The 44,643-nt window shown below is 38.0% G+C and carries 39 protein-coding genes, 1 other RNA gene and 1 other annotated feature; of the genes, 30 read left to right on the forward strand and 10 right to left on the reverse strand.

Annotation, left to right across the window (positions count from 1 at the left end; translation table 11 throughout):
• The first annotated feature begins 220 nt into the window (after positions 1-220).
• From CJ191_RS07035 to CJ191_RS07055, 5 genes are all read left to right on the forward strand, one after another.
• Positions 221-1,072: a prephenate dehydratase gene (locus tag CJ191_RS07035; protein ID WP_070467283.1), complete on the forward strand. Its 852-nt coding sequence runs from the start codon at positions 221-223 to the stop codon at positions 1,070-1,072.
• Positions 1,073-1,176: 104 nt separating this feature from the next.
• Positions 1,177-2,172, forward strand: coding sequence for a nucleoside hydrolase (locus CJ191_RS07040; RefSeq protein WP_070467285.1), 996 nt, complete (start codon positions 1,177-1,179; stop codon positions 2,170-2,172).
• A 51-nt stretch (positions 2,173-2,223) separates the two neighbouring features.
• Entirely contained in the window at positions 2,224-2,940 is a 717-nt protein-coding gene (gene treR / locus CJ191_RS07045) for a trehalose operon repressor (protein WP_070467313.1), read from the forward strand.
• A 158-nt stretch (positions 2,941-3,098) separates the two neighbouring features.
• Positions 3,099-3,701 carry a hypothetical protein gene (locus CJ191_RS07050; protein ID WP_070467286.1) on the forward strand — a complete coding sequence of 201 codons (603 nt, stop codon included), beginning with the start codon at positions 3,099-3,101 and terminating at the stop codon, positions 3,699-3,701.
• Positions 3,691-3,948 (forward strand): hypothetical protein, encoded by a 258-nt coding sequence (locus CJ191_RS07055; RefSeq protein ID WP_102199387.1) that lies wholly within the window; start codon positions 3,691-3,693, stop codon positions 3,946-3,948. Before CJ191_RS07050 ends, CJ191_RS07055 begins: the two co-directional genes overlap by 11 nt.
• Before the next feature lie 124 nt (positions 3,949-4,072).
• On the opposite strand, the gene treC is transcribed toward CJ191_RS07055, so the two are convergent.
• Positions 4,073-5,743: an alpha,alpha-phosphotrehalase gene (gene treC / locus CJ191_RS07060; protein ID WP_102199388.1), complete on the reverse strand. Its 1,671-nt coding sequence runs from the start codon at positions 5,741-5,743 to the stop codon at positions 4,073-4,075.
• 79 nt (positions 5,744-5,822) lie between these two features.
• Positions 5,823-7,325, reverse strand: a complete 1,503-nt coding sequence (gene treP / locus CJ191_RS07065) for a PTS system trehalose-specific EIIBC component (protein ID WP_070467292.1) — start codon at positions 7,323-7,325, stop codon at positions 5,823-5,825.
• Between the two features lie 262 nt (positions 7,326-7,587).
• Here treP and tadA point away from each other — a divergent pair, with 262 nt between their 5' ends.
• The 11 genes from tadA to ffs all read left to right on the forward strand — a co-directional run bounded on the left by tadA (position 7,588) and on the right by ffs (position 17,504).
• Positions 7,588-8,115: a tRNA adenosine(34) deaminase TadA gene (gene tadA / locus CJ191_RS07070; protein ID WP_070467295.1), complete on the forward strand. Its 528-nt coding sequence runs from the start codon at positions 7,588-7,590 to the stop codon at positions 8,113-8,115.
• A gap of 118 nt (positions 8,116-8,233) precedes the next feature.
• Positions 8,234-8,560 carry a hypothetical protein gene (locus CJ191_RS07075; protein ID WP_246819015.1) on the forward strand — a complete coding sequence of 109 codons (327 nt, stop codon included), beginning with the start codon at positions 8,234-8,236 and terminating at the stop codon, positions 8,558-8,560.
• Complete coding sequence (locus tag CJ191_RS07080; RefSeq protein ID WP_070467299.1) at positions 8,547-10,502, forward strand: V-type ATP synthase subunit I; 1,956 nt, start codon at positions 8,547-8,549, stop codon at positions 10,500-10,502. Before CJ191_RS07075 ends, CJ191_RS07080 begins: the two co-directional genes overlap by 14 nt.
• Before the next feature lie 32 nt (positions 10,503-10,534).
• A complete protein-coding gene (locus tag CJ191_RS07085; RefSeq protein ID WP_070467301.1) occupies positions 10,535-11,014 on the forward strand; it encodes a V-type ATP synthase subunit K in 480 nt (159 codons plus the stop codon).
• Between the two features lie 43 nt (positions 11,015-11,057).
• Positions 11,058-11,627, forward strand: a complete 570-nt coding sequence (locus CJ191_RS07090) for a V-type ATP synthase subunit E (protein WP_070467303.1) — start codon at positions 11,058-11,060, stop codon at positions 11,625-11,627.
• 18 nt (positions 11,628-11,645) lie between these two features.
• Positions 11,646-12,647 carry a V-type ATPase subunit gene (locus CJ191_RS07095; RefSeq protein ID WP_070467304.1) on the forward strand — a complete coding sequence of 334 codons (1,002 nt, stop codon included), beginning with the start codon at positions 11,646-11,648 and terminating at the stop codon, positions 12,645-12,647.
• Positions 12,637-12,948, forward strand: coding sequence for a V-type ATP synthase subunit F (locus CJ191_RS07100; RefSeq protein ID WP_070467306.1), 312 nt, complete (start codon positions 12,637-12,639; stop codon positions 12,946-12,948). The genes CJ191_RS07095 and CJ191_RS07100 overlap by 11 nt, the downstream gene beginning before the upstream one ends.
• 53 nt (positions 12,949-13,001) lie before the next feature.
• Positions 13,002-14,777: a V-type ATP synthase subunit A gene (locus CJ191_RS07105; protein ID WP_070467308.1), complete on the forward strand. Its 1,776-nt coding sequence runs from the start codon at positions 13,002-13,004 to the stop codon at positions 14,775-14,777.
• The gene (locus tag CJ191_RS07110) at positions 14,777-16,159 is read left to right on the forward strand and encodes a V-type ATP synthase subunit B (RefSeq protein WP_070467309.1); all 1,383 of its coding nucleotides are present in this window, start codon (positions 14,777-14,779) and stop codon (positions 16,157-16,159) included. The genes CJ191_RS07105 and CJ191_RS07110 overlap by 1 nt, the downstream gene beginning before the upstream one ends.
• 6 nt (positions 16,160-16,165) lie before the next feature.
• Entirely contained in the window at positions 16,166-16,801 is a 636-nt protein-coding gene (locus tag CJ191_RS07115) for a V-type ATP synthase subunit D (RefSeq protein ID WP_070467311.1), read from the forward strand.
• A gap of 603 nt (positions 16,802-17,404) precedes the next feature.
• Positions 17,405-17,504: signal recognition particle sRNA small type (gene ffs / locus CJ191_RS07120), an RNA gene on the forward strand.
• A gap of 63 nt (positions 17,505-17,567) precedes the next feature.
• Here the strand turns inward: ffs and CJ191_RS07125 are convergent.
• Entirely contained in the window at positions 17,568-18,269 is a 702-nt protein-coding gene (locus CJ191_RS07125; protein WP_102199389.1) for a GAP family protein, read from the reverse strand.
• A gap of 281 nt (positions 18,270-18,550) precedes the next feature.
• On the opposite strand from CJ191_RS07125, the gene CJ191_RS07130 reads away from it, so the two are divergent.
• The gene (locus CJ191_RS07130) at positions 18,551-19,768 is read left to right on the forward strand and encodes a DNA cytosine methyltransferase (RefSeq protein WP_102199390.1); all 1,218 of its coding nucleotides are present in this window, start codon (positions 18,551-18,553) and stop codon (positions 19,766-19,768) included.
• 68 nt (positions 19,769-19,836) lie between these two features.
• On the forward strand, positions 19,837-21,444 hold the full coding sequence (locus CJ191_RS07135) for a hypothetical protein (RefSeq protein WP_102199391.1): 1,608 nt from the start codon (positions 19,837-19,839) through the stop codon (positions 21,442-21,444).
• A gap of 183 nt (positions 21,445-21,627) precedes the next feature.
• Here the strand turns inward: CJ191_RS07135 and CJ191_RS07140 are convergent, their stop codons facing one another.
• From CJ191_RS07140 to CJ191_RS07150, 3 genes are read right to left on the reverse strand one after another with little or no spacing between them, the layout of a single operon-like run.
• Positions 21,628-22,932: a TRAP transporter large permease gene (locus CJ191_RS07140; RefSeq protein WP_102199392.1), complete on the reverse strand. Its 1,305-nt coding sequence runs from the start codon at positions 22,930-22,932 to the stop codon at positions 21,628-21,630.
• A 1-nt stretch (position 22,933) separates the two neighbouring features.
• On the reverse strand, positions 22,934-23,425 hold the full coding sequence (locus CJ191_RS07145; protein ID WP_102199393.1) for a TRAP transporter small permease: 492 nt from the start codon (positions 23,423-23,425) through the stop codon (positions 22,934-22,936).
• The gene (locus tag CJ191_RS07150; protein WP_102199394.1) at positions 23,422-24,498 is read right to left on the reverse strand and encodes a TRAP transporter substrate-binding protein; all 1,077 of its coding nucleotides are present in this window, start codon (positions 24,496-24,498) and stop codon (positions 23,422-23,424) included. The genes CJ191_RS07145 and CJ191_RS07150 overlap by 4 nt, the downstream gene beginning before the upstream one ends.
• A gap of 275 nt (positions 24,499-24,773) precedes the next feature.
• On the opposite strand from CJ191_RS07150, the gene CJ191_RS07155 reads away from it, so the two are divergent.
• Entirely contained in the window at positions 24,774-25,772 is a 999-nt protein-coding gene (locus CJ191_RS07155) for an NAD(P)H-quinone oxidoreductase (protein WP_102199395.1), read from the forward strand.
• Positions 25,773-25,940: 168 nt separating this feature from the next.
• Positions 25,941-26,729, forward strand: a complete 789-nt coding sequence (locus CJ191_RS07160; protein WP_102199396.1) for a 2-keto-4-pentenoate hydratase — start codon at positions 25,941-25,943, stop codon at positions 26,727-26,729.
• A gap of 171 nt (positions 26,730-26,900) precedes the next feature.
• Here CJ191_RS07160 and CJ191_RS07165 read toward each other — a convergent pair whose 3' ends face one another.
• Together CJ191_RS07165 and CJ191_RS07170 are read right to left on the reverse strand one after the other, a co-directional pair.
• Positions 26,901-27,818, reverse strand: a complete 918-nt coding sequence (locus tag CJ191_RS07165) for an MBL fold metallo-hydrolase (protein WP_102199397.1) — start codon at positions 27,816-27,818, stop codon at positions 26,901-26,903.
• Between the two features lie 55 nt (positions 27,819-27,873).
• Positions 27,874-29,061 (reverse strand): acetyl-CoA C-acetyltransferase, encoded by a 1,188-nt coding sequence (locus tag CJ191_RS07170; RefSeq protein ID WP_102199398.1) that lies wholly within the window; start codon positions 29,059-29,061, stop codon positions 27,874-27,876.
• A 778-nt stretch (positions 29,062-29,839) separates the two neighbouring features.
• Here CJ191_RS07170 and CJ191_RS07175 point away from each other — a divergent pair.
• Both CJ191_RS07175 and CJ191_RS07180 read left to right on the forward strand, forming a co-directional pair.
• Complete coding sequence (locus tag CJ191_RS07175; protein WP_070468153.1) at positions 29,840-30,250, forward strand: cupin domain-containing protein; 411 nt, start codon at positions 29,840-29,842, stop codon at positions 30,248-30,250.
• A 59-nt stretch (positions 30,251-30,309) separates the two neighbouring features.
• On the forward strand, positions 30,310-31,122 hold the full coding sequence (locus CJ191_RS07180; RefSeq protein WP_070468152.1) for an HpcH/HpaI aldolase family protein: 813 nt from the start codon (positions 30,310-30,312) through the stop codon (positions 31,120-31,122).
• Between the two features lie 71 nt (positions 31,123-31,193).
• Here CJ191_RS07180 and CJ191_RS07185 read toward each other — a convergent pair whose 3' ends face one another.
• Positions 31,194-33,152: an ABC-F family ATP-binding cassette domain-containing protein gene (locus CJ191_RS07185; protein WP_102199399.1), complete on the reverse strand. Its 1,959-nt coding sequence runs from the start codon at positions 33,150-33,152 to the stop codon at positions 31,194-31,196.
• A 195-nt stretch (positions 33,153-33,347) separates the two neighbouring features.
• On the opposite strand from CJ191_RS07185, the gene CJ191_RS07190 reads away from it, so the two are divergent.
• On the forward strand, positions 33,348-33,971 hold the full coding sequence (locus CJ191_RS07190; RefSeq protein ID WP_083272773.1) for a redox-sensing transcriptional repressor Rex: 624 nt from the start codon (positions 33,348-33,350) through the stop codon (positions 33,969-33,971).
• 165 nt (positions 33,972-34,136) lie between these two features.
• On the opposite strand, the gene CJ191_RS07195 is transcribed toward CJ191_RS07190, so the two are convergent.
• Complete coding sequence (locus CJ191_RS07195; RefSeq protein WP_070468149.1) at positions 34,137-34,334, reverse strand: hypothetical protein; 198 nt, start codon at positions 34,332-34,334, stop codon at positions 34,137-34,139.
• A gap of 295 nt (positions 34,335-34,629) precedes the next feature.
• On the opposite strand from CJ191_RS07195, the gene CJ191_RS07200 reads away from it, so the two are divergent.
• From CJ191_RS07200 to CJ191_RS07230, 7 genes are all read left to right on the forward strand, one after another.
• On the forward strand, positions 34,630-34,899 hold the full coding sequence (locus CJ191_RS07200; protein ID WP_070468148.1) for a co-chaperone GroES: 270 nt from the start codon (positions 34,630-34,632) through the stop codon (positions 34,897-34,899).
• Positions 34,900-34,959: 60 nt separating this feature from the next.
• The gene (groL, locus tag CJ191_RS07205; protein ID WP_070468147.1) at positions 34,960-36,582 is read left to right on the forward strand and encodes a chaperonin GroEL; all 1,623 of its coding nucleotides are present in this window, start codon (positions 34,960-34,962) and stop codon (positions 36,580-36,582) included.
• Between the two features lie 248 nt (positions 36,583-36,830).
• On the forward strand, positions 36,831-38,330 hold the full coding sequence (locus CJ191_RS07210) for an amidase (protein ID WP_102199400.1): 1,500 nt from the start codon (positions 36,831-36,833) through the stop codon (positions 38,328-38,330).
• Positions 38,331-38,531: 201 nt separating this feature from the next.
• The gene (gene argH, locus CJ191_RS07215; protein WP_070468145.1) at positions 38,532-39,908 is read left to right on the forward strand and encodes an argininosuccinate lyase; all 1,377 of its coding nucleotides are present in this window, start codon (positions 38,532-38,534) and stop codon (positions 39,906-39,908) included.
• A 132-nt stretch (positions 39,909-40,040) separates the two neighbouring features.
• Positions 40,041-40,251: a binding site (T-box leader), on the forward strand.
• A gap of 255 nt (positions 40,252-40,506) precedes the next feature.
• A complete protein-coding gene (locus CJ191_RS07220; RefSeq protein WP_257994151.1) occupies positions 40,507-42,060 on the forward strand; it encodes an ABC transporter substrate-binding protein/permease in 1,554 nt (517 codons plus the stop codon).
• 29 nt (positions 42,061-42,089) lie between these two features.
• Positions 42,090-43,379 carry an argininosuccinate synthase gene (locus CJ191_RS07225; protein WP_070468143.1) on the forward strand — a complete coding sequence of 430 codons (1,290 nt, stop codon included), beginning with the start codon at positions 42,090-42,092 and terminating at the stop codon, positions 43,377-43,379.
• Between the two features lie 573 nt (positions 43,380-43,952).
• Entirely contained in the window at positions 43,953-44,501 is a 549-nt protein-coding gene (locus tag CJ191_RS07230; RefSeq protein ID WP_102199402.1) for an NADPH-dependent FMN reductase, read from the forward strand.
• Positions 44,502-44,643: the final 142 nt, after the last annotated feature.

The following is a 44,643-nucleotide window of genomic DNA, read 5'->3' on the forward strand; positions in this document are numbered from 1 at the left end:
AGGTCATGAATTTTCCTTCTTTCAAGTATATTGTGGTGATTTACTTTATTTTAGGATTTCATGGCCTTTTTGTATACCCAAAAATAGTGCTGGCGGAAATTCCTAAGAATTTCCCACCAACACTATTTATCATAGAACCTTTTTATTTTCCCTGGAATGACATGAGTCGTTGAAACTGGTAAACTTATGAATATGAGATTTTAAAAAGAAGGGTGAAATAATGATGAGAATTGGTTATCAAGGCATACCGGGGGCTTATAGTGAGGCAGCAACAATTGCCTTTGTAAATGAACAATTGCATGTAGAAATTGATGATGAACGATTGGAAATTATTTCTTATGACGACTTCCAACCGATGGTAGATGACTTAGTGGCTGAAAGAGTAGACCGAATTGTCATGCCAATTGAGAATTCGACAACAGGGTTAATTGCTCGAACAATGGACATCATCCGTTACCAACCCGTTTTAGCAAAATATGAACATTACCAACCGGTCAACCATGTTCTATGGGGCTTGCCTGGTGCTGATATTCAAAAGGTTCAAAAGGTTTACTCTCATCCAGAAGCCCTGTCACAGTGTAAATTATTATTCGACCGCTATCCTAATATGGATCCTGTAGCTTACATTGATACCGCTGTTTCAGCGGAATATATTGTCCAGGAGAATGACGCCACTATCGCAGCAATTGCCAGTCCGCGAGCAGGCGAATTACACGGCTTGCAAGCTTTAGAACCAGCAGCGTATGATGAATCTGGTAATATGACCCGCTTTTTAGTATTTGAACGTTACGACCAAATTGATATGACCAATACCCATGATAAATTAATGTTATATATTGAAACACCGCACGAACCAGGTGCTTTAGCAAAATTACTTCAAGTGTTAGATGTTTACCGCATTAACTTGGAGGGGTTAAATGCCCGTCCAATTCCAATGAAACCCTTCCGTTATGGTTTCTTTATTGAAGCAGACCCAAGTAATATGATTGGTGACTTAGAAGCGTTAGAGAAGATCTTAAAAGCATTATCGACGCATATTCAAGTAGTAGCGCAATTTAAACAAAACCGTTAGCTCGATGAAGTTTTTCCCTTTTTCAAGGAGAAAATATTATATTTTAAACCGCTTACATGATACAATGCACTTGTATATAGCGTTCAGATATAGGGGGAATTTTCATGGACAAACGTAAGGTAATTATCGATACTGACCCAGGAATTGATGATGCAGCCGCTTTAATGACAGCTTTGTCAGATGATAGTTTGGAAATTTTAGGGTTTACGACGGTTGCTGGAAATAAAGGATTAGAGATGACAACCACGAATGCCGTTCGTGTATCTACTTATTTTGATGGTCGCGTGAAAGTTTATCCTGGTGCAGATAATGATTATACTTCTCTAAAAGAGGATAAACCACCAAGAGAGAATGCCACTGGAAATATTCATGGATCAAACGGAATGGGAGGCGTTGACTTTCCTTATGATGAAGCGCTGATTCAAGACCAACATGCTGTGGATTTCATTTTGGAACAAGTGAAGGCACATCCCGGTGAAATTGATTTAATCACATTAGGACCACTGACGAATATCGCTTTAGCAGTTGAAAAAGATTTGGAGACCATGAAACAAGTCCGTTCAATCATGACTATGGGTGGCGCTGCTTTTGATGGGAATACCAACCCAGTTGCAGAATTTAACTACTGGTTTGACCCCGTTTCAGTAGATATCGTCTTTGAGGCACTGGGTGAATGTGTGCCTATCACGATGGTTGGTTTAGATGTTACCAGACTATCCTTACTCGACATGAATGACTTAGAATTCATCCGTCAAGCTGGTGGAAAATTAGGGGGTATGATTCGTGAGATGTTCGATGATTATGTCCTCAATTCATTTGAAAATAAGGGGAAAATTGGCATCGTTATCCATGACCTCGTAGCAGTTGTTGGTTATCTACACCCAGAGATCCTAACTGAGGTTTACCATACCAATTTGGTTATTGAAACTAAAGGTGAATATACATATGGGCAAACGGTCATTGACTTTGATGAACGAACAGATAGGGCAAAGAATGTCTATATCGCAATGGATATTGATCTTGAAGCCTATAAAGGGCATATTATCACGACTTTATTTGGTGAAGATAAATACGATCAATACCTAGAGATGCTCAATTGATTACGAACAAAAAGGGCACACAAAATTAAGCTAGATAAGTAGGTGAGGGAAATATATAAGTTTGAATTTATTTCCGCTGATATTCAAGAAAAAATCCTACAAGGTTTTTACCCTGTAGGAAGATTACTGCCCAGTGAAAATGACTTGGCCAAGCATTACGGTGTATCACGCGAAACCATTCGTAAAGCGCAAAAAAGATTAGAGGATACGGGATTTATCCAAAAACAACAAGGGAAAGGGGCAATTGTGCTCGACTTCGCTCGATTTTCTTTTCCGATATCTGGTCTAACTTCATACAAGGAACTGCAAGAGTCAAAACAGTTTCAGACTGCTACTCGCGTGCTAATGAATAAACAGATTCCAGCACCTGATTTTCTTGTCGGTGAAGATGGGGTTGAGGCAGGTGAACCCTTTATCTATCTCATTCGTTCGCGTGAGATGGCGGGAGAAACCGTTATTATTGACCATGACTATCTTCGTGTATCTGTTATTCCAGACGGTGTACCGGATGCTATAGCGGAAGTATCTATTTACCAATACTTTGAACAAGAACTGAACTTGCAGATCTCCTTCGCCAATAAAGAAATTGTTGCTAAACTGGCGGATGATATTGATCAAAAAGAAATGAGCATTGGGCCAGATGAATATATTATTCAAGTGAATAGTCATGTTTACTTAGAAGATGCTACCTTCTTCCAATATACTTCTTCCCACCACCGTATTGATAAATTTAGATTTGAAGAATTTGCAAGACGAACTACGCATTAATCAATGCGATTGCATGTAAATCATTAAAAAGTGCCCTCAATTAATCGTACATGGTGAAGTTGAGGGCACTTTTTGTTTTATGATTAGCTATTGTTTTTTAACATATGACTAAGGAAATGATATTTTGATTGGTACAATAAAGATAAGGGAGTGATTTCATGTTGAAAAAATACGCAATGTTATTGATCGCTAGTATTTTAGTGTCGGGGTGTGCGAATACCAGTAATAATGAACAAGATACCAATACAACATCTACTGCCAATGACCGTTCAGAAATCTCCACTAGCGATAAGCAAGTAAGTAGTCAATCGTTTTCTACAAGTGATGAGGAAGGCAATGACACAGAAATTGAATTCATTACCATAAATGAGATTGAAGAAAAGATTGCAGCAGGAGATAGTTTCTTCGTCTTTGTACCCGGTGCTTCTGATGAAGAGAATAATCAAATTGAACGGACAATTTTAGAAACCTATGACATGATAGGGGACCAGCTTACTGACGTTTATCCTGAGGGTGAAGGTTATACTTACATCCTAAATCCGTCAGAAGATACAGATGCCTACAATAAATTGCTAACAGACTACCAGCTAGAAGATCAACCAGCACTTATATATATTGAAGGACAAGTCTATACCACTGTTATGAATGAAATGGATACTGATATGACTAAAGAAGATATTAGTCGCTTTATCGCTTTTCCTTATGATGAGGAAGATGTGACGACTGCACCAGATACTAAAATAGATGAGGATGAAAATTAAATTATCTAAGTCAAGTTGTGAGATTGCTGATACAATTGAACGAGTGGTATTACAAATCAATGAAATCATGTTTCAAGGGTTTACGTTTAAACTTATTATCGCTATGGCTTTTCCTGCTGGATATATCGGTCCAGTTAAATTTGACTATTTTCCGGTTTATTTCATTACATTAGTTGTCATTTACTATATTCTTGCACTGTTATTTTCAAAACCTAGAAATAGAAAAGATAAAGTTGATCATCATTAGATACTAAAGGGATATCCCTAGTAGAATTAAATATTACGTAAGTTATACAAATAACAGGTGAGTCGTAGATCCACTCACCTGTTATTTTTACGTTATATAATTTTTGCTTTTATTTATCCATACATTATTTTGATAAGAATGCGACTGTTTCATAAGGGCCTAGCTCGAATGAGGCAGTCATTTGTTCTATTTGTCCATTACCCAATAATTTCTCATAGTCACGAGTTAAATCAACACTTTCAGGTAGGTCAACTTGACTGGTACCTGGGTAGAAGTGTGAGAAGACATACAAGATTTGGTCACCATAAGTCCGGTAGTAAGCGAGTACTTCTGGGTGGTCGGGTAGTAATTCATGATAAGCACCGTCTTGGATGATAGGTAGTTTATGACGTAAGGCAATTAATTTTTGGTAGTAAGGGAATATTTTACCGTTCTCTAATTCCTTAGCAACATTGATGTCCTTATAATTGTCGGCAACTTTTAACCATGGTGTACCGGTAGTGAAACCAGCATTTTCTGAATCATCCCATTGCATTGGCGTACGACTAGTATCACGTGATTTGAACTTGATGATGTCCATGGCCTCTTCTTTAGATAGGCCTTTATCTAGTAAGATTTGGTAGTTATTGAAGGTTTCAATATCATTGTAGTCATTGATATCATCAAAATCAGGATTTGTCATACCAATTTCTTCCCCTTCAAAGATATACGGCGTCCCCCGCATCATATGAATGGTTTGGGCTAGCATGGTTGTCGTTTCGAAAGGATAATTTTCTGTATCACCAAAGCGAGAGTTGGCACGCGGTTGGTCATGATTATTCCAAAATAGTGCATTCCAACCATTACCATCTGACATCCCTTTTTGCCAATCATTTAAAATATCCTTTAATGATTGGAAATCAAAGGCTACTTTAGACCATTTCTCACCGTCTTTATAGTCAACTTTTAAATGATGGAAGGAGAAGATCATGGATAATTTTTCTTCCTCTGGATTAGTGTAGCGAACGCCGTCTTCAATTGTTGTAGAAGACATTTCACCTACTGTGACAAAGCCTTCAATATCATTAAAAGTAGATTGGGCCATTTCTTGAATCCAAGTATGCGAATTTTCAGTATCAGTATATAAACGTTTCTCTTGGGTAGAACCAGGACCACCAGTTGAGTCTTTGAGAACCTCACTTTTACCTATGACATTCATCACGTCAAAACGAATACCACGAACGCCTTTATCAATCCAAAAGCGGACGATATCGAATAAGGCTTCACGCACTTTCGGGTTATGCCAATTTAAATCGGCTTGCGTCACATCATATAGGTGCATGTAATATTGATTGGTATCACCAAAAGGCGCCCAAGCAGGTCCACCGAATTTAGATGCCCAATTAGTTGGCAATGACCCGTCTTCTTTAGCAGGACGAATATAGTAGAAATCTTGGTAATAGGGATCTCCGGCTAAGGCCTTTTGGAACCATTCATGTTCAGTAGAGGTGTGGTTTAAAGGCATATCCAACATCAAGTCGATACCCCGTTTTTTACCTTCACGAGCAAGCTCTTCAAAGTCAGCCATAGATCCAAATCGAGGGTCAATCGCCGTGTAATCTGAAATATCATAACCATTATCATTTTGTGGTGAGGGGTAGAATGGGTTCATCCAAATCATATCGATACCGAGTTTTTCTAGATAATCTAATTTTTCAATGATGCCTCTAAGATCACCCAAACCATCGCCATCTGTATCATTAAAAGATTTTGGATAAATTTGATAAATTACTTTTTTTCCTAAATCATTTGTCATCTTGTCTTCCTCCTTTTTTGAAAAAAGCTCGCCTAGGGTGTCCAAGACGAGCGTGAAACTTGAATCGATCTGGCTAATGCTAGAATTTGATATTCAAATCAATCTTATTGTTTGCTAAGAAACCAGTTTTCTTAAAGATAATCGTCAATGTAAATGGTACGACGATTGCGATTAACATCGCGATAATGAACCAAATCCAGTATGGGAATTGAATGGCTAAGATACCTGGTAGACCACCGACACCAATGGCATTTGCTGTTATACCAACTGTTGTAGATAGTAATCCCGCTAAACCTGAACCGATCATCGCTGCAACAAATGGATAGACATATTTAATCGTTACCCCAAACATTGCAGGTTCAGTTACACCTAAGTAAGCTGAAATGGCTGATGGCAGGGTGATTTGACTTTCTTTCTCATCGTGACGGGTTGTCCACCAAATAGCCATAACGGCAGAAGCTTGGGCAATGTTTGATAGGGCAATCATCGGCCATAACCCTGTTCCGCCAAAGTCAGCAACTAATTGTGTGTCGATGGCGTTGGTCATGTGGTGTAAACCTGTAATGACAAGTGGTGAGTATAGCGCACCAAAGATTAAACCAAACAACCAAGAAACTGGTCCAGTTAAACCTGCGTAGACGACGTTACCAATCCATGTACCAATTGTCCATCCGATTGGACCTAACACTGTGTGCGCCAAAATAATTGCAGGTACTAGTGATAGGAAAGGGACAAAAATCATAGAAATCACTTCTGGGATATATTTACGCCAGAATTTTTCAAGCCAAGCCAAGGATAAACCTGCGAACATGGCTGGTAATACTTGTGCTTGGTAACCAATCATATCTAATTGGAAGAAACCAAAGTCCCATTGTGGTACATCACCAGCTAAGATAGCATCTGGTGCAGCGTAAGCATTTAATAATTGTGGTGAAACTAGCGTAATCCCTAATACGATACCAAGAATTTGTGTAGTACCCATTTTACGGGTTACAGACCATGTAATGCCAACTGGTAAGAAGTGGAAAATCGCTTCACCTGGTAACCAGAGGAAACTATTAACGCCGGCCCAGAAAGGTGAAACGTCAACAATTGTATTATATTGTGGTGTACCATCACCCAGGGTTTGTGCAACCCCATCAACAATTTTTGGACCCAAGGCCTCCATAGGCACACCTTCAAGTACATTACGGAAACCTAAAATAAGCCCCCCAACGATAATCGCTGGAATAATCGGTGTGAATACTTCAGCTAAGAAAGTCATTGCTTTTTGTAGCCAATTTTGTTGCTGGTCGGCAGCCGCTGCTTTTACAGCCTCTTTTGACGTACCAGAAATACCTGAAATTTTTTCAAATGCATTGTAAAAATCGGCTACTTTATTTCCGATAATTACCTGAAATTGACCTGATTGTGTAAATGTTCCTTTAACAGAAGGGATATCTTCAATTGCATCGATATCTGCTTGTTTAGGGTCATTTAGTACAAAACGCATCCGTGTTGCACAATGGGTAACAGCGTTGATATTTTCCTTTCCGCCGATATCATTTAATAAAGATTTGGCATCTTGTGTGAAATCACTCATTGTTCTTCCTCCTCTAGTGTAAAAACTTATGGTGAAATAAAAGCAATAATAACAAACTTGTCTATACAAGTTTCTATATGAAGAATTATATAATGATAGCGATTTCAAATCAAGTTAAAACGCTCAAAATAAAATTTTTTTATACGCTATAGTTAATAGGAAGAAAGTTATCATGCATAGGGGTCTGAAGATGTTAGACATTGGTTGTAAGCCTTGGTAATGGTATAATTGTAAGGGATTTTAGAAGTGAAAGAGGTGTAGGATGTCAGATGAAATAGCGTCAGGAATTAATGAGTTTTCAAAGGAACAGTTCACTTTTATGCAGGCAGCAATTGCTGAGGCTAAGAAAGCGGCAGCTATTGGCGAAGTGCCTATAGGTGCTGTGGTCGTCTATCAGGGTGAAATTATAGGTCGTGGTCATAATCTACGGGAGACAAGCCAAGATGCTACAACGCACGCAGAAATGTTGGCCATTCAAGAAGCAAATAGGCACCTAGGCTCTTGGAGATTAGCTGATGCAGATTTGTATGTAACGTTAGAACCTTGTCCTATGTGCTCGGGAGCGATGATGCAAAGCCGTATCAAACATGTTTATTTTGGTGCTTATGATAACAAAGGTGGTACAGCAGGTACTTTAATGAACTTACTTGATGATTCAAGATTTAATCATCAAGTTGAAGTAACTGGCGGTATGTTGCTTGAGGAATGTAAAGCACTTTTACAGGAGTTTTTTATTGATTTACGCAAGAAACGCAAAAATGCAAGTCGCAAACCAAAACCCGAAAACTGATTTATATAGCAAAAATATGCATGCGGTTATTAGGCAATTTATTTAGCGTTTAGATTTTAAAAAAAGCGGTTTCTTTGTTATAATTAACTTGTTATAACACTTTTAGGGGGTGAATGTGGTGTCCAGCAAAACGTTAGCACAAATAGTCGATACAGAAAAAGCGACGCAAGCATTAAGTGATCAATATGCAAATAAGCGAGAAAGTTTATTAGAAGACAAAAATCGCAAATTAAATCAAATGGCGTCTGAAAAAGAAGCCATCTTGAAAGACTACAAAAATGCAAGGCGTGCCGAAAATGAAAAAGTTTTACAAGCTTACAGATCTGAAGAAAAAGCGAAGAATGATCAAGAGATTCAGGAAATTGAGCATCAATTTCAAAGCGCTTTGCCAACTTTAGTCTCACTTGTAATTGAGGAGGTGAAAAATAGCTATGGCAATCGCTAAGATGCAAAAAGTATCGATTGTAACGGCACCAAATAATAAAGAACAATTGTTATATACCTTACAAACGATGCAAAATATACAAGTTAGTGATCTTTCTTTAAAGGTAACCGGCCAAGACTTTACCTTCAATAATAACTACCAAAATGATCGAGATTACCAAGTCATTTATGAACGTGGACGAGAAGTACTAAATTATCTAAGTCAATACCAACAAAAGGTATCCTTAAAAGATAAAATCACCGCCAAACGACCACAAATGACTATGGATGAATTACATCGATCTGTAGATGAAGCAAAAGCTTTAGAATTGATTGAACAAGTCGAAGGCTTAAAACAAAAGCGTAACGACATACAGGACCAACGTCAACGTGTGGAAGATGAACAAACGACCATTGCCAAATGGCGGGCCTTAGATGTCGAACCTAAGACACTTAAAGAATTAAACTTATTCGATGTTCGTTTAGGGACAATTCCAAACGACGAAAATCGCTACCACTGGCAGCAGTTAAAAGCCTTGGAAAATGTAGCAGTTGAAGAAGTTTTTGCAAATGAAAATGAAATTGGTGTAGCAATTGTTGCTTTACCAGGGCATAACGATAACTTGCAAGCTAGTCTTCTAGAAAACTACTTTAGTGAAGTGGAATTTAATTACGAACAAACACCTGAAGAAACCTTCCAATCATTAGAAAAAGAGCGTAAGCAACTGATTAAAGATGAGGAAGCTGTTGTGAAAGACTTAAAAGACATGCAAGGATCAAAAGCGACTATCCAGCTGGCAGTTGAAGAATTTTTTAACCGCAGTCAACGTGCAAATGCAGCACAGCTTTCATATGATAACCAACAATTATCCTTATTTAGTGGCTGGGTTGAAGAATCGCAAGTTGAAAACTTGCAAGCAGTTCTAGAAGAAAACTTTGATGCAGACGCATTAGCGCTTATTTTAGAAGAAACTACTGAGCAAGAAGTGAAAGAAGACGAAGTACCAATTAAGCTGCATAACGCTTCTATAGTAGAACCATTTGAAATGATTACTGAAATGTATTCATTACCAAACTATAGAGAGAAGGATCCAACCAACTGGGTAGCCGGTTTCTACATGTTATTCTTCGCTATGATGATGGGGGACTTCGGTTATGGTTTATTACTTTGGATTGGTACACTATTTGCTTTAAAGGTAATGGACTTACGTAAAGGCACCAAACGATTTGTGAAATTTGGACACATCTTATCGTATCCAACAATGTTGATTGGTTTAGCTTATGGGTCTATATTTGGTGAATCTTTACCATTTAACCTGATCAATCCAACTGATGATGCCCTAGTTTTAATGGTGATTTCATTAGCTATTGGTTATATACATATTTTTGTCGGTTTGTGCTTAAATATCAGATTACAGCTTAGTCGAAAAGACTATGCAGCAGCCTATAATGATGGTGTTGGTTGGTTAGCATTACTCATTGCGCTGGCTATCGGTATTGCTGGTTTTGTTTTCAGTATAGGTAGTCTGATTACAGTCGCTAAATGGTTAGCTATCGTAGCAGCTGCAGGTATCATCTTGGTGCCTATGTTCACGAGTAATAATAAGGCAGTTGGTGGAGTCGTTGGTTTGTATAATTTATACGGTGTATCTTCATATGTTGGGGACTTCGTATCCTATACTCGTCTAATGGCCTTAGGTATCTCAGGGGGCGCTATCGCCATGTCCTTTAATATCTTGTTCACTATCTTGCCAGTACCGGTTCGTTTTACAGCGGGTATTTTAATGATTATTGCCTTACAATTATTTAACATGTTCTTATCATTACTATCTGCTTACGTGCATAGTATGCGTTTAGTATTCGTTGAGTTCTTTGGTAAGTTTTATGAAGGTGGCGGTCAGGCGTTTAAACCGATCCGTACACTACAGGAATTTGTTTCTCTTAAAGATGTAGAAGAAAATTAATTAGAAGACAAAAAAATGGAGGTTTTTAAATAATGAATACATGGATTGAATTTTTTGTGGAAAACGGCGGCCCAATTTTTGCTATGGCCGGAATCGCAGTAGCAGTTATATTCTCTGGTATGGGTTCTGCTCGTGGTGTTGGTGAAACCGGTGCGGCTGCAGCTGCCTTAGTTAAAGATCAACCAGAAAAATTTGCACAAACGTTAATCTTACAACTATTACCAGGTACACAAGGTTTATACGGTTTCGTTATTGGTATTATGATTTACTTACAATTAGGTGCAGGATTAGACTTAACTCAAGGATTCCAATACTTCGTAGCAGGTATTCCTATTGGTTTAGTAGGTTTAATTTCTGCACGTTGGCAAGGGCACACTGCAACAGCAGGTATTCAAATCTTAGCCAAACGTCCTGAAAACGTATCTAACGCGATCATCTACTCTATCATGGTTGAAACTTACGCAATCTTAGCATTCGTTATTTCTCTATTATTAGTACTTTCTGTTGGTTAATCACTAAGCAAGTAGAAAAACCAAAAGAAGGAGGAGTAGTCGAATGGCAGATATTGAAACTTTAGTAAATCAAGTGCTGGCGAATGCTGAAAATGAAGAAAAAGCTGCTCTAGCTGCTTTTGAAGCTGAAATGAATGAAGAAATCAACAAAGCTAAAGCACACAATGATGAACAAGTTGACGCTGAAAAGCAACTGATTGAAAATGATGAAGCAAGAAGATTGCAGACACAAAAACAAAGCTACTTAAATGCTTTACGTAATGATAAATTACAGGCTAAACAAGCTTTACTTGAAAAAGTATACACTCAAGCAATTGTTGAACTACAACAGTTGTCTAGTGAAGAATTTACTAGCTTTATTAAAGGTGCTTTAAACCAAGTAGCGGATACTAAAAATTTAACCTTAACAGTGGGTGAACTCAGTCAACATCAATTTGATGCGGATCAAGTGAACGCCTTAAATCAACCTATTAAGTTGGCTAAAACCTTTATTCCCAAACGTTCTGGTTTTGTTTTAAGTAATGAAGAAGTGGACTATAACTTTACTTTCGAGTCTATCATTGACCAAAAGAAAAAGACTTTAGCACCTAAATTAGTGAAACAAGCATTCTAAGAAAGGGGAGTAACAGCAATGCCAAATACTACATATGCACAACTGGATACAACCATTCGTGTAAAAGAAAGTAGTTTACTAGCAAAAGAAGACTATGACGCACTTTTACGTGCCAACTCCCTTGAAGAAGTATTTGCTGCCCTACGTAAAACGAACTATCATATCCCAGAAAACGTTGAGGAAACACACGATTTTGAAGGGTTCTTAACACGTGATTTACGTGAAATGTATGCTGGATTATATGAAGAAACACCTGTAGATGAAGTGATAGACGTATTCGCTTTGCGATACAGTTATCATAATTTGAAGGTATTATTTAAAGAGTGGCATACCGAACGTGACTTTTCACATATGTATATCAATATCGGTCGATTTTCTATTGAAGCTTTACGGACTTTAATGCAAACCGGTGAAGGCAACCAGTTCCCGGAAGTGATGAAAGCCGGTGTTCAGTACGCACGTGATTATTACGAAGAATACCATGACCTAGATGGCATATCGATTCTATTGGACCAATCATATTTAGGTCATTTAAGAGATATTGCAGATAATTCAGATAATCAAGACATGGCGAACACACTCTTGATGATGATTGATTTGGAAAATTTATCTATGGTTGTTCGTGGTATGAAGCAAGGTCGTTCTCGTGGGTTCTTAGAAGCAGTTTTATCTGATGATGGCACTTTTGAAGAAGTAGAATTAGTCAATCTAGCTACTAGTAAGGACTATAACCGTATCTTGGATAAATTTGCTAGCCTACCATTTGCAGGTAAACTAAATGACCGTATTAGTGCAAATGATCCAATTGATGTGGTGCAATTAGACAAAAGAATTAAAAAAATTGAAGCCGAAGAAATTCGTCAGGCAGCTTGGGTACCATTTGGACCAATGCCTGTATTGGCATATATTTATTTTAAAGAGAACGAAGTAGCGAATTTAAGATTAATTTTAAACGCGAAGAAATATGACCTAGATCAAAAAAATGTTGAAGAAAGGATGCGACCTATTTATGGCTTATAAAATCGGAGTAGTCGGTGAAAAAGACGTCGTTGTTCCTTTTCAACTTATTGGATTTGATGCTTATCCGGTTATTTCAGGCCAACAAGCTAGAGAGACTATCCGGAAGATGGCAGATGATCACTATGGCGTCATTTATATGACAGAAACAATCGCACAACAAATACCAGATACCATTGCCTTTTACGATACACAAGTTACCCCATCAATTATTTTGATTCCTTCTCATAAAGGTAGCTTAGGTATTGGAAAATCTCGTGTAAATGACAATGTTGAAAAAGCGGTTGGTCAAAATATTTTATAATCACTCAACATATTCATTTAAAAAATCATAGTAAAGAAGAGGGAGGAACAGTTTTGAAAGACGGAAAAATCATTGAAGTTTCCGGTCCACTAATTAAAGCAAGTGGTATGGAAGATGCAGCTGTTCGTGATATTTGTTTAGTAGGCGAACTACAATTAACAGGGGAAATCCTTGAAATGCACGGAGATGTGGCTTCTATTCAGGTATACGAGGAAACTTCTGGTCTTGAACCTGGACAAGTAGTAAAAACAACTGGTCAACCATTATCAGTTGAGCTTGGACCTGGTATGTTAACTAAAATGTTTGATGGTATTCAGCGTCCATTACAAGAATTTATTGATGAAACTGAATCAAATTACTTAGAACGTGGTGTTCAAATCGCAGCTTTAGATCGTTCAGCTGTTTGGCATTTTACCCCAACTGTTGAAGTAGGTACACAAGTAACTAGCGGTGACGTTGTGGGTACTGTTCAAGAAGGTCCAGTAATTGAACACCGCATCATGGTACCAGTCGGTGTATCAGGTACAGTCAAATCTATTCAAGAAGGTGACTACACATTAAATGATAATGTGTATGTTTTAGAAACTGAACAAGGTGAAAAATCATTTACAATGATGCAAAAATGGCCAGTTCGTCAAGGTCGTCCTTTTGCAGAAAAATACACACCAAATAAAATTATGACAACGGGTCAACGTGTTATCGATACCTTCTTCCCAATTTCTAAGGGTGGAGCGGCTGCAGTCCCAGGGCCATTCGGTGCAGGTAAGACAGTTGTACAACACCAAATTGCTAAATATGCAGATGTTGATATCGTAATTTATGTTGGTTGTGGTGAACGTGGTAATGAGATGACGGACGTAATTAATGAGTTCCCTGAACTTGTTGACCCTAAAACTGGTGAATCTATCATGGAACGTACGGTATTAATTGCAAACACGTCAAACATGCCTGTAGCGGCTCGTGAAGCATCTGTTTATACAGGTATCACAATTGCTGAATATTTCCGTGATATGGGTTATTCAGTAGCCATTATGGCCGATTCAACTTCTCGTTGGGCCGAGGCACTTCGTGAAATGTCTGGTCGTCTTGAAGAGATGCCTGGTGACGAAGGTTACCCAGCTTACTTAGGTTCTCGTATTGCTGAATACTATGAACGTGCAGGTATTGTCCGTACTTTAGGTAGTGAAGGACGCACTGGTTCAGTTACAGCGGTTGGTGCCGTTTCACCTCCAGGTGGGGATACATCAGAACCAGTAACACAAAATACATTACGTGTTGTAAAAGTATTCTGGTCGCTAGATGCAAATCTATCTCGCCAACGTCATTTCCCAGCCATTAACTGGCTAAACTCATACTCTTTATATGATTCAGAAATCTACAAGGGCGTAGCAGCAGAATTAGGCGTTGAATGGGGACAATGGGTTCAAAAAGCGATGAACATCCTAACTGAAGAAGAAAGTTTACAGGAAGTTGTCCAATTGGTTGGTGTAGATGCTTTATCTGAAAAAGATAAAATGACATTATTAATCGCAGCGATGATTCGTGAAGGTTACCTACAACAAAATGCCTTTGATGACGTTGACACCACAACATCAGCGAAGAAACAAGAGAAAATGTTAGCGAACATTTTAACCTTTGATAAAGAAGCACGACAAATCATGGAAAATGGTGCATACTATCAAGAAATTGCGGATAATACTATCGATTTACGCGAAAGTATCGTGCGTTCTAAATTTATCCCAGAAGATCAATTAGACCGTATTGATGCAATCAACGATGAAATTAAAGCAGCTATGAAAGAGATTTTGAAAGGAGGTAGCTACGCATAATGTTGAAAGAGTATAAATCTATCTCCGACGTTTATGGTCCCTTAATGATTGTAGATGATGTTGAGGGGATTAGTTTTGATGAATTAGTAGAAGTACAATTACAAACCGGTGAAAAACGTCTCGGACAAGTGTTACAAGTTGAAGAAAGTCGTGCAGTTGTACAAATCTATGGTGGTGGTTCGGGTATTAACCTACAAGACACTAAAGTCCGCTTCCAAGGACACCCATTAGAATTCGGTGTTTCTGAAGATATGATTGGGCGTGTGTTTGACGGATTAGGTAATATCAATGACGATGGGCCAGAAATTATTGCTGATGAAAGTCGCGATATCAACGGTCAAGCGATCAACCCTATGGCGCGTGACTATCCAGATGAATTTATTCAAACGGGTATTTCAACGATTGATCACCTAAACACATTAGTACGTGGTCAAAAACTACCTGTATTCTCAGGTTCAGGTTTACCACATAAAGAGCTTGCAGCGCAAATTGCCCGTCAAGCAACTGTTTTAGGGGATGACGACCAATTTGCTGTTGTCTTTGCAGCGATGGGTGTTACCTTTGAAGAAGCTGAATACTTCATGGAATCATTCCGTGAAACAGGTGCCATCGACCGTTCTGTATTGTTTATCAACTTAGCAGATGACCCTTCAATTGAGCGTTTAGCAACACCAAAAATTGCTTTGACAGCAGCAGAATACTTAGCATACGAAAAAGACATGCAAGTATTGGTCATTATGACAGATATGACCAACTACTGTGAAGCTTTACGTGAAGTATCCGCAGCTCGCCGTGAAGTGCCAGGACGTCGTGGTTATCCAGGTTACTTATATACAAACTTGTCTACACTATATGAACGTGCAGGTCGTATCAAAGGTTCTAAAGGTTCAGTAACCCAAATACCAATCTTGACAATGCCAGAAGATGACATTACGCATCCAATTCCTGACTTGACAGGTTATATTACGGAAGGTCAGATTATCCTAGATCGTGATCTTGATGCACGTGGTATTGAACCACCAATCAACGTATTGCCATCACTTTCTCGTCTAAAAGATAAAGGTACGGGTGAAGGTAAAACACGTAAAGACCATGCAGCGACAATGAACCAATTATTTGCCGCTTATGCAAAAGGTAAGCAAGCGAAAGAGCTTTCTCAAGTATTGGGTGAATCAGCTTTATCTGAAACAGACAAGAAATATGTAGCCTTTACTACAGCATTTGAAGAGAAATATGTTGACCAAGGATTCGAGTACAACCGTACAATTAAAGAAACCTTAGACCTAGCTTGGGAATTGCTTGCTATTTTACCTCGTACAGAATTAACGCGTATTAAAGATGATTTAATTGATACATACATGCCTTCAACTGAAGGAGAGTGATCTTAAATGGCAAATGCGCTAAATGTCAAACCGACAAGGATGGAACTGAGCACATTAAAAGCTCGTTTAAAGGTTGCCCAAAACGGTTACGACTTACTAAAAGATAAACAAGACGAACTCATGCGTCAATTTATTGAATTAATCAAAGAAAATAACAGTTTGCGTAATGAGGTTGAGGAAGAATTGTCTGGTGCATTAAGTAACTTCGTATTAGCATCATCATCCATGAATGATGCCTTTATGGAAGAGATTGTTGCCTTACCAACAAAACAAGTCAACTTAGAAATTGTCCGTAAAAATATCATGAGTGTTGACGTACCTAAAATGTCATTCTCATACGATGATGACAATGAAAATAATGACAACGAAGTCAAATATGGTTACTTAAATACGTCTAGTGAATTAGATGATGCCATTGAAGTCTTGAATGAGGTCATGCCTAAGCTATTAAAATTGAGTGAAATTGAAAAAACATGTCAATTAATGGCAACAGAAATTGAATCTACAAGACGTCGAGTAAATGCGTTAGAATACCGGATGATTCCAAATATTCAAGAAACCATCAAGTATATTCAAATGAAACTAGATGAAAACGAACGGGCATCCATTACGCGTATGATTAAAGTAAAAGACATGGGTTAATAATAGGATGTGAGAGTCGACGCTAAGAAAGGAAACGTTGGAAGATTAGCGGTGAAGATGACACAGTCATCTGCAAGCTAATCTGAAACGCAGTCCTTTCTGGAGACTCGAGCTCAACTTCACAGGATGTGAGAGTCGACGCTAAGAAAGGAAACGTTGGAAGATTAGCGGTGAAGATGACACAGTCATCTGCAAGCTAATCTAAAACGCAGTCCTCCCTGGAGGCTTGAACCCGACTAAGGGTGTGAGCGAACCCGACTAGGAGCTTGAGGTGCTATGTTTGCAACGTTAGCCAGTCTAATTGTAACCATACGCAGCTTTCGATTTGCACTTACTTATCATTCGCAATAATTTTCAAAGTGAGAGACCAAATCAATTAAAACAATTGGTTTGGTCTCTTTTCTATACAGCAAAAAAGCCGATGACCGTTCTACTAGTCATCAGCTTCCTATGTTGTAATGTCGATTTCATTAGTTCTTGTCCAAGGTACGGTTATGTTTGCTTGTCAAAGTATACCACATGTGATGGGTGGATGTTTGAGTTTAATATTAGGGAAGAAGTCCTTTACAAAGCTTCCTTAAAAATGGTATAATTAAATTTGCCGAAAGGCCTTGCGGCAAGGGTAGAGATGTGAACCGGGTCAGATGGGGAACCAAGCAGCTCTAAGCATTGTCTATCCTGTGCTGTAAGTTAGTATACATTTAAATGGCTAGAAGCCAAAACGCCAAGTGTGAACTTTCATGCTTGGCGTTTTTTTTGATTTCTTTTAAAGATTATTGAATCCATACCATAGTAAGACAAGGGCAATTAAAGCGAATACTAAGGGCAAAATATAAGCTGTGGCGAAGTCTAGCCATTGTGCCACTCTTGAATAAATGGTTGTCAGCTTGCTGTTAAAGAAAAGTGACATGAAGAATAAGCCGTATAAGGGTAGAACATACAAGATAAACGAATAAAACGCTAGTAAGATGGTTGCTTGTAAACCCGTAATCGCACTTGTTGCAAAGTAACCGAGTAAAGCTAGGTAAGGCGCAGCAGAAGATAACTCGGCCACACATGTAGCAGCACCTATCATGAATAAAGATATAGGAGATAGGTGGTTGTCATCAGGATTTTTGATGTGATGATAATCAGCTTGGTCAACTTGATCTGCCTCGACTTTATCTTTTACCCTATATTTGTAAATCAAATAAGTGATAATAAAGGCACCCATCAACAAACTTGTAATGGGCCAAAAGGTTGGAAATTGATGGTTAATCCAGTTAAAAGCCAGCATAATCCAATTGGAAAAGCCAAAATAAAAGATTAAACCAAAAATAAAATTAACAAAACTATTGGCAAATATAAAAGCTAAAATATGATAAGGAGATTTAATTTTGGACTGTAGGATGAATTGCTGGGTGAGAGAGATAGGGTTTAGGCCATCAATCAGACCTGCAATTAAGGTAGTTGTTATAACTGTAAACATCATTTCCTCCTTAAAAAAGCCGGATAGATAGCTAAGCAGCACACCTTCATAGTGAAGAGGCTATCTACTCAAGCATATCTATCCGACGATAGTTGTGAATTTGTCGCTATCTTATCAAAATAATTATAGATTAGCAAGGTACTTAATAGATTTAAAACTTACTAAATATAAAGTTTCTATTTAACATAGAACCCTTATATTCATTAAGTAGAGAATAATCCTACTTTAATCGAACGTATGTGCTATAATTAAAACATCTTATATAGAAATGGGTGAGCTACATGGCAAATTCTGTAAGTTCTTCAGCGCGGAGTAAGTGGACAATTGACGCTTTTTTCTCTGGTGTAGGAGGAATTGAGCTAGGCTTTGAAAATACTGGCAAGTTCAGAGTGGTGTACGCTAATGAATTTGATAAAAATGCAACAATTACTTATAAAGAAAATTATCCAAATGTAAATTTTGATAATCGAGATATACACGATGTAACCGAAAACTTGGAAGATATTCCGAAAGCGGATGTTGTAGTAGGAGGTTTTCCTTGCCAAGCTTTTTCAATTGCGGGATATCGAAAAGGATTTGAAGATGAACGTGGTGATTTATTTTTTGAGTTGTTAAAAGTAATAAAAGATAAACAACCAAAAGCTATAATGATTGAAAATGTAAAAAATATGGTATCACATGATCATGGTAATACATTTAAAGTCATACGTGAAGCCCTTGTGATGAGTGGTTACAATATTAAGTGGAAGGTATTGAACGGCAAAGATTATGGGAATGTTCCTCAAAATAGAGAACGTATCTATGTGGTTGGATTTAAATCAAAAGCTGCTTATGATTATTATGAATTTCCAGAAAAGATAGAACTGGAGCGAGGATTAGATTCTGTTATAGATTTTGGTTTAGAAGCAGAAGAGCGTTATTACTACTCTGAAGAGAAGACTCCTTTTTGGGATAAATTAGCACCAAAAATTGTTTCCCAAGATACTGTCTATCAATGGCGAAGACAGTATGTTAGAGAAAATAAATCAGGTGTTGTGCCAACATTGACTGCAAATATGGGCACTGGTGGACATAATGTACCTTTGATATTAACTGATGACGGACGAATTAGAAAGTTAACACCTAAGGAAACATTTAATGTTCAAGGATTTCCAGAAACATTCAAATTACCCGAAATATCAAACGGACAACTATATAAACAAGCGGGGAACAGTGTTGTAGTCCCTGTAATTGAAAGAATTGCACATAATATTGATTCAGCATTAACGCAAGCACAGAATATGACTGAGTCTACAGTGAATCAAGAAGGCATTTATTCAATTATGTTTACAAGTATGAAGGGGCGTTTTTGGGGACAATCAGAATTAATCAAAACTGTGGATAGTTTAGAAGAATTAGAAAAATTTGCTGAAGAAAATGAAATTGAGTTTTTAGGTCACAATGACTATTTACATCAAGTTCAAAAAAATAAAGATATGGTTTTCTATAGTTATGAGTAATACTACTAACTAGGTTATATTTTGTAATTAAATTTTGATGAATACTTTTACCTTATGAGGAGACAAATATGTGGGAATTGTTGAACGATAGAGATAAGGAAAATTATAGATTGTTGATGACAAATTTTGCTAGTTTGAGTGAAGCTTTTTCACAAAAAGCTAGTGATGAAGAGGCAGTAGCACCGATAGTAAATTCTAAATTTCAAGAAACGGCTTTTCAGAAAGCCTTCAATGCAGTTGCTGAGGATATTGCAAATACTAGTTTTGATGCCTCAATAGAATTATCTGATGGTCAAAAATTTCTAATAGGTATTAAGTCTTTTGGTATCGCTTCAGGAGATCAAAAGATTGCCCAGTTTAAGGCAATTAGTCGCGAGGATAATTGGGATAGATTTATTAATCGAGCAATAGCTAATTTAAAATATTTACCTCAAGACGAGAGCGATACTGAAGTAGATCAAAATAATTATAAGGAACACTATTTAGCATTAGCTCGAAAAATTGCAGAGGTGCGTAATGATCGTATAGCCTCATCTAAAGCTCTAGCCAAAGGTTTTGATGGAGAATCTGAGGATATTGAGATGATCTATCATGTACTTATGCCAACTAAAAAAGGTACCCCTCCTAAAATATATGTTGGTGAAACAGATTATACGCCAATCGATATAGAGAATATTCAAATATTGGATCCTATGGCAAAGCCACAAAATTTCAAATTTACGGACGGTAAACATGTTTATAAATACACGAGTGCAGACTCTCAGCTACTGATGAGTTTCAATAATCGTGATATAGTTGTAGATTCTTGGGATATCGAGTATGTAGATAATGCTTTTAAATTCTTTCAAAATCTCCATATGTACGCATTCGAAGAGGAAGTTGATGTTCAACCGATTGAATCTTTCTCATGGATGATTCCAAATGTAGAAGGTAAAGTAGAAGAGAGCTCTGGTTATAACGCTTTTGATGGCGGATCAAAAATGAGTAAGCAAGATAACTATAGAGAACGTAGAATTAAAAAACTTATTCAAAAATTCCAAGGTAACATCCCTATAACTGAATTGAATTTTATTCGCCAGACGCTAGAATTTATTCTATTGTCAGACCATAAAACGGCAAATGAAAAGGCCGAAATGAAAAAGAAACGGTCTGAATTAAGAGACTTGGTTATTCATCTAAATAACGAAGAGCTTAAAAAAGATATCTTTTCAATGGTATACCGTCCAGTAAGTGAGATGTATATTCCAATTCCAAATTCAAAAACTTTTCATCAAGAACATCCTGATTTCTTTGGTCCTTCTATCGGAACTTTTAAAGGTAATTCTAGTACATTAGCATTGCCAAAGGAAGAGAGAACTTTTACTTTGGAATTTCTACCGAGTGGTAATCAAATTGAAGCCTATATTAATCAAGATAACGGGAAAAGTATTCAATCGATAGCTAATCAAGGTATTCTTGGTGAGTGGATTTTAAGAGAAGTATTTCAATTAGATGAATATGAACCATTAACAGATAAACGTTTAAATGAATTAGGCATTAATGCAGTTCGTTTATCAAAATACGAAAAGAATCCAGAAATTATCTATTTTGAATTTATATGGATAGATGAAAATAAACCTCCAAAGGATGCTATTGGGTGGGTAAGTAATGTTAATAATAAGGATAGTCAATTATAAAATTAAAAAGACCGTAGGCTTCAAGTTAGATGAATTTGAAGCTTACGGTCTTTTGTATACCAAATAAGAAAGATCAAAAAAAACGGATAATCCCCGTGCTTACCATCACTATTTAAATGCGTGATGATGAAGCGGAGTTACCCGTTTCTCATAATAAATGATGCTACATGTTTATTTAAAAGTTTAAATTAATCCTGCTAATGTTGGTAGCCACATTGAGAAGGCCGGAATATAAGTTACCAGTAGTAAGCCGGCTAGAATGGCTGAATAGTAACCTAAAATGTATGGCATCACTTTCGCTAATGTTGAACGACCAACTCGGATAGCAACGAATAAGGTGTTACCAACTGGTGGTGTGATGTTACCAATACATAGATTGTAAGTTAGTATAATCCCGAAATGGACGGGTGAGATACCAAATGATTCTGCAATTGGTAAGAAGATAGGTGTAAAAATTAAGATGGCAGGTGTCACATCCATAAAGGTACCAGCGATTAATAGGATAATGTTGATAATTAACATGATGAATAATGGGCTATCAGTTAAAGATAGTAAGCTTCCAGCTATCGCTTGCGGGATACCTGTAAAGGCCATAACCCATGATAGGATGTTTGACACACCAATTAAGAACACGACCATACCAGATGTTTCAACGGAATCGACTAAAATTTTATATAAGTCTTTCCAAGTAATGGTTTTATAGATAAATACCGAAATGATCAAGGCGTAGATAACAGCGATTGCTGAACCTTCAGTAGCCGTGAATACCCCAGCAATAATCCCACCGATTACAATGACGATCAGAGATAATGGCAGAAGTGCATCTATTGTTGCACGACCTAAGCGACCCCAATCAAATTTACCAGTTTCACCGGTATAACCTTTTCGTTTTGATAATACTAAGGCAACAACCATACAAGCAACCATCCAGATAATTCCTGGAATATAACCTGCAACAAATAAGGCTGCAACTGAAGTACCACCTGATACTAATGAATAGGTAATTAAAGCGTTTGAAGGTGGAATGAGTAGTCCAGATGGGGCTGAAGCACCATTAGTAGCAGCTGCTAAGTCCATATCATAGCCAGCTTCCTCTTCCCCTTCTTTCACCATGCCACCAACTGCGGCAGCAGCAGCTGCTGCTGAACCAGAAATTGCCCCAAATAAAGCATTTGCGCCAATATTGGTTAATAATAGTGAGCCTGGAATCTTACCAACAATTGCTTGAACAAAATGAACTAACCGTTTGGCAATTCCCCCTTGGTTCATAATATTTCCTGCTAGAACGAAGAAAGGGATGGCAACTAGCGTAAAGGATGAGGTCCCAGAAAAGATACGTTGGGCACCTGTAATTAACGTAATATCTAACGGTACAGTTGGAAGAATAGCCCCAACTGCTGCAATAGCGATTGAAACTGCAATAGGTGCGCCTAGAATTAGTAATAAGGCTAGGAGCACGATCATGATAATAAGTGATTGTACGGCCATATTAATCCTCCTCTTCTACAATATTTTTACGTGCATCAATCAGGTCTTTAATATTTAAGACACTGTATAAGGCAATGAATATACCGGAAATCGGAATACACATATAGAAGTAACCCATTTGTAGGGGGAGTGAAGAAGATAATTGTCCCATTGTTAATTTCGTGATTTCAAAACCACCGTATACCATAACAGTTAAAGCGAAAATTAAATTCAATATTTCAGCTAAAATTTGTAGACTATTTTGATGTACAGAAGAAAAGCGTTCAACAATTACAGGGATATTCATATGCTCTCTTTTACCAAAAACATAAGCTGCCCCAAATACGGTTACCCAAGCAAACATATAAGCAGCCAATTCTTCAGACCAAGTACTTGGATGGTTGAGAATATACCGGGTAAATACTTGCCAAATCACTAATAAAGTTAAAGCGGCCATGGCTACAGCACAAAGTGACCGCATGGCCTTATCGATGATGTTTCTCAATTGTTTCATGAGGCATCTCCTTCCCTAGTATTATTTGTATAGTTTTCATTTTTCTCTTGAATCTTATTATAGGTGTCTTGTAATTCTGGATAAGCCTCTAACATAGCGTCATGTAGTGGTAAGACAGCTTCTTTAAATGGTTCGATATCAGGATAATTAAAGACAACATTCATATCATTTTCAGCACGATCGCGCGCTTCTGCTACTTTCTCTTCCCAAGCTTGATGTTGGGTTTCTTCCATTATTTTAAAGGCCTCATCAAAAGTAGCCTGTTCACTTTCTGGTAAAGCCTCTAGAAAACGTGTTGAAACAATCACTTCATCAGGAATCATTTGGTGCATGGTGTAAGAGTAATTTTTTACAACATCACCATGACCATTTTCTGTTAAGGCTAACTCATTATTTTCAGCCCCGTCAATCACACCTGATTGGATAGCGGTATAAACATCACCAAAGCCCATTGGTGTCGCTGACCCACCAAGTAAGTTCATCATGGATACGTTAGTAGGTGATTGTTGCACCCGAATTTTCTTCCCAGCTAAGTCAGATACTTCATCAATCGGCGTATCTTTTACATAGAAATTACGCGTACCCGCATCTAACCAGGCCTTGGTCACAAAACCTGACTCTATTGTGCCATTAAAAATCGACGCAACAATTTCTGGATCATCCATGGCTGCATGGTAAGCCTCTGGGGATTCGAACAGGTAAGGTAGGTTAAAAATTTGGAAGTCGGTGTTAAATGTCTCTAAAATAGAGTTACTTGCAACGGTGACTTCAATGGCACCTGTTTGCGTTAATTGTACTAAATTTGTTTGTGTACCCAATAATTCACTTGGATATATTTGTACGTCGTACTTATCACCATACTTACTTTCAATAAATTCTTCAAAGGCTAACATCCCAATATGGGTAGGATGGTCTGAAGATTGATTATGCGCTAGTCGGATAATTTGCTTGTCAGCACCTGAAGCGGTTACATTTCTTTGTCTAGAAAACAAAAATAAGCCGCCAGCAATGAGTATAATGATAGCGAACAAAGCCAATAAACCTTTATTGGCTTTTTTTGCATAATTTGCCATAAAAAACGCTCCTTCTTTTATATAATATATTGCACTATTTATAGTATAGTATTTTTTGAAAGCGAATTCAAAGGGTATTAAGAAAAAAGGTCATGATATTTTATTTACGAAAATTTTATCGATTATGATGTAAATATTGTGCAATTATAGCTTTTTATTGTTTTTAATTAGTGATAGATCACTGTATCTAATGAAGAAAAAGTCCTTTACTTATCAATTATCTAGAAATGGTTTATGATGAGCGTGGTAAACTATTTGAAGAAGGAGTGGTATAGATGAAAGCGTGGGTACTTAATCAAGCAGGTGGACCGGATAACTTTGAATTACAAGATATAGCTAAACCTAAAGCAGAACTGGGTGAAGCTTTAGTACAAGTGAAAGCTATTGGGATTAATCGCCATGATGTGATGTCTAGAAATGGTTTAAAGGCTGATGCCACTACTGAAGAACGAGTGATTGGGATTGAAATTGCCGGTGAAGTGGTGGATATCAATCCAGAAGACCACGAATCTAGTCATGTGGCAATAGGGGACCATGTTGCAGGGATTATTACCCATGGTGCTTATGCTGAGTATGCTCGCTTACCCCTTAGTCGAGCCATGGTATTTCCAAAAGATACGCCATTCACCACCGCAGCTGCGATTCCTGAGGCCTTCATGACGGCCTATCAAACAATCTATTGGATTGGTGACCTACAAGAAGGTGAACGGATCCTTGTTCATGCAGCGGGTTCTGGCGTTGGGACTGCAGCCATCCAGCTGGCTAACCACCTGTCCAAGGCAGAAATTTTTGCCACCGCAGGCCGTCAGGATAAACTGGACTTAGCTCAAAAATTAGGTGCGCAAACCACCATCAATTATAAGGCAGAAAATTTCGCCGACGTGATTTCTGAAGCAACTGATAAGAAAGGTGTCGATGTTATTCTAGATTTCATTGGCGCGTCCTATGCAGCTAAAAATTTGTCCACTATTGGTGTAGATGGTCGTTGGGTATTGATTGGTGTGCTTGGAGGAACAGAGGTTTCAGACTTTGATATGGGTCAATTGCTCTTTAAGCGAGTGAAACTGCAAGGCACTTTATTATCCAATAGGGCTGATGATTACAAGGCCAGTTTAGTAGCAGACGTGAATAGGGATGTAGTACCTTTAATTGCGGATGGTACAATTCACCCAGTGATTGATTCAGTGATCAATTTTGATCACTTACCAGAGGCGCATAGATATATGGAAGCCAATAAAAATCTGGGTAAAATTATCGTGAGCTTAGAAGAATAAGGTTGCGGATTTCTCTTTGGAAAATGATATAGGGTGTTTGCTAGCAAGTTGGCAGACGCCTTTTTTTGATTAAAAATAAATGAGAAAATGGATTGCTTTATTTGTCAGCTTTGATACAATGAGAATAATATTTATCATTGTTTTCTAATGCAAAAGGAGCTGACAGGTATGGAAGAAACGAAAATGCAGGAGATTGCTCAGTATTTGTATGATGCGGAGAAGCGTAAGACGCCGATTGATAATGTGACAGAGGTGTTTAATGTATCCTTTGATGAGCAGGAGGCTTATGATATTCAAGATTTAGTCGTAGCTTTAAAGAAGGAGACGGATGGAGAAACGGCGGCCTATAAGATTGGATTGACGTCCCCAGCTAAAATTAAACAGTTAAATATCGATCAACCGGTATATGCACACATTTTTGAGTATATGATTTCTTACGATGGGGAACCCTTATCGATGACACGCTTTATCCATCCTCGTATTGAGCCGGAAGTGACCATTGTCTTGAAAGATGATATTTATCAAGAGCAAGTAACTTTTGAAGAAGTGATGGAAAAGATTGATTATGTCTATTCTTCTGTTGAAGTGGTAGATTCTCGCTACCATGGTTTCCGTTTTTCTTTAGAAGATGTGGTGGCGGATAATACTTCTTGTCAAGGTGCCATTTATTCTAAGACGCATTTCACTTTAGACCAAGTAGATATTTTGAATGAAAAGGCAAGTGTTTATATTAATGGGGAAAAGATTGATGAAGGTTACGGGAAAGATGTAGCGAATCATCCGGCCAATGCGGTTGTTTTCTTAGCCAATGCCTTATATAAACGTGGTGTAACCCTAAAAGCAGGTGTACCAATCATGACCGGAGGGATGACCAAAGCCAACAAGATTGAAGTTGGTGACAAGGTTGAAGTGAAGTTTGACAGCTTGGATGATATTCGTTTTGAAGTTGTTGAATAAAGCAAAATATAGGCAGCTAGTGAGGTTCTATAAACCATTACTAGCTGGTTTTTTTGTAGTCCTTTCAAAAAAATAACAAGTTTTTTCTATATAATAGGTCATTTAATTGCAACCTTTATATAGAAGAAACTTGTTGATATTTTATATTCAATGAACGAAACAATCTATTGCTTACTTGGCAAAGGCTGCTTCAACTTGTTTTGGGACACGGTCTTGTTGGTCTGTGAAAGGAATAAAAACATCACGAGATGATTTCATGGCATATTGGATGTTTTTCCCATCTGCTGTATATTCTACTACACGGTAGTATGGGTCATGATAGAAGATAAAGCGGTAATTGTTCGCTAAAGCTTCTGGCATGAGGTCTTGTTTGGCTGAGATAGAGTCCATTGGGTAATCATCTAAACCACCAACCCAAAGTGGATTTGTGTGAACGAAAGTCAATAGGATATCTGCCATATGTAGCATGGTCTCGCCTGCTTGTTCAAGACGAATAATCGTATGGCCAGGACTGTGACCACCAGTTACTTCCATGGTAATCCCTTCGGCAATCGTAATGCTATCCGTAAAGGTTTCTACTTGTCCTTGGATGGCTTCCCAGTTTTCTTTCGGATAAGTATTTTTTGTTCGGGCATTCGGATGTCTTACGGCATCCCATTCAATATCAGAGATATAAATGGTTGCATTGGGGAACGTTGAGTGCCATTGGTCATCCTCAAAGTAAGTCAAGCCACTAGCATGGTCGTTATGCATATGGGTCATCATAATAACATCGATATCTAAAGGTGTAAGACCAAGGATTTCAAAGTCTTCTTGTATATTGCCTTCTTGTTGTAGACCTACATTACGTTTGCCTTTTTCGTTGAATTTATCCAAGTTAAAGGATGCATCGATTAAATAGTTTTTTCCTTGGTATTGAATAAGGATTGGGTCACAAACTTCAGCTACTTGATTTTTGTCATTATAAGGATAGTATCGCCCCCAAAGTGTTCTTGGTACGGGGCCGAAAATTGTGCCACCATCTGTACCAATCATTGCGCCGTTCAACCAAGACAGAGTCATTTCGTGGAAAGTATAGGTATCTATCATCGTAAAAATCTCCTTTATATATGTTGTATTGAGCGTTCATTTAATCATTTATATTTTATTGGTTACCTTCGATAATCATTGATATTCCTTGGCCACCGCCGATACATAGGGTAGCTAGACCATATCTGGATTGTTGTTTCATCATTTCATGGACTAGGGTGACTAGGATACGGGCACCGGATGCACCAATTGGGTGACCTAAGGCGATAGCCCCACCATTCACATTGACTTTATCCATATCTACATCTAGGTCCTGTAGTACACATAGGGCTTGAGCAGCAAAGGCTTCATTGGCTTCAATTAAGTCTATGTCTTGAATCGTTAATTGGGCTTTATCCAATGCTTTTTTGGTTGCTGGGATTGGGCCAGTTCCCATGATTGCTGGATCTACACCGGCACTTGCGAAAGCTTTAATTGTTGCCAATGGTTGAGCCCCGATAGCTTTAGCTTTCTCTTTTGACATCAAAACAATCGCTGCTGCACCATCGTTAATACCTGAAGCGTTAGCTGCTGTCACAGTGCCACCGTCACGTTTGAATGCTGGCTTTAGTTTAGAAAGTGATTCTGCTGTTACACCAGCGCGAGGGTATTCATCCGTGTCAATTTGGATAGCATCACCACGTTTTTGTGGCACGGATACAGGGGTAATTTCATCGTGGAATCGATTAGCATTGAGCGCAGCTTCGGCTTTTTGTTGACTGGAGGCGGCGAAAGCGTCTTGGTCCTCGCGCGTAAAACCATATTTCTCAACAATATTTTCTGCGGTAATGCCCATATGGTAGTGATTGAAAGCGTCTGTTAAACCATCCTTAATCATGGTATCGACAATTTTCTTGTCACCCATCCGCATACCCCAACGTGCATCGTCAGTGATGTAAGGGGATCGGCTCATATTCTCAGTTCCACCAGCAACCACAACCTCTGATTCGCCTACCATAATACTTTGTGCGGCAAGGGCCACAGCTTTCAAACCTGAACCGCAAACCTTGTTGACAGTGAAAGCAGGTTTTTCAACAGGGATTCCGGCAGCGACTGCAACTTGACGAGCAACGTTTTGACCTAAACCTGCGCTTAAGACGTTACCGAAGATAAGCTCATCTACTATGGCTGGATCGATGTTGGCTTTTTCTAAGGCCCCTTGAACAGCTACCTTACCTAAGTCAACAGCGGAAACATTTTTAAATACGCCACCGAATGATCCGATGGGGGTTCTTTGTGCAGCTACGATTACGACATCTTGCATTTGAAAACTCCTTTCGAGGGTTACTGGATAATTATTTAGACAAATTTGAAAAACATCTATTCACTTAAAAGCTGATTATCAGAAACAAAAAAAGACTGCGAGCCAATTATGCGGCCCGCAGTCTTACTAGCTAAGAGCCCGCATTCACGAGAAATAGGACTCTTCCATATGTTGGAACAATCCTAGTTAGCTAATAATAATAATAATAAAGATGTATGTGTCTGGTAATCAGTAGAGGTCATTGACCAAGAGGTATTGGTCATATTTGTAAAATCTGTATGCATTGCCATTTTGGTCTCACTCCTTTGATTTAAGTTGTTGTTATCTTATCATCACATTTTCATTTAATCAAGCATTTTACACATTTGTTTTTAATTTAATTTTATTTGAATAGATTTGACATCAGGTAAATCCTTATGTATCAATGCTTTTTTGCTTATATATTATTTTCAAAAAATGAGAAAATGATGAGTTCGAATCGGAGAGGGAGCGACACTTTATGGCTGAAAGTCATTTATATACAAAAATTGTATATTTTTCAACAATCGTTTTTATCCCTTTTTTGAGGATAAATGAATCTTAAAAAAGATATTTCCTACATAAGAAGGCCAAAAAATCTACTGCATCTTTTTCTTGGGAAGGCTCTTATCAAAAAAGCCTGAATGAACAGCTAAATGTTTTCTCTTGTTGCTTTTAATAAAATGAGATGTTAAGGTGACACCAATCAAAAAAAACTCATAAAATTTTAATAAAACAATCGATATTGGAGGAATGCATGATGGCACTAGAAAACGTAGATTATGGAAATATCAATGAAATACCTTACCGCCCATTACGTCCAGGGATTGATCAAGCAGTATTCGCAATGTCAGGAGATGGGGTCAATGTAACTGTGAATCGGGTGGAGAATGGGAATGATTTAAGACCGCATACGCATGAAGACCATCAACAAATTGCCTGGATCTTACAGGGTGAATGTGATTACTACGTGGATGGTGAGCCATTTCGTATGACAGCAGGTTCTTGGGTAGTTGTACCTAAGGGGGTTGAACACTATATACACGTTTACGATTCTCCAGAAACAGTAGTGAATGTAGATATTTTCGCTCCAGCACGTGAGGACTATAACGAAGCTTATAGCCAATTCTTGAAAGCACAAGGATATGAAGGCTTTAATATTATTGATTAATATAGGCTAAACCAGGATAAATTTGTAAATGCATTAAACTCGGGAAAAGGATGATATAAATGGAAATGCGCAACCTTGTAAAAGAAAAAATTGCTGAAAAAGGCTATGCCATAGGTGCTTTTGTGGCATCTAGCTCCTCTTTAAATACGGAAATTTTGGGTGTTAATGGTTTTGACTTTGCCATGATTGACTTTGAACATGCTCAAACTAGTTTAGAAACAGCTTTAGACATGGTGCGCGCAGCGGAGTTATACGGTACAGCGCCATATGCTCGGGTTTATAATCCTGAAGATGGTCCGATGATGGGGCGAATGTTAGATATTGGCTTACATGGTTTGATGATTCCAATGGTCAATACTAAGGCGCAAGCTGAATTTGTTATTCAAAACACTAAAATGCCGCCTATTGGTATTCGTGGTAAAGGGATTGGACGTGGACCGTTATGGGGTGCCTACGAAAACTACAATAATGGTGAAGTAGACGAAAAGTCCATGGTCATTGTGCAATGTGAAACCCCAGAAGCAGTTGAAAATGTAGAAGACATTGTAAGTGTTGAAGGGATTGATTGTGTCTATATTGGTCGTCTTGATTTAGCGCATGCTATGGGCGTTGAAGATCCTTCAACAAGTCCAGAACTTGAAGACAATATTCAAAAAGTACTCAAGGCCTGTAAAGAAGCTGGGGTAATTCCTGGCATCTTTACAGCCAACGCACAAGATGCCATTAACCGAATTGAACAAGGTTTCCAATTCGTTACAGTACTGAATGACTTGGCTTTCTTCCGTCAAGCCACCAAAACTAGAATTGATGACGTTCGTAAAGGTGTAGAAGGGGATCAATACCAAGTAGATGATGCGGTATTCTTGAAATAATGGATATTGGTATAGTAAATAAAAAAACAAGGTAAGCCACATTTGCTTTCGTGGCTTACCTTGTTTTATTTTTATAAGTTTTCTAATTTTGTTGCTGCTTCTTCCCAAACAGTCATCACTTGGTCTAAGGCTTTTTCTGTTTCTTGAAGGGATTGATTTAATTCGTTTAATTTCTCAAAATCATCAAGAAATTCAGGTTTTGTCATATCCAATTGAATTGCTTCAATTTTATCTTCTAAATCAGCCATTGTTTCTTCATGTTGGGCAATTTCCCGTTGTAATTTTCGTTGTTCTCTTTGTTTCTCTTTAGACATTTGAAAAGCTTGTTTAGTATCGGAAGCTGGTTCAACAACTGTTTTTTCTGCTTTCTCTGAATTATTTTCAGCTGCTAGTAAAGCAAGACGTTCTTCTTCTGCTGCTTTTTTAGCCACGTAATAATCATAGTCGCCTAGATAAAGCGTTGAACCTTCAGGATTGATTTCTAAAACAGAGGTCGCAATTCGGTTAATGAAGTACCGGTCATGGCTAACAAATAATAGTGTACCATCGTATTCGATTAAGGCATTCTCTAATACTTCTTTAGAATCAATATCTAAGTGGTTGGTTGGCTCATCGAGAATTAAGAAATTATCATGATCAAGGGAAAGTTTTGCCAGTTCAAGTCGGGCTTTTTCCCCACCAGAAAGCGTTGCGACAGATTTAGCCACATCATTTCCTGTGAATAGGAAGGATCCAAGGATCGTCCGAATATCTCGCTCCATCATAGTTGGATGTTCGTCCCATAATTCATGGAGGACATCTTTTGTCGAGTTTAAATTGCCTAATTCTTGGTCGTAGTAGCCAATTTGTAGATGCGCACCATAGTCGATAGTACCGCGTAAAGCAGGGATTTGTTTAATAATCGTCTTTAGTAAGGTTGATTTTCCAACACCATTTGGCCCAACAATAGCAATAGCTTCCTGTTTGCGTAATTGGAAGGAGATAGGTTCAGCCAAAACGTTATTTGGGCTATATCCTATGGCTAATTTGTTGGCTTGCAGTACATCATTTCCAGAACTTTCAGCTACGGAGAACTGAATCCGGGCAGATTTTTCATCGTTTAAAGGCTTTTCAATTTTGGTCATTTTCTCTAATTGCTTACGACGTGACTGTGCCATTTTGGTGGTCGAAGCGCGTACGATATTACGTGCTACGTAGTCTTCTAATTTGGCAATTTCTTCTTGTTGTTTTTCGTAAGCTTTCATTTGCAAGGTGATACGTTGTGCCCGTTCTTTCAGGTAGAATGAGTAGTTTCCCTTATAGTAATGAATGCCTTGGTGCGCCATCTCATAAGTTTCGTTAGTCACTGCATCTAAGAAATAACGGTCATGAGACACAATTAGTAGGGCACCGGGATATTTTGGTAAGTAATTTTCTAGCCAAGTTAAAGTCTCGATATCTAAGTGGTTGGTTGGCTCATCTAGAATAAATAAATCCTTTTTCTCGAGTAATATTTTCGCTAAAGCCAGACGCGTCCGTTGACCACCAGAAAGCGTTGAAATCTTACGGTCATAATCTTCATCAAAGAATTGGAAACCGTGTAAAACCATGCGGATTTCAGATTCGTAGCCATAGGCGTTGAAACGAATCAAGTCCTCTTGAAGTTGGTCATAGCGGTTGAGGGCAGCTTCGTAGGCTTCTTCATCTTGCATGAGCTTTTCATCTGCTAAGGCAAGGGCTGCTGTTTCTGATTCTTTTAATAACTTGATGACAGGTTCAAATACTGAAAGCATTTCTTCATAAATTGTCCGGTCACCGGAAACAGCGGTATGTTGGTCCATATAGGCGATGGTTGTTCCTTTTGTTAAGGAAACTTGACCGTCATCAGGCGCTTCAATGTTGGCTAACATTTTTAATAGTGTCGATTTACCGGCACCGTTACGGCCAACTAGCGCAATTCGGCTGTTATGTTGGATAGTCATTTGTACATCTTCAAATATCACTTCAACGCCATAGCGTCGAGCTAGATTTGAACCTTGTAATATGATCATAGTCGGCATGATCCTTTCATTTGATAGTATGTATCATTTTACCATAAAAAAATGAGCATTTAATGGAAACGTTTTATTGGAAAGGTTGCATTTTTTGATATATATCAAAAGTAACCAATGGATAGGTCTTGTGTTAATTTCACAAACTTGGTATACTGTTTAAGAAATTATATCAGTATAAGAAAGAGGATGAACATGCGTAAAATACCCAAAGCCACTGCCAAAAGATTACCACTATATCATCGCTACCTGCGTGTATTCAAAAATATGGGGAAAACACGTGTTTCTTCAACAGAATTAAGTGAAGCAGTAAAAGTTGAAAGTGCAACGATTAGACGTGACTTTTCATACTTTGGTGCTTTAGGTAAACGCGGATACGGCTATGATATCGATGCTTTATTAGACTTCTTTGGTAAAACATTAAGCCAAGACCGCTTAACAACAGTAGCGCTAGTCGGTGTAGGGAATCTTGGTAATGCTTTATTAAATTACAATTTTAAAAAATCAAATAATATTCGAATTGGTGCCGCCTTCGATATCAATCAGGATATCATCGGTACAGTCCACAATGGTGTTCCTGTTTATGATATGAAGGATTTAACTGAACAATTAAAATTAATGGATATTGAAGTAGTGATTCTCTCAGTACCTGAGGCAGTTGCACAAGATACAGTTCCTGCATTAGAACAAGCAAATATTAAAGGTATTTTGAACTTTACACCAGTAAGATTAGATGTGCCAGATAATATTCGGGTACAAGATGTAGACTTCACGAATGAACTCCAAACATTAGTCTACTTTATTTCAACAAATGCATAATATAATGGCTGCATCTATATCAGCAAGCGAATAGGCCGAGATCGTTCATCTCGACCTATTTTTTTATATCTATGATGGGTGTGAAAGTTTGTTAAGTTTCACATATGGGCGCTAAAATGATATAAAAATATTTGCAATATTTATCAAAATCGATTTAATTCAAGTTTATTGTTTAGATTTAAACTGCCGTAGCACGTTGAGTGTATTCAACAAGTCAACAATTTCATAGGCGGCAACTGCTAGGGCTAAGTATACTGTCCAGTTCCATCCAGAACCTTCTACACTGCCGATAGCGAAGCTTATGGCTAGAAAAATAAATACTAATTTGAATAGTAATAGAAATATTACTGGTCCTTTTAACATAAAAATACTGACATTCCTCTCTTAATAGCTAATAGCACATTTTGATTTTTATCAAAATATGACACATTCTTCAACTATTAAAACTAACGTACTTTCCGCATAAAATCAAGGTTTTCAACTTATAAAAGAAAATAGGTCAAAAAAAGTCAACCTTTCTCTTGCAATTCAGATTTGAATGTTTTAATATAAGAAATATAGAGATTAGCAGTCGACGATAGCGAGTGCTAATCCCCATAAAAACCAACTAAATTAGCTTGGGTTAGACAAATACTTTATCTAATGGAGGGACATGTAAATGATTAAACCATTAAACGGACGCGCTGTTGTGAAAGTTGAAGAGGCTAAAGAACAAACAGTTTCAGGTATCGTATTACCGTCAGCTGCTAAAGAAAAACAACAAGTAGGTGTTGTGGAAGCAGTTGCTGAGAATACTGAAGATTTCACATCTCAATTGAAAGAAGGCGACCGTGTTCTATTTGAAAAATATGCAGGTTCAACATTTGAATATGATGGTCAAGAATTATTAATTATTAAAGAAAGCGATATTATCGCAATCGTAGATTAGTCAATTTATCAATATTTACAGATTAATAACAGTATGAATTTTTATGAGGTGAATAAATAAATGGCAAAAGATATTAAATTTTCAGAAGATGCTCGTCAATCTATGGTTCGTGGGATTGATATACTAGCGGATACGGTGAAAGTAACCTTAGGGCCAAAAGGTCGTAATATTGTTTTAGACCAAAGTTATGGGTCACCACTAATCACTAACGATGGTGTAACTATCGCCAAAGAAATCGAATTAGAAGATAAATTTGAAGATATGGGTGCGAAACTAGTTGCTGAAGTAGCTTCAAAAACAAATGATATTGCTGGGGACGGTACAACAACTGCAACTGTTTTAACACAAGCAATTGTATCTGAAGGTATGAAAAACGTTACTGCTGGCGCTAACCCAGTAGGTGTTCGTCGCGGGATTGACAAAGCTATTCGTGTAGCTTCAGATCGTTTATCTGAAATTTCAGTTCCCGTAGATTCTAAAGGCGCAATCGCTAACGTTGCATCAATTTCATCAGGAGATAGCGAAGTTGGTGATTTAATTGCAGAAGCAATGGAAAAAGTTGGCCAAGATGGCGTCATCACCATTGAAGAATCTCAATCAATTGATACTTCACTAGATGTTGTAGAAGGTATGCAATTTGACCGTGGTTACCTATCTCAATACATGGTAACGGACAATGACAAGATGGAAGCTGTTTTAGAAAATCCTTATATCTTATTAACAGATAAAAAGATTTCTAATATCCAAGACATTTTGCCAGTATTAGAACAAGTTGTTCAAGAAGGTCGTGCATTATTAGTAGTAGCTGATGATATTGACGGTGAAGCATTACCAACATTAGTCTTGAACAAAATCCGTGGTACTTTCAACGTTGTTGCGGTAAAAGCACCAGCCTTTGGTGACCGTCGTAAAGCGATGTTAGAAGACCTATCTATCTTAACAGGTGCGCAAGTGATTACTGAAGATTTAGGTCTAGAGTTAAAAGACACTACAATTGACCAATTAGGTGGCGCTAACCGCGTTGTTGTTACAAAAGATGATACAACAATTGTTGAAGGTGCAGGTAATAAAGAGCAACTTGAACAACGCGTTGCACAAATCCGTGGTCAAATCGAAGAAACAACTTCTGAATATGACCGTGAAAAATTATTAGAACGCTTAGCTAAATTAGCTGGTGGCGTTGCGGTTGTTAAAGTTGGTGCAGCTACTGAGTCAGAATTAAAAGAACGTAAATTGCGTATCGAAGATGCTTTAAACGCAACACGTGCAGCTGTTGAACAAGGGATTGTAGCAGGTGGTGGTACTGCCTTCATCAATGCTAAGCATGCAGTTTCTGACTTAGCTGAATCATTAACTGGTGACGAACAAACGGGTGCACAAATCGTTTTACGTGCTTTAGAAGCACCAGTACGTCAAATCGCTGAGAACGCTGGTTTAGAAGGTTCTGTAATTGTTGAGAAATTGAAAGAACAAACAGAAGGTATCGGTTTTAACGCAGCAACTTCTGAATGGGTAAATATGATTGAAGAAGGTATCGTTGACCCAACTAAAGTTTCTCGTTCAGCATTACAAAACGCAGGTTCAGTAGCTGGATTAATCTTATCTACTGAAGCAGCTGTTGCAAACCAACCACAACCTGAACCACAAATGCCAGCAATGGACCCTAGTGCAGGTATGTATTAATTAAGAAAGTAAATAGCGCTTTTATAAAGAAGGCAAACAAAAAATCACTTGGGAATAAAAAGCTGTTATAGGTCAAACCCATGGTGATACCGATTGCTAGGAGGTGTGAAATCAAGTTCACACCTCCTATTTTTTTATAAACTTTGAAATAAGCTGAATCACTTTCTATTATAAAGGCGTTTTCACTATAATGAGACTATGAGTAGAAAAAATAAGCGCATTTCTAGCTAATTGAAGGGAGATTTACCATGTTGTTTACAGAAGATGCCGGTTACTATGCACAGCAAGTGAAGATGCGAAAGGTGAAGGTATTAGATTTAGTGGACCAAGCCCTAGCGAATATTGAAGCGCTGAATCCTAGATTAAATGCCATTGTATATGTGCAAGCAAACGCTGCACGAGCTCAAGCGAAAGCATACGATGCTTATTTAGATCAGTTGACGGAGGCGGAAGTGGACGACTTGCCTGACTTCTTTGGTGTCCCAACTCTGCTGAAAGATTTAGGGCAATATCAAGCTGGACATCTTACATCAAGCGGTGCCCATTTAACGAAAGATACGGCTATGCAAGTAACCGATTATTTCGTTGAAAATATCATTAAAGCTGGGTTTATCATCATTGGTCGGACCAATGTACCGGAATTCGGTTTTAAAGGGATTAGTGATTCTAAAACTTTTGGTCCAGTAAACAATCCAATTGATTTAAACCGTAACTCGGGTGGGTCTAGTGGTGGTGCGGCTGCTGCTTTAAAAGCAGGTATTGTGCCCTTAGCCTTTGGATCAGATGGTGGCGGATCTATTCGTATTCCTGCTTCTTTCTCAGGTTTAATCGGGTTAAAACCATCTAGAGGGCGAGTAGCGGTTGGACCTGGAGCATATCGAGGCTGGCAAGGCGCGTCTGTCAATTTTGCCTTAACGAAAAGTGTGGATGATACCTGGACTTTATTACGAAATCTTCAAGTAGAGCAGTTAGAGGCACCATTCATCATGCCAACAATGAAAGAAACGAGCTTAAAACCCTTAAATAGACCTTTAAAGATTGGTTACATGGACCAATTAAACCCAAAGTGGCCATTAAATACGGATGCTAAAGCAGCCTTAAACCGAACGATACAAGCACTAAGAAAACTAGGACATGAAGTTTTCAAAGTAACGGAACCTTTTGACAGAGCTGAAACCATGCGTAATTACTTTGTGATGAATAGTGTAGAAACAGCGGCAATGATGAAGGATATTGAACAAGTAAACGGGCGACCGGTCACCTTTTCAGATGTTGAACCGTTAACCTGGGCAATCTACCGAGCAGGCTTAAAGGTGCCTTCTTATCGCTATAGCCAATTATTAGCAGAATGGGACAAGTGGACGGCTCAGTCTGAAGCGATGTTTAAAGAAGATTTTGACCTATTACTCACACCAACGACGAATGGTCCAGCACCTATCCATGGTCAGTTTAACCCAGATCAACTAAATGAAATCATCGAAAAGGAGAAACACTTTGATGATTACGAAATGGCCGACCAACAAGCCATTATCTGGGCGCATTTCGAGAAGAGTATCGCTCATATGCCTTATACCTCTTTAATCAACATGTTAGGCCAACCAGCTATTTCCTTACCCCTATATAAAAATAAAGATCATTTACCAGTTGGCGTACAATTTATTGCGCAAAAAGGGAATGATTACTTACTATTACAATTAGCTAAACAATTTGAAGATCAAGAATTATTAGATACAGATATTGTCAAATGATGAAAAAATATTAACATTTTAAATGCTGTTCATGAAGCGCTAGTCACTATTGATCTAGCGCTCTTTATTTTTGGGAGCAGGTTTACCATGATTTTTTAAAAATAAAAAACACTTGTTATTTTCTCATTATTTGTTAATATTCACATTAACGATTACTAGAAAAGACAAAAAATTGTCCATATATTAAAGGAGTGTATTGCTATGGCCATTTGGTCTAATAAATTTCATGAGGAAATGTCACAAGACGCATATCAATTCAACCAATCTATCCAAGTAGATTATCGTTTATTGGACGCTGACCTACGTGGTTCCAAAGCTCATGCCCAAATGCTAGGTCATCAAGGCATTCTTGATTTAGAAGAATCAGATAGCTTAGTGAAAGAGCTCGAACAAATGCGCCAAGACTATGCTGCAGGCACTTTAGCAGTCGATTTTACAACAGAAGATGTGCACTCATTCATAGAAGCAGAATTAACCAACCGTTTAGGTACAATTGGGAAAAAAGTCCACACTGGCCGGTCACGTAATGACCAAGTAGCGACCGCTATGCGTATCTATGTGTTAGACGAATTGCAAGATTTTATCAAGCACAGCCAAGCAGCGATTGAAGCTATTTTAACAAAGGCAGAAGGACATTTAGATACCATTATGCCTGGTTATACCCACCTGCAACGGGCTCAACCGATCACTTATGCGCATTATTTATTGGCTTACGCACAAATGTTTAGCCGTGATTTATCGCGATTTTCTGATCTTTATGATCGAGTAGCAGCTGACATGCCACTAGGTGCTGGCGCTTTAGCTACTTCAACTTACCCAATTGATCCATTTTATACAAATGATCAACTGGCAGGTTTTACTGCACCTTATATCAATTCTATTGATGCCGTATCGAATAATGATTATGCAATTGAATTTTTATCTGACCTGGCTATGATGTCTATGCATATGTCTCGTTATGCAGAAGAAACGATTATGTGGTCTAGTCAGGAATTTCGTTTTATCAGCTTGAAAGACACTTTCTCAACAGGATCTTCGATTATGCCACAGAAGAAGAATGCCGATATCCATGAATTGATGCGTGGGAAGACGGGCCGTGTCTACGGTAATCTGATGAGTGTATTGACGATTATGAAAGGCTTACCGCTAGCTTATAATAAAGACTTACAAGAAATTAAAGAGCAATTATTTGATGGGATTGACCATGTAAAAGCAATGTTAACCCTGTTACCAGGTATGCTAGAAGCAACAATTGTCAATAAAGATGTGATGTACAAAGCATGTGGTACTGGCTTTTTAAATGCTACGGATTGTGCGGATTACTTAACGAACAAGGGGATGGCCTTTAGAGATGCCTACCAAGTATCTGGTGATTTAGTGGGTTATTGTACTGAAAACCGTAAGAGTTTGGAAGAATTAACCTTGGCTGAATACCAAGAATTCTCAGCATTATTTGACGCAGATATTTACGATGCCATTGATTTGAAGAATTGTGTGTACCGTAGAAATGTTACCGGTGGCCCAGCACCAGAAGCTGTAACTGCTGCTATTGCAAGAGTTCGCGACATTATCAAGTAATTTAATTTTATATAAAAAGATTTTTTGCTTTTGAGGTTGACTTTCTAAAGTTTACAGATTAGAATGATTAAAAGAAAATGATAAAAACTTAAACAAACAATGATAGATATCATTTTTTTATGAGAATAGCATATGGAATCATAGAAGCAAAGAGTAGCAAGTTTACTGTCCAAAGCGAGTAGACGATTGGTGGAAGGTCTATGTCAGGAGAATTGTGAACCGCATTGCTGAGATAGTTGGGTGAAAATGAGATAGCTCAACTCGTTAGACGCGTTAAGTCTTCAAGCGTTGATGTATTTTTGTCAACAGTAGAGTGGTACCGTGGATATTAACCGCCTCTTCATTTGAAGGGGCGGATTTTTTTATTTTCCAAACCAACAAATGAATGCTTGTGGTAAACCGTCAGATCATACTGACGTCTTGAGAAATGGTGCAAAGCTATTGTTCCTTTATCATCTGTGTCGTGATATCTTGATCACCATACGAATGATTTTGGGAAATGTTTAGACAAAAATCACAACAGTAGAGTGGTACCGTGGATTATAGTCCGCCTCTTCTTATAGGAGAGGTGGGCTTTTTTGTAGGGGAATCTAGGAGGATGAAGAAAATGTTTAGTCAGGTGAGTAAAGAAAAATCAACAGGATGGCAGTTGAAAGGGTTAAATTGGATGGTTGTATTGGCTGTCTTGTTAGGCCTCGTTTTACCAGTAAAAAGTGTTTCGGCATCTTCCTGGACAGGACCGGAGGCAGCAGCTGAAGTTGAAGGTGAAGATACCTTATTAACAGAGATTCAAGAACGTGGCGTTCTTAGAATGGGGACAGCATCAGGCTATTCACCATACGAGTTTACGGTTTTACAAGACGGGAAAAATGTTGTAGTAGGGATTGACGTTTTCTTGGGCCAACATATCGCAGACCAATTAGGTGTTGAACTTGAAGTCGTGGATATGGAGTTTGGTTCCCTAATTGCTTCACTGGAAACAGGCGGTATCGATATGATTATTGCTGGTATGGGGGCAACTGAGGAACGTGATCAATCCATTGACTTCTCAAATGCTTATGAATTATCTGGTCAATCGATTGTGATTCGTAAGGGTGAAGAAGATGACATTCTTGACTATACCTCTTTTGAAAATGGTGAACATACCATTTCAGTTTCAGAAGCAACATTACAAGAAGGTTATGTAAGAGACCATTTTGAAAATCCTGACTTATTGATCATGCGGAAATCTGCTGATGCGATTGCAGCCTTAATTTCAGGGCAAGCCGATGGCGTACTATTAGATGACGCAGTTGCCGGTGCTAATGCAGCAGAGAATGAAGGATTAACTGTAATTGATTCAAAACTAGATGGTTTAGTTGAAGACCAAGGGAAATCGATTGGAATTCCAGAAAACCAGCCATCCTTACAAAATGCAATCAATGATATTTTGGTAGATGTGGATAACCAAGGGTTGATAGAAACCTGGACGGAAGCCTCATTTGATATTATCGCTGGTGAAAATGCGGGGACAGGTTGGACAATCTATTGGCCTTACTTCTGGGATGGGATTAAAACAACCTTAATTATCGCAGCTGTATCCATTTTCTTCGGGATGATTTTAGGGATATTCTTAGCCCTTATGCGCTTAACCAATAACCCAGTCTTAAAATTCATTGCAACAGCATACATTGAATTTGTTCGTGGAACACCGTTGATGATCCAAGTGTTATTCATGTTCCTAGGTGTAGGGGCAATATTTGGCTGGTCGACAATGACTGCAGGTTTGGTGTCGGTGTCTATGAACTCAGGTGCTTATATTGCGGAGATTATCCGTGGTGGTATTCAATCAGTCGATAAGGGGCAAGCAGAAGCCGCACGTTCGCTTGGACTTGGTTACTGGCAAACGATGCGGAAGGTGATTTTTCCACAATCTTTAAGATCTATCTGGCCATCATTGGGGAATGAATTCATTACCTTGATTAAGGAATCATCTATTGTATCCACGATTGGGGTAGCAGAATTAACCTTCCAAACACGGGCGGTAACAAGTATTACCTACCAAGCAGTTGTACCCTTATTTATCTCTATGATTATTTACTTCATTATGACTTATGCTTTATCGCAAGTTTTAAATGTATATGAAAGAAAAATGAATCAAAAATACGCATAAAATTGATATAAAATTAGGAGGAATTATTTATGGCAAAAGCAAATAAAGAAATTAAAAAGGTTTTATTAGCATACTCAGGTGGTTTAGATACTTCAGTAATCATTCCTTGGTTAAAAGAAAACTATAATAACTGTGAAGTTATCGGGATGACAGGGAATGTTGGTCAAGAAGAGGACTTTGAATATTTAAAAGAAAAAGCTGTTGCTTGTGGCGCAACAAAATTATATGTTGAAGATTTGCGTGAAGAATTCATTAGCGATTATATCTTCCCAGCGATTCAAGCTGGCGCAAAATATGAGTCAACTTACTTACTAGGAACGGCTTATGCACGTCCATTAATTGCGAAACGTATGGTAGAAATCGCCCATTTAGAAGGTTGTGACGCTATTGTTCATGGTTGTACAGGAAAAGGGAATGACCAAGTACGTTTTGAATTAGGTATTCGTGAGTTCGATCCAACAATGACCATTATTGCTCCTTGGCGTGAATGGGATATTGTTTCTCGTGAACAAGCCTTTGACTATGCTGAAGCACATAATGTCCCATTACCAATTACACGTGAAACAAACTATTCTAAAGATGAAAACTTATTCCATTTATCCCATGAAGGATTAGACTTAGAAGATCCAACCAATAAACCAAACTATGAAAGTATCTTAGAATTAGGTGTATCACCACAATCAGCGCCAGACCAAGAGGTTGAAGTTACAGTAACCTTTGAAGCAGGTATCCCGATAGCCGTAAACGGGGAAAAATTAGACCCAATTGCTTTGGTTGAAAAGCTAAATAAAATTGGTGGGGCCAATGGTATTGGTATTCTAGATGTAGTAGAAAACCGTTTAGTAGGGATGAAATCACGTGGTGTATATGAAACACCAGGTGGGACCATCCTTTATCATGCACATGAAAAATTAGAGCAAATTACTTTAGACCGTGACACACAACATTACAAACAAGGGGTAGCCTTGAAATATGCAGACCTAGTCTATAACGGTTTATGGTTCTCACCATTACGTAAAGCTTTACAAGTCTTTGTAGATGAAACCCAAAAAACAGTAACCGGTTCCGTGACAATGGTATTGTATAAAGGAAATATCATTGATGCAGGTATGACCAGTCCTTATTCATTATATTCAGATGAATTGGCAACATTTGGTGAAGATGATATCTATAACCAAAATGATGCGGAAGGCTTTATCAAACTATTTGGCTTACCACAATCAGCTCGTAAGATGGCTGAACAAATCTGGGAAAAAGGGGAAACAACTGAACCAGGAGCCTTTACGGATGTCGCAAGAAACAACGAATGGTTAAGATAATTTATTTAAATAAAAAGTGTAACTCACAATGCCATTCAAGGTGTTATGCATTAAAAAGAAGGTGAGACAAAAGGTTTTTAGAATTGACGTACTGGACCAAAAGACGAACAATAATGAAATATTATTGGAGACATTTGGGCAGTATCGGACAATGCGGACATTTGGAACCCAATTATGAACGTTCTTATATCGCAAAGAGAGGCTGAGACTTGATTAGTCCCAGCCTCTTTTTATTATATACAAGTAAATGACTGATAAAAAAACTTTCTGAGCGTGGTATCGCGGGAATAGAACTTTTATTGATTACTTCAGAAGACTATCTTAAACAAACGAAATAAGTAAAATACAATTAATGTATTGTTATAAAAAACATTTTGATTTTATGAACTTACATTTTGTAAGTTAAAATCCTATTATAGTGGGCATCTTCGTAACACAAGGGTAATAAAGCTTCATTTTACAATGAAAAAAATGGGTATGCGAAGCTTTAATTTTTGATATTTCGAATTCGAGGTGTTATGATATATTTTGTAAAATAAAAAATTAAGAACATTTGAAAAGGAGATTTTTAATATGACAAAATATGGTGTAGTAGTAGGCTCTATTCGTCAAAACTCTTTATCTGAAGGCGTAGCGAAAGCAATCGTTGCAGGTTTACCTGAAGGTTCAGAAGTGAACTTCCTAGAAATCGCAAACTTACCGCTATATAACCAAGACTTAGATACCAATTCTCCAGCAGAATATGAAGAATTCCGTGCACAAGTTGCTGCTCAAGATGCCATCATCTTTGTAACGCCAGAACACAACCGTAACATTCCAGCCGCTTTGAAAAATGCTTTAGATGTTGCTTCTCGTCCATGGGGTCAAAATGTATGGGCTGGTAAACCTGCATTAGTCGCTTCTCAATCCATTTCTGGTATTGCGGGTACTTTAGCACACCACTCATTACGTCAATCATTAGTATTCTTAGACTTACACACTATGGCGCAACCAGAACTTTACATCAACACATCTGAAACTTCTGACATGGAGACTGGTGAAGTAACTAACGAAGACTCTAAACAATTCTTAGCAAACGCAGGTGCGCAATTCGCTGAATACGCAGCTAAGTTTATTGACTAATTCATCTAAATAGATAAAAGGAAGAGAATTTGATATTTATGTCAGATTCTCTTTTTTGGTGCGCCCGGCATGGGCGCTAACTTGGTGGTGAAAGTCCACTACAGGCCTGGCAGTAGGAACTGTTAGCTAATGGCAAGGGTGT

It is taken from the genome of Aerococcus viridans, from assembly GCF_002871935.1.
Lineage (GTDB): Bacteria > Bacillota > Bacilli > Lactobacillales > Aerococcaceae > Aerococcus > Aerococcus viridans_B.

Excerpts from the sequence above, each read along its gene's own strand:
- CJ191_RS07035 (WP_070467283.1), top strand. The coding sequence starts at position 221 with ATGATGAGAATTGGTTATCAAGGCATACCGGGGGCTTATAGTGAGGCA.
- CJ191_RS07040 (WP_070467285.1), top strand. The coding sequence starts at position 1,177 with ATGGACAAACGTAAGGTAATTATCGATACTGACCCAGGAATTGATGAT.
- CJ191_RS07050 (WP_070467286.1), top strand. The coding sequence starts at position 3,099 with ATGTTGAAAAAATACGCAATGTTATTGATCGCTAGTATTTTAGTGTCG.
- CJ191_RS07055 (WP_102199387.1), top strand. The coding sequence starts at position 3,691 with ATGAAAATTAAATTATCTAAGTCAAGTTGTGAGATTGCTGATACAATT.
- treC (WP_102199388.1), bottom strand. The coding sequence starts at position 5,743 with ATGACAAATGATTTAGGAAAAAAAGTAATTTATCAAATTTATCCAAAA.
- treP (WP_070467292.1), bottom strand. The coding sequence starts at position 7,325 with ATGAGTGATTTCACACAAGATGCCAAATCTTTATTAAATGATATCGGC.
- tadA (WP_070467295.1), top strand. The coding sequence starts at position 7,588 with ATGTCAGATGAAATAGCGTCAGGAATTAATGAGTTTTCAAAGGAACAG.
- CJ191_RS07080 (WP_070467299.1), top strand. The coding sequence starts at position 8,547 with ATGGCAATCGCTAAGATGCAAAAAGTATCGATTGTAACGGCACCAAAT.
- CJ191_RS07085 (WP_070467301.1), top strand. The coding sequence starts at position 10,535 with ATGAATACATGGATTGAATTTTTTGTGGAAAACGGCGGCCCAATTTTT.
- CJ191_RS07090 (WP_070467303.1), top strand. The coding sequence starts at position 11,058 with ATGGCAGATATTGAAACTTTAGTAAATCAAGTGCTGGCGAATGCTGAA.
- CJ191_RS07095 (WP_070467304.1), top strand. The coding sequence starts at position 11,646 with ATGCCAAATACTACATATGCACAACTGGATACAACCATTCGTGTAAAA.
- CJ191_RS07100 (WP_070467306.1), top strand. The coding sequence starts at position 12,637 with ATGGCTTATAAAATCGGAGTAGTCGGTGAAAAAGACGTCGTTGTTCCT.
- CJ191_RS07110 (WP_070467309.1), top strand. The coding sequence starts at position 14,777 with ATGTTGAAAGAGTATAAATCTATCTCCGACGTTTATGGTCCCTTAATG.
- CJ191_RS07115 (WP_070467311.1), top strand. The coding sequence starts at position 16,166 with ATGGCAAATGCGCTAAATGTCAAACCGACAAGGATGGAACTGAGCACA.
- CJ191_RS07125 (WP_102199389.1), bottom strand. The coding sequence starts at position 18,269 with ATGTTTACAGTTATAACAACTACCTTAATTGCAGGTCTGATTGATGGC.
- CJ191_RS07130 (WP_102199390.1), top strand. The coding sequence starts at position 18,551 with ATGGCAAATTCTGTAAGTTCTTCAGCGCGGAGTAAGTGGACAATTGAC.
- CJ191_RS07135 (WP_102199391.1), top strand. The coding sequence starts at position 19,837 with ATGTGGGAATTGTTGAACGATAGAGATAAGGAAAATTATAGATTGTTG.
- CJ191_RS07140 (WP_102199392.1), bottom strand. The coding sequence starts at position 22,932 with ATGGCCGTACAATCACTTATTATCATGATCGTGCTCCTAGCCTTATTA.
- CJ191_RS07145 (WP_102199393.1), bottom strand. The coding sequence starts at position 23,425 with ATGAAACAATTGAGAAACATCATCGATAAGGCCATGCGGTCACTTTGT.
- CJ191_RS07150 (WP_102199394.1), bottom strand. The coding sequence starts at position 24,498 with ATGGCAAATTATGCAAAAAAAGCCAATAAAGGTTTATTGGCTTTGTTC.
- CJ191_RS07155 (WP_102199395.1), top strand. The coding sequence starts at position 24,774 with ATGAAAGCGTGGGTACTTAATCAAGCAGGTGGACCGGATAACTTTGAA.
- CJ191_RS07160 (WP_102199396.1), top strand. The coding sequence starts at position 25,941 with ATGGAAGAAACGAAAATGCAGGAGATTGCTCAGTATTTGTATGATGCG.
- CJ191_RS07165 (WP_102199397.1), bottom strand. The coding sequence starts at position 27,818 with ATGATAGATACCTATACTTTCCACGAAATGACTCTGTCTTGGTTGAAC.
- CJ191_RS07170 (WP_102199398.1), bottom strand. The coding sequence starts at position 29,061 with ATGCAAGATGTCGTAATCGTAGCTGCACAAAGAACCCCCATCGGATCA.
- CJ191_RS07175 (WP_070468153.1), top strand. The coding sequence starts at position 29,840 with ATGGCACTAGAAAACGTAGATTATGGAAATATCAATGAAATACCTTAC.
- CJ191_RS07180 (WP_070468152.1), top strand. The coding sequence starts at position 30,310 with ATGGAAATGCGCAACCTTGTAAAAGAAAAAATTGCTGAAAAAGGCTAT.
- CJ191_RS07185 (WP_102199399.1), bottom strand. The coding sequence starts at position 33,152 with ATGATCATATTACAAGGTTCAAATCTAGCTCGACGCTATGGCGTTGAA.
- CJ191_RS07190 (WP_083272773.1), top strand. The coding sequence starts at position 33,348 with ATGCGTAAAATACCCAAAGCCACTGCCAAAAGATTACCACTATATCAT.
- CJ191_RS07195 (WP_070468149.1), bottom strand. The coding sequence starts at position 34,334 with ATGTTAAAAGGACCAGTAATATTTCTATTACTATTCAAATTAGTATTT.
- CJ191_RS07200 (WP_070468148.1), top strand. The coding sequence starts at position 34,630 with ATGATTAAACCATTAAACGGACGCGCTGTTGTGAAAGTTGAAGAGGCT.
- groL (WP_070468147.1), top strand. The coding sequence starts at position 34,960 with ATGGCAAAAGATATTAAATTTTCAGAAGATGCTCGTCAATCTATGGTT.
- CJ191_RS07210 (WP_102199400.1), top strand. The coding sequence starts at position 36,831 with ATGTTGTTTACAGAAGATGCCGGTTACTATGCACAGCAAGTGAAGATG.
- argH (WP_070468145.1), top strand. The coding sequence starts at position 38,532 with ATGGCCATTTGGTCTAATAAATTTCATGAGGAAATGTCACAAGACGCA.
- CJ191_RS07220 (WP_257994151.1), top strand. The coding sequence starts at position 40,507 with ATGAAGAAAATGTTTAGTCAGGTGAGTAAAGAAAAATCAACAGGATGG.
- CJ191_RS07225 (WP_070468143.1), top strand. The coding sequence starts at position 42,090 with ATGGCAAAAGCAAATAAAGAAATTAAAAAGGTTTTATTAGCATACTCA.
- CJ191_RS07230 (WP_102199402.1), top strand. The coding sequence starts at position 43,953 with ATGACAAAATATGGTGTAGTAGTAGGCTCTATTCGTCAAAACTCTTTA.